The organism is Nitrobacter sp. Nb-311A (assembly GCF_000152905.1).
Lineage (GTDB): Bacteria > Pseudomonadota > Alphaproteobacteria > Rhizobiales > Xanthobacteraceae > Nitrobacter.
In genome coordinates this window covers 89,069-145,881 of the sequence record NZ_CH672416.1, presented here as the reverse complement: position 1 = coordinate 145,881, position 56,813 = coordinate 89,069, and the positions used below count along the sequence as shown (strand labels likewise).

At 61.6% G+C, this 56,813-nt stretch carries 54 protein-coding genes (2 of these 54 running past the window's edge); 22 read left to right on the top strand and 32 right to left on the bottom strand.

Features of this window, described 5'->3' with window-relative positions:
- Positions 1-408 carry the 3' end of a magnesium transporter CorA family protein gene (locus tag NB311A_RS09785; RefSeq protein ID WP_009798374.1) on the top strand. It extends 573 nt beyond the left edge of the window, so 408 of the gene's 981 nt are visible here — the last part of the coding sequence; its start codon lies off the left edge, out of view; the stop codon is at positions 406-408.
- 487 nt (positions 409-895) lie between these two features.
- Here NB311A_RS09785 and NB311A_RS09775 read toward each other — a convergent pair whose 3' ends face one another.
- Complete coding sequence (locus tag NB311A_RS09775; RefSeq protein WP_009798372.1) at positions 896-1,687, bottom strand: SDR family NAD(P)-dependent oxidoreductase; 792 nt, start codon at positions 1,685-1,687, stop codon at positions 896-898.
- A complete protein-coding gene (gene pdxH, locus NB311A_RS09770) occupies positions 1,684-2,325 on the bottom strand; it encodes a pyridoxamine 5'-phosphate oxidase (RefSeq protein WP_009798371.1) in 642 nt (213 codons plus the stop codon). Before pdxH ends, NB311A_RS09775 begins: the two co-directional genes overlap by 4 nt.
- 42 nt (positions 2,326-2,367) lie before the next feature.
- Between pdxH and NB311A_RS09765 the strand changes: the two genes are divergently transcribed.
- Together NB311A_RS09765 and NB311A_RS09760 are read left to right on the top strand one after the other, a co-directional pair.
- Positions 2,368-2,847: an RT0821/Lpp0805 family surface protein gene (locus tag NB311A_RS09765; protein ID WP_009798370.1), complete on the top strand. Its 480-nt coding sequence runs from the start codon at positions 2,368-2,370 to the stop codon at positions 2,845-2,847.
- 118 nt (positions 2,848-2,965) lie between these two features.
- A complete protein-coding gene (locus NB311A_RS09760; RefSeq protein WP_009798369.1) occupies positions 2,966-3,907 on the top strand; it encodes a DnaJ C-terminal domain-containing protein in 942 nt (313 codons plus the stop codon).
- Between the two features lie 308 nt (positions 3,908-4,215).
- Here the strand turns inward: NB311A_RS09760 and NB311A_RS09755 are convergent, their stop codons facing one another.
- From NB311A_RS09755 to NB311A_RS09745, 3 genes are all read right to left on the bottom strand, one after another.
- Entirely contained in the window at positions 4,216-4,452 is a 237-nt protein-coding gene (locus tag NB311A_RS09755) for a hypothetical protein (protein ID WP_245256976.1), read from the bottom strand.
- A 66-nt stretch (positions 4,453-4,518) separates the two neighbouring features.
- A complete protein-coding gene (locus tag NB311A_RS09750; RefSeq protein WP_040674821.1) occupies positions 4,519-5,151 on the bottom strand; it encodes an acyl-homoserine-lactone synthase in 633 nt (210 codons plus the stop codon).
- Between the two features lie 80 nt (positions 5,152-5,231).
- Positions 5,232-5,957 (bottom strand): LuxR family transcriptional regulator, encoded by a 726-nt coding sequence (locus NB311A_RS09745; RefSeq protein ID WP_040674696.1) that lies wholly within the window; start codon positions 5,955-5,957, stop codon positions 5,232-5,234.
- 625 nt (positions 5,958-6,582) lie between these two features.
- On the opposite strand from NB311A_RS09745, the gene NB311A_RS09740 reads away from it, so the two are divergent.
- Positions 6,583-7,176 carry a histidine phosphatase family protein gene (locus tag NB311A_RS09740; protein WP_009798365.1) on the top strand — a complete coding sequence of 198 codons (594 nt, stop codon included), beginning with the start codon at positions 6,583-6,585 and terminating at the stop codon, positions 7,174-7,176.
- 214 nt (positions 7,177-7,390) lie between these two features.
- Positions 7,391-8,500, top strand: a complete 1,110-nt coding sequence (aroC, locus tag NB311A_RS09735) for a chorismate synthase (RefSeq protein ID WP_009798364.1) — start codon at positions 7,391-7,393, stop codon at positions 8,498-8,500.
- Positions 8,501-8,677: 177 nt separating this feature from the next.
- Here aroC and NB311A_RS09730 read toward each other — a convergent pair whose 3' ends face one another.
- Positions 8,678-9,046 (bottom strand): hypothetical protein, encoded by a 369-nt coding sequence (locus NB311A_RS09730; protein WP_009798363.1) that lies wholly within the window; start codon positions 9,044-9,046, stop codon positions 8,678-8,680.
- Between the two features lie 231 nt (positions 9,047-9,277).
- Between NB311A_RS09730 and glpK the strand changes: the two genes are divergently transcribed.
- Positions 9,278-10,834, top strand: a complete 1,557-nt coding sequence (glpK, locus tag NB311A_RS09725; protein WP_050752099.1) for a glycerol kinase GlpK — start codon at positions 9,278-9,280, stop codon at positions 10,832-10,834.
- Here glpK and NB311A_RS09720 read toward each other — a convergent pair.
- The 5 genes from NB311A_RS09720 to NB311A_RS09700 form a co-directional block, all read right to left on the bottom strand.
- Positions 10,831-11,304 carry a PAS domain S-box protein gene (locus tag NB311A_RS09720; RefSeq protein WP_009798361.1) on the bottom strand — a complete coding sequence of 158 codons (474 nt, stop codon included), beginning with the start codon at positions 11,302-11,304 and terminating at the stop codon, positions 10,831-10,833. The two genes, glpK and NB311A_RS09720, sit on opposite strands and share 4 nt — an antisense overlap.
- The gene (metH, locus tag NB311A_RS09715; protein ID WP_040674812.1) at positions 11,256-15,137 is read right to left on the bottom strand and encodes a methionine synthase; all 3,882 of its coding nucleotides are present in this window, start codon (positions 15,135-15,137) and stop codon (positions 11,256-11,258) included. The genes NB311A_RS09720 and metH overlap by 49 nt, the downstream gene beginning before the upstream one ends.
- Before the next feature lie 61 nt (positions 15,138-15,198).
- A complete protein-coding gene (gene metF / locus NB311A_RS09710; protein WP_009798359.1) occupies positions 15,199-16,113 on the bottom strand; it encodes a methylenetetrahydrofolate reductase [NAD(P)H] in 915 nt (304 codons plus the stop codon).
- 328 nt (positions 16,114-16,441) lie between these two features.
- The gene (locus NB311A_RS09705; RefSeq protein ID WP_009798358.1) at positions 16,442-17,302 is read right to left on the bottom strand and encodes a prephenate dehydratase; all 861 of its coding nucleotides are present in this window, start codon (positions 17,300-17,302) and stop codon (positions 16,442-16,444) included.
- A gap of 8 nt (positions 17,303-17,310) precedes the next feature.
- Positions 17,311-18,078, bottom strand: coding sequence for a 3-deoxy-manno-octulosonate cytidylyltransferase (locus NB311A_RS09700; RefSeq protein ID WP_009798357.1), 768 nt, complete (start codon positions 18,076-18,078; stop codon positions 17,311-17,313).
- 175 nt (positions 18,079-18,253) lie between these two features.
- Here NB311A_RS09700 and NB311A_RS09695 point away from each other — a divergent pair, with 175 nt between their 5' ends.
- The 6 genes from NB311A_RS09695 (at position 18,254) to NB311A_RS09670 (ending at position 26,913) form a co-directional block, all read left to right on the top strand.
- Positions 18,254-18,808, top strand: coding sequence for a cytochrome c family protein (locus NB311A_RS09695; RefSeq protein WP_009798356.1), 555 nt, complete (start codon positions 18,254-18,256; stop codon positions 18,806-18,808).
- A 392-nt stretch (positions 18,809-19,200) separates the two neighbouring features.
- Entirely contained in the window at positions 19,201-21,105 is a 1,905-nt protein-coding gene (locus tag NB311A_RS09690; RefSeq protein ID WP_009798355.1) for an extracellular solute-binding protein, read from the top strand.
- A 14-nt stretch (positions 21,106-21,119) separates the two neighbouring features.
- Entirely contained in the window at positions 21,120-22,982 is a 1,863-nt protein-coding gene (locus NB311A_RS09685; RefSeq protein WP_009798354.1) for an extracellular solute-binding protein, read from the top strand.
- A gap of 3 nt (positions 22,983-22,985) precedes the next feature.
- Positions 22,986-24,095, top strand: a complete 1,110-nt coding sequence (locus NB311A_RS09680; protein ID WP_009798353.1) for a microcin C ABC transporter permease YejB — start codon at positions 22,986-22,988, stop codon at positions 24,093-24,095.
- Positions 24,095-25,273: an ABC transporter permease gene (locus NB311A_RS09675; protein ID WP_009798352.1), complete on the top strand. Its 1,179-nt coding sequence runs from the start codon at positions 24,095-24,097 to the stop codon at positions 25,271-25,273. The genes NB311A_RS09680 and NB311A_RS09675 overlap by 1 nt, the downstream gene beginning before the upstream one ends.
- An 8-nt stretch (positions 25,274-25,281) precedes the next feature.
- On the top strand, positions 25,282-26,913 hold the full coding sequence (locus NB311A_RS09670; RefSeq protein WP_009798351.1) for an ABC transporter ATP-binding protein: 1,632 nt from the start codon (positions 25,282-25,284) through the stop codon (positions 26,911-26,913).
- Between the two features lie 25 nt (positions 26,914-26,938).
- On the opposite strand, the gene NB311A_RS09665 is transcribed toward NB311A_RS09670, so the two are convergent.
- A complete protein-coding gene (locus tag NB311A_RS09665) occupies positions 26,939-27,781 on the bottom strand; it encodes a C40 family peptidase (protein ID WP_009798350.1) in 843 nt (280 codons plus the stop codon).
- Positions 27,774-29,156: a M17 family metallopeptidase gene (locus NB311A_RS09660; RefSeq protein WP_009798349.1), complete on the bottom strand. Its 1,383-nt coding sequence runs from the start codon at positions 29,154-29,156 to the stop codon at positions 27,774-27,776. The genes NB311A_RS09665 and NB311A_RS09660 overlap by 8 nt, the downstream gene beginning before the upstream one ends.
- A gap of 275 nt (positions 29,157-29,431) precedes the next feature.
- Here NB311A_RS09660 and NB311A_RS09655 point away from each other — a divergent pair, with 275 nt between their 5' ends.
- A complete protein-coding gene (locus NB311A_RS09655) occupies positions 29,432-30,280 on the top strand; it encodes a tetratricopeptide repeat protein (protein WP_040674693.1) in 849 nt (282 codons plus the stop codon).
- Positions 30,281-30,423: 143 nt separating this feature from the next.
- Here the strand turns inward: NB311A_RS09655 and NB311A_RS09650 are convergent, their stop codons facing one another.
- The 9 genes from NB311A_RS09650 to NB311A_RS09610 form a co-directional block, all read right to left on the bottom strand.
- Positions 30,424-31,401, bottom strand: a complete 978-nt coding sequence (locus NB311A_RS09650; protein WP_009798347.1) for a type II secretion system F family protein — start codon at positions 31,399-31,401, stop codon at positions 30,424-30,426.
- Positions 31,402-31,410: 9 nt separating this feature from the next.
- Positions 31,411-32,385: a type II secretion system F family protein gene (locus NB311A_RS09645; protein ID WP_009798346.1), complete on the bottom strand. Its 975-nt coding sequence runs from the start codon at positions 32,383-32,385 to the stop codon at positions 31,411-31,413.
- A gap of 12 nt (positions 32,386-32,397) precedes the next feature.
- Positions 32,398-33,813, bottom strand: a complete 1,416-nt coding sequence (locus NB311A_RS09640; RefSeq protein ID WP_050752098.1) for a CpaF family protein — start codon at positions 33,811-33,813, stop codon at positions 32,398-32,400.
- A gap of 72 nt (positions 33,814-33,885) precedes the next feature.
- On the bottom strand, positions 33,886-35,151 hold the full coding sequence (locus NB311A_RS09635) for an AAA family ATPase (protein ID WP_040674689.1): 1,266 nt from the start codon (positions 35,149-35,151) through the stop codon (positions 33,886-33,888).
- Complete coding sequence (locus NB311A_RS09630) at positions 35,148-35,885, bottom strand: CpaD family pilus assembly protein (RefSeq protein WP_009798343.1); 738 nt, start codon at positions 35,883-35,885, stop codon at positions 35,148-35,150. The genes NB311A_RS09635 and NB311A_RS09630 overlap by 4 nt, the downstream gene beginning before the upstream one ends.
- 20 nt (positions 35,886-35,905) lie before the next feature.
- Positions 35,906-37,405, bottom strand: a complete 1,500-nt coding sequence (locus NB311A_RS09625; protein WP_207382371.1) for a type II and III secretion system protein family protein — start codon at positions 37,403-37,405, stop codon at positions 35,906-35,908.
- Between the two features lie 15 nt (positions 37,406-37,420).
- Positions 37,421-38,203: a Flp pilus assembly protein CpaB gene (cpaB, locus tag NB311A_RS09620; protein ID WP_009798341.1), complete on the bottom strand. Its 783-nt coding sequence runs from the start codon at positions 38,201-38,203 to the stop codon at positions 37,421-37,423.
- A 118-nt stretch (positions 38,204-38,321) separates the two neighbouring features.
- On the bottom strand, positions 38,322-38,846 hold the full coding sequence (locus tag NB311A_RS09615; RefSeq protein WP_009798340.1) for a prepilin peptidase: 525 nt from the start codon (positions 38,844-38,846) through the stop codon (positions 38,322-38,324).
- 341 nt (positions 38,847-39,187) lie between these two features.
- Positions 39,188-39,358 (bottom strand): Flp family type IVb pilin, encoded by a 171-nt coding sequence (locus tag NB311A_RS09610; protein ID WP_009798338.1) that lies wholly within the window; start codon positions 39,356-39,358, stop codon positions 39,188-39,190.
- Positions 39,359-39,753: 395 nt separating this feature from the next.
- Between NB311A_RS09610 and NB311A_RS09605 the strand changes: the two genes are divergently transcribed.
- The 3 genes from NB311A_RS09605 (at position 39,754) to NB311A_RS09595 (ending at position 41,758) form a co-directional block, all read left to right on the top strand.
- On the top strand, positions 39,754-40,245 hold the full coding sequence (locus NB311A_RS09605; protein WP_009798337.1) for a pilus assembly protein N-terminal domain-containing protein: 492 nt from the start codon (positions 39,754-39,756) through the stop codon (positions 40,243-40,245).
- 184 nt (positions 40,246-40,429) lie between these two features.
- A complete protein-coding gene (locus NB311A_RS09600; RefSeq protein ID WP_040674805.1) occupies positions 40,430-40,993 on the top strand; it encodes a TadE/TadG family type IV pilus assembly protein in 564 nt (187 codons plus the stop codon).
- A 195-nt stretch (positions 40,994-41,188) separates the two neighbouring features.
- Positions 41,189-41,758 (top strand): TadE/TadG family type IV pilus assembly protein, encoded by a 570-nt coding sequence (locus NB311A_RS09595; RefSeq protein ID WP_009798335.1) that lies wholly within the window; start codon positions 41,189-41,191, stop codon positions 41,756-41,758.
- A gap of 108 nt (positions 41,759-41,866) precedes the next feature.
- On the opposite strand, the gene NB311A_RS09590 is transcribed toward NB311A_RS09595, so the two are convergent.
- The 4 genes from NB311A_RS09590 to NB311A_RS09575 form a co-directional block, all read right to left on the bottom strand.
- Entirely contained in the window at positions 41,867-42,079 is a 213-nt protein-coding gene (locus tag NB311A_RS09590; protein ID WP_002714433.1) for a cold-shock protein, read from the bottom strand.
- Between the two features lie 253 nt (positions 42,080-42,332).
- Positions 42,333-42,614: a translation initiation factor IF-1 gene (gene infA / locus NB311A_RS09585; RefSeq protein WP_009798334.1), complete on the bottom strand. Its 282-nt coding sequence runs from the start codon at positions 42,612-42,614 to the stop codon at positions 42,333-42,335.
- Between the two features lie 235 nt (positions 42,615-42,849).
- A complete protein-coding gene (locus NB311A_RS09580; protein WP_009798332.1) occupies positions 42,850-44,289 on the bottom strand; it encodes a DEAD/DEAH box helicase in 1,440 nt (479 codons plus the stop codon).
- Positions 44,290-44,586: 297 nt separating this feature from the next.
- Positions 44,587-45,483: an RluA family pseudouridine synthase gene (locus NB311A_RS09575; RefSeq protein WP_009798331.1), complete on the bottom strand. Its 897-nt coding sequence runs from the start codon at positions 45,481-45,483 to the stop codon at positions 44,587-44,589.
- Positions 45,484-45,638: 155 nt separating this feature from the next.
- Between NB311A_RS09575 and ftsY the strand changes: the two genes are divergently transcribed.
- Together ftsY and NB311A_RS09565 are read left to right on the top strand one after the other, a co-directional pair.
- Entirely contained in the window at positions 45,639-46,586 is a 948-nt protein-coding gene (ftsY, locus tag NB311A_RS09570; RefSeq protein WP_009798330.1) for a signal recognition particle-docking protein FtsY, read from the top strand.
- Positions 46,587-46,588: 2 nt separating this feature from the next.
- Entirely contained in the window at positions 46,589-47,191 is a 603-nt protein-coding gene (locus NB311A_RS09565; protein ID WP_009798329.1) for a septation protein A, read from the top strand.
- A 45-nt stretch (positions 47,192-47,236) separates the two neighbouring features.
- Here NB311A_RS09565 and NB311A_RS09560 read toward each other — a convergent pair whose 3' ends face one another.
- From NB311A_RS09560 to ccmA, 5 genes are all read right to left on the bottom strand, one after another.
- Complete coding sequence (locus tag NB311A_RS09560; protein ID WP_040674685.1) at positions 47,237-47,830, bottom strand: DsbE family thiol:disulfide interchange protein; 594 nt, start codon at positions 47,828-47,830, stop codon at positions 47,237-47,239.
- Positions 47,827-48,006, bottom strand: coding sequence for a heme exporter protein CcmD (gene ccmD, locus NB311A_RS09555; protein WP_040674803.1), 180 nt, complete (start codon positions 48,004-48,006; stop codon positions 47,827-47,829). Before ccmD ends, NB311A_RS09560 begins: the two co-directional genes overlap by 4 nt.
- Positions 48,007-48,011: 5 nt before the next feature.
- Positions 48,012-48,743 (bottom strand): heme ABC transporter permease, encoded by a 732-nt coding sequence (locus tag NB311A_RS09550; RefSeq protein WP_009798326.1) that lies wholly within the window; start codon positions 48,741-48,743, stop codon positions 48,012-48,014.
- A 104-nt stretch (positions 48,744-48,847) separates the two neighbouring features.
- Positions 48,848-49,516 (bottom strand): heme exporter protein CcmB, encoded by a 669-nt coding sequence (ccmB, locus tag NB311A_RS09545; RefSeq protein ID WP_009798325.1) that lies wholly within the window; start codon positions 49,514-49,516, stop codon positions 48,848-48,850.
- 193 nt (positions 49,517-49,709) lie between these two features.
- Positions 49,710-50,312: a heme ABC exporter ATP-binding protein CcmA gene (gene ccmA / locus NB311A_RS09540; protein ID WP_040674682.1), complete on the bottom strand. Its 603-nt coding sequence runs from the start codon at positions 50,310-50,312 to the stop codon at positions 49,710-49,712.
- Between the two features lie 227 nt (positions 50,313-50,539).
- Between ccmA and acnA the strand changes: the two genes are divergently transcribed.
- The 4 genes from acnA (at position 50,540) to NB311A_RS09520 (ending at position 56,006) form a co-directional block, all read left to right on the top strand.
- Positions 50,540-53,257, top strand: a complete 2,718-nt coding sequence (gene acnA / locus NB311A_RS09535; protein WP_009798323.1) for an aconitate hydratase AcnA — start codon at positions 50,540-50,542, stop codon at positions 53,255-53,257.
- A gap of 287 nt (positions 53,258-53,544) precedes the next feature.
- Positions 53,545-54,300, top strand: a complete 756-nt coding sequence (locus tag NB311A_RS09530; protein WP_040674800.1) for a thioredoxin family protein — start codon at positions 53,545-53,547, stop codon at positions 54,298-54,300.
- A gap of 418 nt (positions 54,301-54,718) precedes the next feature.
- Entirely contained in the window at positions 54,719-55,090 is a 372-nt protein-coding gene (locus tag NB311A_RS09525; RefSeq protein ID WP_009798321.1) for a DUF2794 domain-containing protein, read from the top strand.
- 241 nt (positions 55,091-55,331) lie between these two features.
- Positions 55,332-56,006, top strand: a complete 675-nt coding sequence (locus NB311A_RS09520) for a hypothetical protein (protein ID WP_207382370.1) — start codon at positions 55,332-55,334, stop codon at positions 56,004-56,006.
- Between the two features lie 186 nt (positions 56,007-56,192).
- On the opposite strand, the gene NB311A_RS09515 is transcribed toward NB311A_RS09520, so the two are convergent.
- A protein-coding gene (locus NB311A_RS09515) for a glycosyltransferase family 4 protein (RefSeq protein ID WP_009798318.1) crosses the window boundary here: on the bottom strand, positions 56,193-56,813 show its 3' portion. 447 nt of this gene lie beyond the right edge of the window; 621 of the gene's 1,068 nt are visible here — the last part of the coding sequence; its start codon lies off the right edge, out of view; its stop codon occupies positions 56,193-56,195.

Below are 56,813 nucleotides of genomic sequence, written 5' to 3'. Positions count from 1 at the left end.
ACCTCGAAAGTCCGCGAGAGCCTGGTTTCGATAGGTCGTCTCGTCACCTTCGTCGCCACCGAATCCAATAGCGTCAAATGGTCCAAGGATATGCGCGCTCAGCTCAAAACGATGCAGCGCGACGTCGCCTCGCTTTCCGATCACGCCTCTTATCTATCGAACAAGATCACATTCGTGCTCGATGCAATGCTCGGAGTTGTCAATCTCGAGCAGAACAACATCATCAAACTGTTTTCGGTAATGGCTGTGGTGCTTATGCCGCCGACGCTGATCGCCTCGATCTACGGCATGAATTTCAAGATAATGCCGGAGCTGGGCTGGTCGCACGGCTATCCATTCGCGCTCACCATGATGGTGATCGCTGCGGTGCTGCCCTACATGATCTTTAAATGGAAAAAGTGGTTATAGAACCAACTCTCGCGCACTGTCCCTGCGATGGAGCCTGTCACAATTTTCCTCGTAAAATTTGAGTGTTCACCTGAACGCTTTCCAAGAAAAATTGCTGCCATAACCCGTGTGTGAAATCTCGGGAGTTACAATGGTTGAGAAAGTCGTAACGAGGGATCGCAATGTCCTCGATTTTCGCAGCTATCAACGGTTGCGCAGCTTCGGTGCGGACAATGCGGGCGTGAATTTTTCGTCGGCTGCCAGACGCACATGCCGGCATTGCGGTGCTGCGTTGCTCGACGGTGAGAACGACGACGATTGCTCGAGCGCGGATCTCGCTGCGCCGATGGCGCGAACGCCGTCACGAAGATCTTGCGCGGAGTGAATTCTTCATGCTGGACGAGCGATTTGGCGTCAGCTCGAACTTCATGGCGGGAGCGGTGGATTCCAAAGCCGCTATGCGGTTCCGGAATGATGATTCACGGGTGATGCTTTGTAAGCGTCTGCTCTATACGTGTTGGCCGCCGTTGATGTGGATCTCCGCGCCGTTGACGTATGAACTCGTCTCCGTGCACAGCACGTAGACGATTTTTGAGACTTCGTCCGGCGTGCCGAGGCGGCGCAGGGGGATCTGACGCTGGACGATCTTCTCGGTGCCGGGCGACAGGATCGAGGTGTCGATCTCGCCCGGTGCGATGGCGTTGACGCGTACGCCGATGCGGCCGAAATCCGCCGCCATCTCGCGGGTCAGCGAAGCCAGCGCCGCCTTCGAGGTCGCATAGGCCGCGCCGGCGAACGGATGCACACGCGAGCCGGCGATCGAGGTGACGTTCACGATCGAGCCTCTCGCGGCCTTGAGTTCTCCAATTAGCCCGCGCGCCAGCATGATCGGCGCCATGAAGTTGACGCGAAAGACCTTTTCCCAGGTCTCCATGTCGGTGTTCAGTGAGCCGAGCCGCGCGCCGCCTTCGCCCTTTGGCGAGATCGCGGCATTGTTGACCAGCGCGTGCAGCTTGCCGCCTTCGAGGCGCGAGCGGATTTCCTGGATCGCCGCCATTGTATTGTCGGGGTCGGACAGATCGACCTGAATGTGGTCCTCGGGGCCGGCGTCCCACGGGCATTGCTCCGGGAACGGATGTCGCGAACAGGTGATGACGCGCCAGCCGGCGCTGGAAAACCGGATTACGGTCGCGTGGCCGATGCCGCGACTTGCGCCGGTGAGCAGCAGTGTGCGGCGGGGCGCGTGGGGGTCGGCCACCGCCGCCATCTCGGTTCGCGGGTTTGCCTTGTCGGGGGTCATGGATACAGCCTTGTCTTGGTCCACGGCGCGTCGAGCGCGGGACGGCGGAATTCAATGCGGTCGTGCAGGCGGAAGGGACGATCGTGCCAGAATTCGAACTGCATGGGCGTGATCCGCCAGCCACTCCAGCCAGGCGGCCGCGGCACGGCGCCAATGGCATATCTTGTCGCTTCTTTTGCAATCGCCTGCTCGAACGCAAAACGGCTTTCGAGCGGCTGTGACTGCTTGCTGGCCCAGGCGCCGATCTGCGCCTGCTTCGGGCGGGTGGCGAAGTAGGCGTCGGCCTCTGCATCGGTAACGGGCGTTACAGGCCCGCGCACGCGGACCTGCCGGCGCAGCGATTTCCAGTGAAATAAAAGCGCCGCTTTCGGGTTTGCGGCGAGTTCTCGGCCCTTGGCGCTGGCGATGTGGCTGTAGAACACGAAGCCCGCGGCATCGAAACCCTTCATCAGCACCATGCGCACATCGGGCAGGCCGTCAGCATCCGTGGTCGCGAGCGCCATGGCGTCGGGGTCGTTCAATTCCGACGCAACGGCTTCCGCGAGCCATGTCGCGAAGAGGGCAAAAGGATCGTGGGCTTCCGTGAAATCACCGGACGTTAACTCGCTTGTGTGCTTGATGTCCGGGGTGTCGTTCATACGGGGGTCCACAGGTTGCGCCGGTCTGCCGTTGAGAGTCCATTGCGGTCCTTATACAGGGCAAACCTGTATAGGGCACGTCTGCACGTTGGCCTATCCGAGATCAGACCTTTCGCCGCCATTGCGGCGGCGATTATCATCGGCGCGGCGACCGGAGGCTGCAGTCTGGCACGGAATGAAGCGGCTTTCGCGCAGATGAGAGATGGCGATGCCACCGGCTCGATCGCCGCGCCGGCACGTCCAGGTCCGACGGATACCGATCTCGCTTTTGCGCGGACGGCCGCCTCCGACGTGCTGACCAAAGGGAACAAGGATACGAGCCAGCCGTGGGAAAACCCCTCGACCGGTGCGCGCGGCTCGGTGACGCCGCTGGCACAGGCCTATACTGCCGAGGGACGCACCTGCCGTGATTTTTTGGCGAGTTACGTTAACGGAAAGTCCGAAAGTTGGTTGCAGGGCGCCGCGTGCAGGGCCCGCGGCGGCCAGTGGGAAATCCACTCTCTCAAACCCTGGCGAAGCTAATAGAGTGGCAGCTACGAATAGCTGAACCATCTCGTTGCAAAAATGCCACGGATACCCCAAATGATGGACACGTGGGTCAGGGGGCCCATTGTCCAGATTCCTGAAGGAGACGTTACGGATGCGCGACCCCTATGAGGTCTTGGGGGTGCAGCGGGGCGCTAGCGCCGCGGCGATCAAAAGTGCCTTTCGCAGGCTTGCGAAAAAGCACCATCCCGATGCTAACAAGAACGATCCCAAGGCTGCCGAACGGTTCGCGGAGGTGAATTCCGCCAATGAAATCCTGGGCGACGAGGTCAGGCGCAAGCAGTTCGACCGCGGCGAGATCGACGCAGACGGCAAACCGCGTTTTCAGGGGTTCCCAGGCGGCGGCCACGCAGGCGCGCGGCCGGGGGGTGGTTTCGGGGGCTTTCGCGGCGGCGGTTCGGGCTCTGACGGCGGGTTCGAGGATATCCTCAACAGCATGTTCGGCGGCGCCGCGCGAGGACGCCGGCCGGGCGCGCAGGCGTTTGATTTCGAGGCCAGCACGTTCGGTACACCTGATCTCGATCTCAACGTCGCTATGACAGTATCGCTCGAGGAGTCGGTCAAGGGTGGCGAGAAACGCATCCGTCTGCCCAGCGGCAAGGAACTTAATGTCAAGATTCCGGCCGGCGTCACTTCGGACCAGCAAATCCGTCTGAGAGGACAGGGCGACACCGTGCCCGGGCACCGTCCCGGCGATCTCCTGATCACGGTGACGGTCGCCCCGCATCCGTTCTTCAAGGTCGACGGGGGCGATTTGCGCGCCGAACTGCCGATTACGCTCTATGAGGCGGTGCTGGGCAGCAAGGTGCGGGTGCCGACGCTCGGGGGCGCGGTTGAACTGTCGATCCCGAGAAATACTTCGGGTGGCCGCACCTTCCGCCTCAAGGGCAAGGGTATCCCGAAGGGCGGAACCTCCGGCGATCTATTCGTTACGACGCGAATCGTTCTGCCCGACGGCAATGACGCCGAGCTTGAGGCGCTCATGGAGAAGTGGCGTGACGCGCACTCCTACAATCCCCGCCGCGATCTTGGTTAGCGTGTGTGCGGCAGCGAATCTGATCACGCGATGGCTTGGCCGGGATCTCCGTCTGGCTGTCGCGCGATCATGATGCTGAACACCCTGTGAGAGAGCCTTTCCTTAACTGGGCCACCCTTAACTGGGCCACGTTGTTCACTTCGGTGAAGGGCGTTTTGTTTCGCGGCCCATTAAAGCATGATCCCGAAAAGTGGAAACCGGTTTTCGGATAAGATCATGCTCGAACCAAAAGATAAGCGGCGAGTCTGATTCAACGCAGTTGAAACAGACTCTAGCCGCGAAATCCCGACATTGGTTACTTTTCGGCGCTACTGCAGCTGTCGGCGGGCGCCCGCTCGCTTTTCCGAACGCTTGATCTCGTTTGAACCGATCGCGGCCTGCATCTCCTCATAAAGTTCAAGTTTCGCCATTTCCAGGAGGAGTTTCACAAGGCCGAGATCGAGTTGCCGGGACATTTCCCAGGCGTCATCGATCAATTGCTCAACCGCAACGTATCTTTCGAGACGTATTAACATTGTCGTGCCGCTCCAACGCGTATTGGTCATGAAAGATGGTTGCCGGTGATCGAATCCGCCGAGCATCCGGCGCCGAACCGGGCCTGAATCTGTCGGCTAGGCACGAAGTCGCTGATCGGCTTCAGGTTGGGCGACAATGGCCGGGGCGACGTTGCCTCGCATTTCCTGAAGTTTTTTCAGCGTGCGCCGGTCAAACGCCGCAGTAACGGCAATAATCGAGTCCTTCCCGATCTGCTGCGGCAATCCGAGGGGCGTCACCCGAAAATTCAATTGCACCAAGCGAAGAAGCCACAACGGGTTCATCTCGATGATGATCTTATTGACGCCGCTCGCCAGGCCCCATTCAACGATAGACGACAAAAGCTGGTTGCCGGCCGGGCTCAGAATGCGTCCGCGGTCGCGATGTTCCCGTGTCACGCAATAGCGCGTCCATTCCCAAATATGCGGTCCGACAGGGAAATCGCCTTCGCACAAATGCGGAAGCACTTCCGTGAGGAGGTGCGGACGCATCGACGGTAACATCCGTTGATATCCAAGGACGCGATCGTTTTCGATGTAGAGCATGTGGAGCGCGCGCCCGTCGTCAAACTGGTCGATCTCCCGGCCGTCAGGTTTGCGCAGATCTTCCCAACCCATTTCATCGACAAAGACATTGTGACGCAGCCGATAAGCCTGCTCCATCTCGTCCTGATAGGCACCAATATTCTCAGCCGTTACGATGTGAATCATTTGAACTTCTCCGCCCATATCTAACGTCGAGTTAGGGCGAAGAAGGGTCGATGAACAAGTACGCGAATCCGTACCTTGACCTATCGGATAAGGTTATGTCGGAGCGCCGTCGCGGCGGTCTGGGTGCGGTTCGTGGCGTTCAGCTTGGCGCGAAGCTGGCGTGCGATCTTGTCGACGAAATGTTCCGACACCTTGAGAATAACACCGATCTCCCAATCACTTTTTCCTTCCGCCATCCACTGCAGGATATCCATTTCTCGCGGAGTCAAATTCACGGGGGCCGGGTTATATTTTTGCGCGAGGGCTCGCGCGAAAGCGTGCATGGCGATCAGTTGCAGCTGTCGCCGCACCTTGGGGGGGACGTCGGCACGCTCACTGGCCAGGGAGAAACCGGCGGCTTGACCGTCGAGGGTAATCATCGGAACCGTGAATCCGCACCCGAGATTAAACTCGCGCGCCTCTCCCATGACGCGCGTCGGCGCCGGTGTGTTTCGATACGATGGTTCGAGCTCGGACCATAGAAAGGGTTCCGTGGAAGTGTTGACCCTTTGGATGGTAGGATCATCGAAAAGGTAACCTTGCGTGAAATAGCGCTCGCTCCACGCTTTCGGCCACCGATGCAGAACGACATTTGAAATTTGCTGCTCTGCACTCATCCCCGGGACGGGAATGATGCCTGCGAGCACATGCGAAAAGCCAAATGGCCGCGCGACGTCAATAACGACATCAGCTATCTGTGCCGGGGACGAGGCCTTATCGAGTCTCGTGATGCAAGTTAAGGTATCGTCCAGCGTCCGTCGCGACATTGCGGCCCCCGAACTGCCTATATAGGCGGCTGAGTACACTATCGAGCGACATTTGGATTCATTGCAACTGTTGTATGATGCGGCGTGTCGCTCCGGCCGCTACAGCTAGGGCTTGGCCGCCCGGCAATTTTCCTCAAGATTCCCTGGATCGTCCATCAGCTTCGCGGTCCGCTCGCCGAGATCGTGGTCAGAAACGCGGGCAAATGCTCTACCATGTTGCCCAGCCGTAACGGGCTTGGGAAGCGATGTTTGAGCCAGTCAACGAGGTTTGCAGTTCCACGATTCGGTCGGGACAATATTGGACCATTTTTGCAAAGTTTTCGAAATTTCCCAGCTTTTATTTTAGTACGGGAAGTTGCGAATGGGTAGTGATATCGCGGCGCGCCGATGACCTAAAAACGCGCGCTGCGGAAAATGGGGCCGCCTCGTGCGTGTCCTGGATGCGATATCGGCCGGCGAACAGGTCACCGCCTCTGTATTCCGCTGAACCAAATAGTGTATATGTCGCGCCACTATCGCCGTCATGTCCGGCCCCATGTCGGGCATCCATGGCCTCACAGCATTGCAGTGCGAAAACGTGGAATGACTTCGTTGATTTCCATCGGTCGTCCCGGCCGCCCTTGATATGCCGACCATTTATTATATCCGTCACGGCAAGACCGAATGGAACACCCTTGGCCGCTTCCAGGGCCTGCAGGACATTCCGCTCAATGATCTCGGCCGCGTCGAGGCGACGAAAGCGGGGGATATTTTGCGCGAACTGCTCGCGCGCGAGGGTCGTGACCCCTTCGAGTTGGGCTTCGTCACCAGCCCGCTCGTCCGCGCGCGCGGCACCATGGAACTGATGCGTGGCGTATTGGACCTGCCGCCTCATGATTATTCCGTCGACGACCGGCTGCGCGAGGTTGGTTATGGCCATTGGGAAGGCTTGACCCTGGCGGAGATGAAGGCCGCCAATCCCGATATTTTTGCCGCCCGTGAGGCTGATAAATGGAGCGTGGCGCCGCCGGGTGGCGAAAGCTACGCCTCAGCCACCTCGCGGTTGCGCGACTGGTATCATTCGCTGAGGTCAGCCACCGTTGCGGTTGCGCATAGCGGCACGGCGCGGGCGCTGATGGTCGTGCTGGGCCTGCAGACGGCGCGAGCGGCCGCCAGCCTGCGCATCGAGCAGGGCGCGGTGTATGTGCTCGGCGACGAGGGCTTGGCCAAGCATAGCTGACCTGGACAGTGCATCCGTTTTCCCTCGCCCCGAGCGGGAGAGAGCCTCCGACCAAAGCGGGGGCGGGCGAGGAGCTTAAGCGCCTCCCTCACACTCCATTCCCGCCCCGCCGCCACCTCTGACAAGCAGCGGCGGTTGGAGGCAGATGGGCGAGTGTTGCGATTTTCACAACATGCCGCTACGAGAAAGAGCGATTTCGCGCTTCGGATTATTGATGTCCCACAATACTTTCGGTCATCTGTTTCGCGTTACGACCTTCGGCGAGAGCCACGGGGTTGCGATCGGCTGCGTGGTCGACGGTTGCCCGCCGCTGCTGCCGCTGAAGGTCGAGGAGATCCAGCGTGATCTCGACCGCCGCCGTCCTGGCCAGTCGCGTTTCACGACGCAGCGGCAGGAGCCGGATGCGGTGAAGATACTGTCGGGTGTGATGGCGGATCCCGAGACCGGCGAGCAGGTGACGACGGGGACACCGATCGGACTTCTGATCGAGAACGCTGACCAGCGTTCGAAAGATTATTCCGACATCAAGGACAAGTTTCGCCCTGGCCATGCCGATTTCACCTATGAGGCGAAGTACGGCATCCGCGACTTTCGCGGCGGCGGGCGCTCCTCCGCGCGTGAGACCGCGATGCGGGTCGCGGCCGGCGCCATAGCGCGCAAGGTCGTCCCCAATATGACCGTGCGCGGCGCGCTGGTGCAGATGGGTCCGCACAAGATCGACCGCGAGAAATGGGATTGGGACGAGATTGCGAGAAATCCGTTCTTCTGTCCCGATAGGGACAAGGCTGCATTCTTCGAGAGCTATCTCGATGGCATCCGCAAGAGTGGTTCATCGATCGGCGCCGTGATCGAGGTGGTGGCCGAAGGGGTGCCGGCAGGACTAGGCGCGCCGATCTACGCCAAGCTCGACGGCGACCTCGCGAGCGCGCTGATGAGCATCAACGCTGTCAAGGGCGTCGAAATCGGCGCTGGCTTTGGTGCCGCCGCGCTGACCGGTGAAGAGAATGCCGACGAGATGCGCAGTCCTTCGTCCAACAATATGGGCAGCCACGGTCCGGTGTTCACCTCCAACCACGCCGGCGGCATTCTCGGCGGCATATCCACCGGCCAGCCCGTCGTGGCGCGGTTCGCGGTGAAGCCGACCTCGTCGATCCTGTCGCCGCGCAAGACCGTCGATCGCAACGGCGCGGAAACAGACATCTTCACCAAAGGCCGCCACGACCCTTGCGTCGGCATCCGCGCGGTGCCGGTGGGGGAGGCCATGGTCGCTTGCGTGCTGGCCGATCACTTCTTGCGTCATCGCGGTCAGGTCGGCACGCGCTGACGTCATCGCCGCCGCCAGAGTCTGTTTCAACTGCGTTGAATCAGACTCGTCGCTTTTTTGTTTGAGCATCATGATCTTTTCCGAAAACCGGTTTCCGCTTTTCGGGATCATGCTCTGGAGCCCTTCCGCTTCTGATTCCGTCAGAAACGGAAAGGTTCTACGACAATAGGCTTCCCGCTAATCCGCCTCGATTTTGGTGATGGTTCCGGTATTGGTTTTGGGACCGCCGCTGTCCCTGACGGAAAACTTCACCTTGTCGCCGGCATGTACCGATTCCGACAGCTTGTGGTCGATCTTGTACTGCGTGGTCGTGCCTTCGGCGTCGGCTTTATCTTTATTTTTTTCCTTATCCTTCTCCTTATCGTCTTTCTCCTTACCCTTGTCGTCCTGCTCCTCCCGGATTGCAATTGTGCCGTTGAGCCGGTTGACGACCGTCACCAGACCCTTCCGGGTCTCCGCCGATGGCGTTTGCTGGGTCGGAGGCGTTGCTTGAGCGGAGGCCGTTGCGATCGCGAACAGGGAGCCGGCCAGAATCATCTTTATCATCGAGGGTCTTTCGGTTGCTGAATAATCATGGGCAACGAGTGCGGTTTGCTCTTGATCGGGCGCTTCTGCCCGGTGTCGGATGGAAGCCGTGCCGGCATTTTATCCTCTCGCCGGGGCAAGCGTGAATCAAAACGAAGGCACAAACTTGACCTTGGATGGGCAATCCGCTTGCCTCTCCCCCGCTCACATGGCGCCGCGGCTCAACAAGTCCGCGCGTTCGAGAAGAAATCCATGGTAACTCACATTCTCGCCATCGATCAGGGCACCACATCGTCCCGAGCCATCGTGTTTCGCGCCGACATCTCCATCGCCGCGATCGCGCAGCGGGAATTCCCGCAGCAGTTTCCAGCGTCGGGCTGGGTCGAGCACGAGCCGGAAGACATCTGGAACTCGACCGTTGCGACCTGCCGGCAGGCGATGGAGAAGGCGGGCGTCACGCCCAAGGACATCGCCGCCATCGGCATCACCAACCAGCGGGAAACCACGGTGGTTTGGGACCGTACCAACGGAAAGGCCGTGCATCGCGCCATCGTATGGCAGGACCGGCGCACCGCGGATATCTGCGCGCGGCTGAAGGCCGGGGGCCATGAGCCCGCGATATCGGCGAAAACCGGTTTGATCATCGATCCCTATTTTTCCGGCACCAAGGTCGCCTGGATACTCGATTCCGTGCCCGGCGCGCGCGCGCGAGCGCTGCGTGGGGAGCTGCTGTTCGGCACTGTGGACAGCTACCTCTTGTGGCGGCTGACCGGCGGCAAGGTGCACGCGACCGATGCCACCAATGCGTCGCGCACGCTGCTGTTCAACATTCACACCGGGCAGTGGGACGACGAACTTTTGGATGTTCTCCAGGTACCGCGCGCGATGCTGCCGGAGGTGAAGGATTCGTCCGCGCATTTCGGCGACAGCGCCCCGGAGTTGTTCGGCGCGCCGATCCCGATCCGGGGCATCGCCGGTGACCAGCAGGCGGCGATGGTGGGGCAGGCGTGTTTTACCTCCGGAATGATCAAATCGACCTACGGCACCGGCTGCTTTGCGCTGCTCAACACCGGCGCGACGCCGGTTGTCTCAAACAACAAGCTGCTGACGACGATCGCCTATCAATTGAATGGCGAGCGCACTTACGCGCTGGAAGGATCGATCTTCGTCGCCGGCTCGGCGGTGCAGTGGCTGCGGGACGGCCTTGGTGTCATCAAGAACGCTTCGGAGACGGGGGCGCTGGCCGAGCAGTCCGATCCTGCCCAATCCGTGTATCTTGTGCCGGCCTTCGTCGGGATGGGGGCGCCGTACTGGAATCCGAACGTGCGCGGCGCGCTGTTCGGACTGACCCGTAACACCGGGGCGGCGGAACTTGCTCATGCGGCGCTGGAAAGCGTCTGCTACCAGACGTTTGATCTTTGGGACGCAATGCGCGCCGATTGGTCGGGCGCTGGTGCCGCACATACCGTTTTGCGCGTCGACGGCGGCATGACGGCCTCTAGCTGGACCATGCAGCGCCTCGCCGATCTGCTCGATGCGCCGGTCGATCGGCCCGTCATTCAGGAGACCACGGCGTTGGGTGCGGCCTACCTCGCGGGGTTGTCCGCGGGCGTTTATCCGGAGCCATCGCGATTCGCCGACAACTGGCAACTCGATCGCCGTTTCAAGCCAGCCATGAGCGTTGTGACACGGACCCGGAAGCTCAAGGGGTGGGCGGCGGCGGTGCGTGGCGTGCTGGCGAGCGGCGAGGCAGAGACAACTCCGTCGGCGTCCGCCGGGCCTGACGACATTCCTGACCAGGTCGGTTAACCCTGCGCGACCGTCACCCCCCTGCGCAGTTGCCGGATTTCCTCAAAACGGGCGGTGACGTCACGCAGCATCGACACCAGCCCGGTGATGCGGCCGCTCGCGTCCGTCAGCGGCACGATGGTGAACTCGAGCGAGATCCGCCTTCCGTCCTTGTGAAGCGCGGGAACGGCGAGCACGTCGCCGCCGCTGTAGCGGCTCTGCCCGGTCAGCATCACCTCGCGATATCCGGCCCAATGCCGGGCGCGCTGGTTTTCCGGAATGATCAGATCAAGCGACTGGCCGGCCGCCTCATCCGCGCTGTGGCCGAAAATCCTGACCGCGCCCGGATTCCAGAACGTGATCGTGCCGTTGCGGTCGGTGGCGATGATCGCATCCGCGGGTGACTCGAGCAGTGCGGCGGCGATCGCGGATGCGTCCACGATCAGCTTGCCCGCGCCGTGGTTTTGCGGAGCTGCATATGGACCGCGCATTGGCAGCCCGGCGGATGATCGGCGGCCTCGGCGGAAACGTCGTTGGCGGGCGCGGGCACCGGCGTCGCGGCGGGCTGTCCGGACTGGCCGGAAAGATCCTGACCCGGAATATAGTTGAGGATCGACGCCAGCCAGCGCTCGATCTCGGCGACCTCCATCCCCTTGCGCGCGGCATAGTCCTCGACCTGATCGCGTTCGATCTTGCCGACGCCGAAATACTGGCTTTCGGGATGGCTGTAGTAGAGACCGGAGACCGAGGAGCCGGGCCACATCGCGAAGCTCTCGGTCAGTTCGACTCCGGTCGCGCGCGTCGCATCCAGCAGGCGAAACAGCGTGGCCTTCTCGGTATGGTCGGGCTGTGCGGGATAGCCGGGCGCGGGACGGATGCCGACATATTCTTCCCGGATGAGCTGATCGTTGGTCAGCGCCTCATCCGGCGCGTAGCCCCAGAATTCCGTGCGCACGCGCTGATGCATCCGTTCGGCGAAGGCTTCCGCGAGGCGGTCGGCCAGGGCCTTCACCAGGATGGACGAGTAGTCGTCATTGGCGTTCTTGAAGCGTGCCGCGATTTCGTCCTCGCCGAGTCCGGCGGTGACGGCGAAGCCGCCGATATAGTCGGCGATGCCGGTCTCCTTCGGCGCGATGAAGTCCGCCAGTGCGGCGTTGTGACGGCCCTCGCGTTTTTCCAGTTGCTGGCGCAGGGTGTGATAGGTCGCGATTTGCGTGGTGCGGCTCTCGTCGCCGTAGACGGCGATATCGTCGCCGATGCGGTTGGCGGGCCAGAAGCCGATCACGCCGGAGGCCGTGAACCATTTCTCCGTGACGATCCGATCCAGCATCTTGCGCGCGTCGTCATAGAGGGCGCGCGCGGTTTCGCCCACCACCTTGTCGTCGAGGATCGCCGGAAAGCGCCCCGCCAGCTCCCACACCTGGAAGAACGGGGTCCAGTCGATCACCTCCACCAGTTCCTCCAGCGGATAGTCCGTGAAGGCTTTGGTTCCGAGGAATGTAGGCTTGACCGGACGGTAGCTGCTCCAGTCGATCGGCACGGCATTGGCGCGCGCCGTCGCGAGCGGCAGCCGTTTCTTGTCCTGCTGGGCGCGGAAATGCGCCGCGGAAATCTTGGCGTATTCGGCGCGCACGCCGGCCGCGTAAGCCTCGCGCCGCTCCGGCGACATCAGCGAGGCGACGACGCCGACGGCGCGGCTGGCGTCGTTGACATGGATCACCGGACCGTTGCGATAGTTGGGATCGATCTTCACGGCGGTATGGACGCGGCTGGTGGTCGCGCCGCCGATCAGGAGCGGCAGGTTGAGGCCCTGACGCTCAAGCTCCGCCGCGAAATAGCCCATCTCGTCCAGCGACGGCGTGATCAGGCCGGAGAGACCGACGATATCGGCCTTCTCGGCCTTCGCCGTCTCGATGATCTTGGCGGCCGGCACCATCACGCCGAGATCGATCACCTCGTAGTTGTTGCACTGGAGCACGATGCCGACGATGTTCTTGCCGATATCGTGGACGTCGCCCTTGACGGTGGCGAGCAGGATCTTGCCGGCGGAGGTGCTGCCCGCGCCCTCGATGCCGGCGGCCTGATTGCGCGCCTTTTCCTCTTCCATGAACGGCATCAGATAGGCGACCGCCTGCTTCATCACCCGCGCCGACTTCACCACCTGCGGCAGGAACATCTTGCCGTCGCCGAACAGGTCGCCGACCACGTTCATGCCGGCCATCAGCGGCCCTTCGATCACCGACAGCGGACGATCGGCGCTTTGCCGCGCTTCCTCGGTGTCCTGCTCGATATATTCGGTGATGCCGTTGACCAGCGCGTGGCTTAAGCGTTTCTCCACCGGCCATTCGCGCCAGGACAGATCGGCTTCCTTGGCCTGCCTGCCTTGCCCGCGGAATTTTTCCGCGAGATTGAGCAGCCGTTCGCCTGCGTCGGGATCGCGGTTGAGGACCACATCCTCGCAAACCTGCCGAAGCTCCGGATCGATGTCGTCATAGATGACCATCTGCCCGGCATTGACGATGCCCATGTCCATGCCGGCCTTGATGGCGTGATAGAGGAACACCGAGTGCATCGCCTCGCGCACCGGCTCGTTGCCGCGGAACGAGAACGACAGGTTGGAGACGCCGCCCGAGATATGCGCGTGAGGAAGATTCTGGCGGATCCAGCGCGTCGCCTCGATGAAGTCGACGCCGTAGTTGTTGTGCTCTTCCAGGCCCGTCGCGATGGCGAAGACGTTGGGATCGAAGATGATGTCTTCCGGAGGAAAGCCGACCTGTTCGACGAGGATGTCGTAGGCGCGCTTGCAGATTTCCATCTTGCGCTGGCAGGTATCGGCCTGACCGGTCTCGTCGAACGCCATCACCACGACCGCCGCGCCGTGGCGGCGGGCGATCCGCGCCTCGTGCAGGAATTTCTCCTCGCCTTCCTTGAGCGAGATCGAGTTCACCACCGGCTTGCCCTGCAGGCATTTCAGCCCGGCTTCGATCACCGAGAATTTCGAGGAATCGACCATCACCGGCACGCGGGCGATATCCGGCTCCGCCGCGATCAGGTTGAGGAAGGTGACCATCGCCGCTTCCGAATCCAGCAGACCCTCGTCCATGTTGACGTCGATGATCTGGGCGCCGTTCTCGACCTGGTTGCGCGCCACGTCGAGGGCGGCGGCATAATCGCCAGCCTTGATCAGGTTGCGGAATCTGGCCGAGCCGGTGACGTTGGTGCGCTCGCCGACATTGACGAAGGGAATGTCGGAGGTCAGCGAGAACGGCTCCAGTCCCGACAGCCGCAGCCGCGGCGCGATCACCGGCACGACGCGCGGCTTGTGCGGCGCGACCGCGGCGGCGATGGCCGCGATATGATCCGGCGTGGTGCCGCAGCAGCCGCCGACGACGTTGACGAGGCCGGTTTGCGCGAACTCGCCGATCAGCCGCGCCATGTAATCGGGGCTTTCGTCGTACTGGCCGAACTCGTTGGGAAGGCCCGCATTCGGATAGGCGCACACCAAGGTATCGGCGACGCGGCCGATCTCGGCGACGTGCGCGCGCAGGTCTTCCGCGCCGAGCGCGCAGTTGAAGCCGATGGTGATCGGCCCCGCGTGCCGCACCGAGTGCCAGAACGCTTCGGGCAACTGGCCCGAGAGCAGGCGGCCGGACTTGTCGGTGATGGTTCCCGAGATCATCACCGGAATATCGATGCCGCGCTGCTCGCCGATTTCGGCGATGGCATAGAGCGCCGCCTTGGCGTTCAGCGTGTCGAAGATGGTTTCGACCAGCAACAGATCGGCGCCACCGTCGAGCAGTCCGTTGATCTGCTCGCCATAGGCCTTGCGCAGGTCGTCGAAGGTGACCGCCCGATAGCCGGGATTTGCGACGTCCGGCGAGATCGACGCGGTGCGGTTGGTCGGGCCGATAGCGCCGACAACGAAGCGCGGCTTGCCGTCCTCGGCGCTGACTTTCTCCGCGGCCGAGCGCGCGAGCCTCGCGCCCTCGCGGTTGAGGTCGTAGACCAGATCCGCCATGTCATAGTCGGCCTGCGCGATCGAGGTCGATGAAAACGTGTTGGTGGCGACAAGGTCGGCGCCGGCGCGCAGATACTGCGTGTGAATGTCCTCGATCGCTTGCGGCTGGGTGAGGATGAGCAGGTCGTTGTTGCCGCGCACGTCGCGGTGAAAATCCTTGAATCGCTCGCCGCGAAACGCGGCTTCATCGAACCCTCGATCCTGGATCATGGTGCCCATGGCGCCGTCGAGCACCAGAATGCGCTCGCGTGCGAGGGCGCGAAACTTGTCGGCGATGGGATTCGAGCTGTTTGTCACGCGTGTCATCCTGCGATCGTCACGCCCGCGCTTGTCGCGGGCATCTGTGTCTTTGGGAGGAGGATTAAGATCACGCCGCCTTCCGGGCGGCATCGGGCCGGATGCCGAGCAGATGGCAAATCGCAAACACCAGGTCGGCGCGGTTCATGGTGTAGAAATGGAACGTATCGACACCGCGCTTGGCGAGCTTCTGGACCTGACCGGCCGCGACCGTGGCCGCGATCAGCTTGCGCGTTTCCGGATCCTCATCGAGGCCGTCGAATTTCTCGGCGAGCCAGGCTGGAACCGTGGTGCCCGCCCTGGTCACGAAGGTTCTTGCCTGCTTGAAGTTGTGCATCGGCATGATGCCCGGCACGATCGGAATCTCGATGCCGCGCGCGCGGACGCGATCGAGATAGCGAAGGTAGAGGTCGTTGTCGAAAAAGACCTGGGTGATGGCGCGAGTCGCGCCGGCATCGACCTTGGCCTTGAGGATATCGATGTCGGTATCGATATCGGGACTCTCGGGGTGCTTCTCGGGATAGGCCGAGACGGAAATCTCGATGTCGCCATGCCGCCGCTTGATGCCGGCGACGAGGTCGGTCGAACTGCGATAGCCTTCGGGGTGGGTGCTATAGGCCGTGCCGATGCCGCCCGGTGGGTCCCCGCGCAGCGCGACGATATGACGGACGCCGATATCGCGATAGCGGCTGACAATCTCATCGATCTCTCCGCGCGGCGCGCCGACACAGGTAAGATGCGCCGCGGGACGAAGCCGGGTCTCCGACAGGATGCGCGCGATGGTGGAATGGGTGCGCTCGCGGGTCGAGCCGCCGGCGCCGTAAGTCACGGAGACAAAGCTCGGATCAAGAGGCGCGAGGCGGGTAATGGTGCTCCACAGGCTGCGCTCCATCTCCTCGGTCTTGGGCGGAAAGAATTCGAACGAGATCGTGGGTCTTTTCCGCGCGCCAGGGTCGTTATGAGCCGGAGCGAAAGCGTCAGTCATGGCTCGTGAAACTCCACTGCTTCTGTCTCGCCGTGCCCGCGTTACGGTGTCCTGCCGGACAAACGCCGGAAGCGGCCCGCTATTCGCGGCACGGCATTCCCACCAAAGTAGCCCATTATTGGTCACGCCTGGGTTGGGAAGTAGCCCATCATCTCTAAAAATATAGGGGAGTAATGCTCATGCGCGCCATAAAGTGGGTTGCCATAAAGCGGATCATGCATTGAATTCATTCATTAAATAAGATTCTCGGGCGTTGGGATGGTGCATATTCAGTGAGTATTGTAGAATGCTGCCCAATTCAAAAAGTGGCGAAGCGCCCAAAACCTGGTTAATCCGCCTGTTCGCGAAAGGTCGCGCGGAACGGATGGGCCGGATAAACGCCCATAATGCGAAGCTCCTTGGAAAAGAACTTCAGCTCCTCCAGCGCAAATGCGAGGCCGCGATCGTTCGGATGGCCCTCGACATCCGCATAGAACTGTGTGGCGAAGAAATTGCCATCGACCATATAACTTTCGAGCTTGGTCATGTTGACGCTGTTGGTGGCAAAGCCTCCCATCGCTTTATAGAGCGCGGCCGGCAGATTGCGCACCCGGAAGACGAAACTGGTGACCAGCGGCCCGGATCCTTGCTGCGCCCAGTTGGCCTCTCGCGCGAGCACCACGAAACGCGTGGTGTTATGGTCTTCGTCCTCGACGTTCTCGGCAAGAATGTCGAGATGATGGATTTGCGAGGCCAGACGCGAAGCGATCGCCGCGCAGCTGGGGTCGCCGCGTTCGGCGACAAGACGGGCGGCTCCGGCGGTGTCGCCTGAGACGATCGGCCGGATACCAAGCTTGCGGATGATCCGCCGGCATTGTCCGAGCGCGTGAACGTGACTTTCGACGGTCTTGATGCCCGCGAGCGTCGCTCCGCGCGGCGCCACCAGTTGATGGCGGACCGGCAGAAAGTATTCGCCGACGATGAACAGCCCGGATTGCGGCAGCAGGTGATGAATGTCGGCGACGCGGCCGGCTACCGAATTCTCGATCGGGATCATGCCGAGGTCGGCTTCGCCGGACGCGATTGCGGCGAGCGCGTCCTCGAAGGTCGCGCAAGGCAACGGTTCGGCATCGGGATAGGCTTCGGCGATGGCGATATGGGAGTTCGCGCCGGGCTCGCCCTGGAATACGATTTTCATGATCTTGGTCATCAGGTGTTCTACCAGCGCCCCGGATGTTCGCCAGGGGCCGAATCGGCGATGAGCTGGCGGGCGGTTTCGAGGTCGGCCGCGGTATCGACGCCCCGCGGCACGTCGTCCACGATCATGATGTCGATCCGCATTCCGCCTTCCAGCGCCCGCAGCTGTTCGAGCCGTTCCTGCTGCTCGAGAGGCGAGGGCGGCAGTGCGACGAAGCGCTGCAAGGCCTCGCGGCGATAAGCGTAAAGACCGACATGATGGTAGCGCGGGCCCTCGCCATAGGGGGCGGTGGCGCGCGTGAAATAAAGCGCGCGCAGCCGCTGCGCGCCGACCGGAGACCCTATGGCCTTGACCACATTCGGGTTGGTGGCTTCTTCCTCGGTATGGATTTCGGCGGCCAGCGTTGCGATATCGACCGCTGGATCGGCCAGCGGCTTCAACACGTCGCGGATGGTGCTGGGACCTATCGTAGGGAAGTCGCCCTGAAGGTTGACGATTGTATCGATGCCGCCTTCGGGATCGAGTTTGCCCAGCGCCTCGAAAACGCGGTCGGACCCGGACGGATGATCGGCGCGCGTCATGACGGCCTCGCCGCCGTGGGCCGTCACGGCGGCCGCGATGTCGCGAGTGTCGGTGGCGACGGCGACGCGTCCGATGCCTGCGGCTTCGGCTCGCCGCATGACATGGACGACCATCGGCAGGCCGCCGATATCCAGCAACGGTTTGCCTGGAAGTCGGCTCGCGGCCATGCGGGCGGGTATCAGCACGAGGGTGCGGGTTTCGGTCATCGGTCGGGGAAAGAATTGACGCAGTTCTTAAAATCTGCGGCATTTATACGGGTTGTCAGAACGCCGGCAAACCGTTATCTCGATTTGCCGCCTCCGCGAGGCCGGTCCGTGGTCGTTGAGCCGGCCGTGCGGTCGACTTTCGAGCGTGGAGCCTTGCCGTAGATGGACTCCCTCGATGATCAATAAATTTCTTGGCGCGGTTCTCGGCACCTGCCTCGTGCTGCTGGTCATGAATTTAGTTGCCCGGGCGATCTTCGCGCCGCATGTGCCTGCGAAGCCTGGCTATAAAATCGAGGTCAAGGAAAAGGCGGACGCGGTTCATAAGGACGCTGCTCACAAGGATGACAAGCCGGCGGCGTCGAGTAAGGAAGCCGACGTCGCGGCGGCGATATCGCTGGTGAAGAGGCTGCAAGCCGCTTCGGCCGAGAACGGCGCCGTCGTCGCCAAGAAGTGTGCCGCCTGCCATACCCTTGAGAAGGGCGGCCCGAACCGCGTCGGTCCCAACCTCTATGGCATTGTCGGCGAGCCTCGCGGCAAGGGTCGTGACTTTAATTTCTCGGCTGCCATGAAGGCCAAGGGCGGCACCTGGACGCTCGATGAACTGGACAAGTTCCTGACCAATCCGAAGGAATATATCCCCGGCACGGCGATGTCGTTTGCCGGCGTTCCGAAGGACAGCGACCGTGCCGACCTCATTGCCTATCTGCGCAAGAATTCCGACCAACCCTAGATTGTTATCCTGACGCGTTTTCTCACGCGAGCGGGTCATCCATTTTCGGGTCAAGCCGAGGACATGCTTCGCTCGCTATAGTTGCCGCCGGATGCCACAAGTCACTTGGTTTACTGTTGCCAAACATTGGTGAGAGTTTTCAAAGTCGCTCATCTCGCCGTTGCCCACACTCAATCGGCGGGTTCGCCGCACAAGTTCGAGAGGTGGGGTGGCATCATCCCCGAAAACCGACATAATCGGCCGAAACAGTGCTTCAAGTTGGGTCCAGAGCGCGAACAGCGATCTTGGGTCGACTGCGCTCGAGGATTGAGAATGCGCGTGATCATCGCCAGCCGATCGCACTTTGGCGCATCATGCGCTCGCTCGCCTGATAACCTCTAGGGATACCCGCATTGGCCTTCACACGACGACGTCTTCTTCACGGCGGTGCCCTGATCGCAGCCGCTCCGGCGATCCAAGTCTTGACCGGCGCTTCATCGATTCGGACGGCCCATGCGCAGGTCAAACCCGCTGGCCTCAAATGGCGGCACGGGCTTTCGCTGTTCGGTGAGGTGAAGTATCCGGAAGGCTTCAAGCATTTCGATTATGTCAATCCACACGCGCCCAAGGGCGGCATGGCGCGGCAGATCGGGATGGGCGGCACGTTCGACAATTTCAACCTTGTTGTGTCGGGCGTGAAGGGCTCGATCGCGTCGGAAGTCGGGCTGATCTATGAATCACTGACGTTTCAGTCGCTGGACGAGGTCGCGACGGAGTACGGCGCGCTGGCAGAGTTCATTAGTTACCCTGATGATTTCTCTTTCGTGACTCACCGGCTGCGCGCCGGGGCGAAGTGGCATGACGGCAAGCCGGTGACGCCGGATGACGTGATTTTCTCGTTCAACACGCTGAAAAAGCATGGTCCGTTCTATGCAGCTTATTACCGCCACGTTGTGAAAGCCGAAAAGACCGGCGAGCGGGACGTGACCTTCACCTTCGATGCGCCGGGCAACCGCGAACTGCCGCAAATCGTCGGACAGTTGATAGTGCTTCCGAAGCACTGGTGGGAAGGCACCAATGATGCAGGCGTCAAACGGGACATTTCCGCGACCACGCTGGAGCCGCCGCTCGGCAGCGGCCCCTACAGGATCAAGAGTTTTGAAGCGGCGCGCTCGGTGACGCTGGAGCGGGTCAAGGATTATTGGGGCCGAGACCTCAACATCAACATCGGCCGACACAACTTCGATGAACTGCGTTATGAATATTTCCGCGACGGTACGGTCGCGCTCGAAGCCTTCAAGGGCGATCAGGTCGACTGGCGCATGGAAAACAGCGCCAAGAACTGGGCCACGGCTTACGATTTTCCGGCGGTGAAGGACGGCCGCGTCATTCTGGAGGAATTTCCCAACCGCAATTCGGGCGTGATGCAGGCGTTCGCTCTTAACAACCGCCGCGACAAGTTCAGGGATCCTCGCGTGCGGCGGGCGCTGAACTTCGCGTTCAATTTCGAGGAAATGAACAAGCAATTGTTCTACGGTCAGTACAAGCGCATCAGTAGCTATTTCGAGGGCACCGAACTGGCATCAAGCGGCTTGCCCGAAGGCAAGGAGTTGGAAATCCTCGAGACCGTTCGCACTGAGGTGCCGCCCGAAGTGTTCACCACGCCTTACAGCAATCCGGTCGGCGGCAATTCCGAAGCGGTTCGCAACAACCTGCGCGAGGGCATGAAGCTCTTCAAGGAAGCGGGATATGAGGTGCGTGACCATAAGCTGGTGGACGGCAAGACCGGCAAGCCATTCGAACTGGAATTACTGTCGGAGTCTCCGAGCGCTGAGCGCATCATGCTGTTCTTCAAGCCGTCGCTGGAGCGCATGGGCATCACCGTCACCGTCCGCACCGTCGATTCGACGCAATACGAGAACCGGATGCGCAGCTGGGACTTCGATGTGGTCGTCAATCTCTGGATTGAATCGCTGTCGCCCGGCAATGAACAGCGGGAGTACTGGGGCTCGCACGCAGCCGATATGCCGGGCTCGCGCAATGTGGTCGGCATCAAGAATCCTGCTATCGACAAATTGATCGAGCGCGTGATCTTCGCCACAGACCGCGCCGATCTGGTCGCCGCAACCAAAGCGCTCGACCGGGTGCTGTTGTGGAATCACTATGTGGTGCCGCAATTCACCTATCCGTTCCATCGCACCGCCCGTTGGAATCGATTCGGCCGGCCGGCCGAGATGCCGAAGTACGGTCTCGACGCCTTTCCGGCGCTGTGGTGGTACGACGCCGACAAGGCGGCCAAGGTCGGTAAGCGATCTTGAGGAGGGTCGCGCGGATGACGCAGCCCAGCCGCCGGCAGGTGATCGCTCTCGGGATCGGTGCGGCAGGCGCAGCATTGTTGCGGCCGGATGTCGCCACTGCCGCGAACGGCGCGGAAACCGAATCCGGCCTCGAATCCCATGGCATGTCGGCGTTCGGTGACCTGAAATACCCTGCGGATTTTCACCACTTCGATTACGTCAATCCCGACGCGCCGAAAGGCGGTTTGTTCTCGACCATTCCGTCGAGTCGCGCCTTCAATCAATCGTTTCAGACCTTCAACTCGCTGAACGCCTTCATTCTGAAGGGGGACGGCGCGCAAGGGATGGAGATGACGTTCACGTCGCTGATGGCGCGCGCCGGCGACGAGCCGGATGCGATGTATGGCATGGCCGCGAAGTCGGTGCGTATCTCGGCGGACGGATTGACCTACAAGTTCACGATGCGGCCGGAAGCGCGGTTTCATGACGGGCAAAAATTGACCGCGCGCGATGCCGCCTTCTCTCTGACGATTTTGAAGACCAAAGGCCATCCGTTGATCACGCAGCAGATGCGCGACATGGTGAGCGCGGAAGCGACCGGCGACGCGACTCTGGTCGTTAGATTTGCACCGAAACGCGGGCGCGATGTGCCGCCGTTCGTCGCCGGTCTGCCCATCTTTTCGCAAGCCTACTACACCGCGCATCCGTTCGAGGAATCGACGCTCGATGTGCCGCTCGGCAGCGGGCCCTACAAGGTCGGCCGGTTCGAGGCGAATCGTTTTATCGAATTCGATCGGGTTAAGGATTGGTGGGGCGCGGATCTTCCGGTCTGCCGCGGCAGTTACAATTTCGATACTGTGCGATTCGATTTCTACCGCGATCGCGATGTGGCTTTTGAAGGCTTCACCGGGCGGAGCTATCTGTTCCGGGAAGAGTTCACGTCGCGGATCTGGAACACCCGTTACGATTTCCCGGCGCTGACCGAAGGCCGGGTCAAGCGCGAAGAGTTGCGGGACGAGACGCCGTCGGGCGCGCAGGGCTGGTTCATCAATACCCGCCGCGACAAGTTCAGGGATCCGCGTGTGCGGGAGGCGCTCGGCTGCGCTTTCGATTTCGAATGGACCAACAAGTCCATCATGTACGGCGCCTATGTGCGGACGGTGTCGCCGTTCCAGAACTCCGACCTGATGGCGAGCGGCTTGCCGTCGCCGGAGGAAGCGGCGCTGCTGGAGCCGTTCCGCGGCAAGGTTCCGGATGAGGTGTTCGGAATGCCGTTCGTGCCGCCGGTGTCCGACGGCTCGGGGCAGGACCGCAAGCTGTTGCGCCGCGCCGCGCGGCTGCTCAAAGATGCGGGCTTTGACATCGAGGCCGGGAAGCGGATGACGCCGCACGGCGAGCCCTTCCGCGTCGAGTTCCTGCTCGATGAGCCGTCCTTTCAGGCTCATCATATGCCCTATATCAAGAATCTGCAGACACTCGGGATCGAGGCGACGCTGCGGCTTGTCGACCCGGTTCAGGCGCGGGCGCGGCGCGACGACTTTGATTTCGACATGATGATCGAGCGTTTCGGTTTCTCGACCGTTCCGGGCGACTCGCTACGGCCGTTCTTTTCCTCGCGGGCGGCAGAGACCAAGGGATCGAACAACCTCGCCGGGATTTCTGATCCCGCTGTCGACTCGCTGATGGAGCAGGTGATCGCCGCCGACACGCGCGCCAGGCTGGTGTTCGCGGCGCGCGCGCTGGATCGCGTCATCCGCGCTGGCCGTTACTGGGTGCCGCAATGGTATTCGAACGCGCACCGGCTGGCTTATTGGGATGTGTTCGCCCATCCGCCGAAACTGCCGAAATATCTCGGCGTCAAGGCGCCTGACATCTGGTGGTCGGAGCAGGCGAAGTAAAGCATGGCCGCCTATATCGCCCGCCGCATTCTGCTGATGATTCCCACTTTGCTGGGCATTCTGTTCGTGTCGTTCGTCGTGGTGCAGTTCGCGCCGGGCGGTCCGGTCGAGCGGGTGATCGCGCAATTGAGCGGTTCGGACACCAGCGGGATGTCGCGCATTTCCGGCTCGTCCGGCGGTGACTTCGGCGCGCGTGGCCGGGTTGGCGCGTCGTCCGACGCCGTCAACTCGAAATACCGTGGTGCTCAGGGGCTCGATCCCGCCTTCATCAAGAGCCTCGAAAAGCAGTTCGGCTTTGACAAGCCGGCGCCCGAACGCTTTCTGTTGATGCTGTGGAATTTCTCCCGCTTCGACTTCGGCAAGAGCTACTTCCGCGACACCACCGTGATCCAGCTCATCAAGGAAAAGCTGCCGGTCTCGATGTCGCTCGGCATCTGGATGACGCTTCTGACCTACCTGATTTCGATCCCGCTCGGAATCCGCAAAGCGGTCAGGGACGGATCGCGGTTTGATACCTGGACCTCGGCGGTGATTATTGTCGGCTTTGCGATACCCGGCTTTCTGTTTGCGATCCTGCTCATTATCCTGTTCGCCGGCGGATCGTTCTTCAGCATCTTTCCCTTGCGCGGATTGACGTCGGACGGTTGGAGCCAGTTTCCCTGGTACTGGAAAATCGTCGACTATTTCTGGCATCTGACGCTGCCCATCATCTCGATGGCGCTCGGCGCCTTCGCCACCATGACATTGCTGACCAAGAATTCGTTTCTCGACGAGATCCGCAAACAGTACGTGATGACGGCGCGTGCAAAGGGTTGCAGCGAGCGACAGGTGCTTTACAATCACATATTCCGCAACGCCATGCTGATCGTCATCGCTGGATTTCCAGGCGCGTTCGTCCACGCTTTCTTTTCAGGTTCGCTTCTGATCGAAACCATCTTCTCGCTCGATGGGCTCGGGCTGCTCGGTTTTGAGAGCGTGCTCAATCGCGACTATCCGGTTGTGTTTGGAACGTTGTTCATCTTTTCGCTGGTCGGGCTTGTGGTGAACCTGATTTCCGACCTGACGTACATGTGGATCGACCCGCGAATCGACTTCGAGGCGCGGGAGGTCTGATGGCGGTGACGTTGCCAAAGCCTGTCGAGGCCGATGTCGCGGCGCCGCTCGGTGAAGCGGTGCTTCCGGGACGTCATCCGTTGCGCTTGTCGCCGCTCAATCGCCGGCGCTGGCAGAACTTCAAATCCAACCGGCGCGGTTACTGGTCGCTCTGGATATTCCTGATCCTGTTCGTCGTCTCGTTGTTCGCGGAATTGATCGCCAACGACCGGCCTTTCCTGATCCGCGTCGACGGACATTTCTATTTTCCGGCGTTCGTGACCTATCCGGAAACCGCGTTCGGAGGCGACTTCGAAACAGCTGCCGATTATCGCGATCCGTATCTTCAGAAGCTGATCGCGGACAAGGGCGGCACCGTCATCTGGCCGCCGATCCGCTATTCCTACGACACCCACAACCTCGATCTGCCGACGCCTGCGCCCTCGAAACCGACCTGGCTGCTGACCGAGGCGGAATGCAAGGATGTGGTGCAGCGGAAGCATCTCACAGGCTGCCGCGACCTTGAGTACAACTGGCTCGGGACCGACGATCAGGGCCGCGACGTGGTGGCGCGGCTGATCTACGGATTCCGGATTTCGGTGCTGTTCGGACTTTGCCTGACCATCGTCTCGTCGATCATCGGGATCGCGGCCGGCGGCGTACAGGGCTATTTCGGCGGTTGGATCGATCTCGGCTTTCAGCGCTTCATCGAAGTCTGGACCGCGATTCCGTCGCTCTATCTGCTCCTGATCCTGTCGTCGATCCTGGTGCCGGGCTTCTTCGTGCTGCTCGGAATCCTGCTGCTGTTCTCGTGGGTGTCGCTGGTCGGTCTGGTGCGCGCCGAATTCCTGCGTGGCCGCAACTTCGAATACATCACGGCGGCGCGGGCGCTCGGCGTGTCGAACGCGACCATCATGTTCCGCCATCTTCTGCCGAACGCCATGGTCGCGACCATGACGTTCCTGCCGTTTATCGTGTCGTCGTCGGTGATGACCCTGACCGCGCTCGATTTTCTTGGCTTCGGACTGCCGCCTGGTTCGCCGTCGCTGGGCGAAATGCTGGCGCAGGGCAAGGCCAACGTGCAGGCGCCATGGCTCGGCTTCACCGGATTTTTCTCGCTCGCGATCATGCTGTCGCTTTTGATCTTCATCGGCGAAGCCGTGCGTGACGCTTTCGATCCGCGCAAGACGTTCAGGTAAGATCCCGGATGGACGCCATCAATCAGCCGCTGCTCGACGTTCGCGACCTGTCCGTTGCGTTTCATCATGGCAGCGGACAGTCGGTCGCCGTCGATCGCATTTCGTTCGACATCAAGCGTGGCGAGTGTGTGGCGCTGGTCGGCGAATCCGGTTCCGGGAAATCCGTCAGCGCACTCTCGATTCTGAAGCTGTTGCCCTATCCGGCCGCATCGCACCCTAGCGGCAACGTCCGCTTCAAGGGGCGCGAGTTGCTGAGCCTAGCCGAGCGCGACATCAGGAGCATTCGCGGCAATGACATCTCGATCATTTTCCAGGAGCCGATGACCTCGCTCAATCCGCTGCACACCATCGAAGCGCAGATCGGCGAGATATTACTGCTCCACGGCGGGGTTCGCGGCGCGGCGGCGCGGCAGCGGACGCTGGAATTGCTGACGCAGGTCGGTATTCCCGAGCCGGAAACCCGCCTTGCCAGCTATCCGCACCAGTTATCGGGCGGTCAGCGCCAGCGCGTGATGATCGCGATGGCGCTCGCCAACGAACCCGATCTTCTCATCGCGGACGAGCCGACTACCGCGCTCGACGTCACGGTGCAGGCGCAGATCCTGGCCCTGTTGGCGGATATCCGTGCCCGGCTCGGCATGAGTCTTTTGTTCATCACGCACGATCTCGGCATTGTCCGCCGCATCGCCGACCGCGTTTGCGTCATGAACGGCGGCAAGATCGTCGAGCAGGGACCGGTCGAGGAGGTTTTTGAATCGCCGCGGCATCCCTATACGCGCGAACTGCTGGCCGCGGAGCCGAAGCCAGACCCGGCGCCGCCGCGCCCGGAATCGCCCGTCGTGATCGCGGCCGACGAGCTCAAGGTCTGGTTTCCGATCCGGCGCGGGCTCTTGCGCAAAGCGGTTGGCTACATCAAGGCGGTGGACGGCGTGACTCTGAAGGTCCGTAAGGGCGAGACGCTCGGCGTCGTCGGCGAATCCGGATCGGGCAAGACCACGCTCGGGCTGGCGCTCCTGCGGCTGATCTCTTCGGATGGCCCGATCGTTTTCCTCGGCAAGAACATCCAGGGACTGCGTTTCAAGCAGATGCGGCCGTTCCGCCGCGACATGCAGATCGTGTTTCAGGACCCGTTCGGGGCCTTGAGTCCGCGGATGTCGGTCGGCGACATCGTCGCTGAAGGCTTGAGCGTGCATCAGAGACAGCTATCCGACGCGGAACGAGAGACCCGGGTGGTCAAGGCGCTGACCGATGTCGGGCTCGATCCGGCGACGCGCTTCCGCTATCCGCACGAATTCTCCGGCGGCCAGCGCCAGCGTATCAGCATCGCGCGCGCCGTGGTGCTGGAGCCGAATTTCGTCGTCCTGGACGAGCCGACCAGCGCGCTCGACATGCTGTTTCAGGCGCAGATGGTCGATCTCCTGCGTGAGTTGCAGCGCAAGCGCGACCTGACCTACATGTTCATTTCCCACGACTTGCGCGTGGTCGCCTCTCTTGCCAGCCACCTCATCGTGATGCGCCAGGGCAAGGTGGTCGAGGAAGGACCGGCGTCGGAGTTGTTCAAGAATCCGAAATCGGATTACACCCGCGCGCTGTTCGCCGCGGCCTTCCGGCTGGAGACCGCGAACGGCGCGGAAGCCTGAGACCTCGTCCGGGACACAACTGCTGTTACATCCGCTTTATGCTGGTTAAGTCGTTTCCCGCCATCTTGATGCGGGTGATCGCGTCGTGAATGCCTTCGATCGCCGTCGCCATGTGATAGGCGTTGGCGTGGACCAGCGTGGTCGCGTTCCGGACGATGGCGACGTGTCCTTTCCAGAACATCAGATCACCGCGCCGCGGCTGTTGCGCCTCCTGCGGAGACAGCGTGCGGCCCAGCGCTGCTTCCTGCATGTCGCTGTCGCGCGGACAAGCGATGCCGGATGCGTTGAGCGCGATCTGCACAAGGCCGGAACAGTCGATGCCGAGGCTGGTCTTGCCGCCCCACAGATACGGCGTTCCGACAAACATTTCGGCGACCGTGACGAAATCGGCGGCGGCATGATCGAGCGGGGCGGCATGGTTGGCGGGGATGTACAGACGATCATCAGTGACGGCGAAGCCGCTGTCATGGCGCTGGACGGTCAGCCGGACGCCGAGCGACAGCGTCTCGGTCGGCGGCAGCTTGATCGACGGTCCGGGAAACGCAAACGTCCGCAAGGTGACGACCTTGTGCGTCTGCGCCGCGCCAGGCTTGGCGAGCGCGCGGTCCGGGAGCCAGCCCACATAGCCGTCGTCGTTCAACTGGCCCCAGGCCCAGCCTTCAGCGCTGTGGTCGTAGATCGTGACCCGCTCGCCGCGCAGCGCCTGGGTCTGGAGCATCGCATCCGGTGCAGGCTCGCGCTGCAGGGGCGCCACCGCTTCGACAACCTCCCATTCCTCCCCGTCAACGAATCGCTTCGCCCTGACCCTGCCTTCGAGGTGGCGGGCGGCAATCTCCGGCCGTGCCGGCGTCAGGCGCGGATCATCCATAGCGTTCGCTCAATAGTCTGAAGAGGGCGCGCGCGGCCTGGCATTCGCCGCCCTCGGGCCGCGCCGGCTTGGCCGACGGCGTCCAGCCGTAGATATCGACATGAAGCCAGCTCTTCGTCGCCGCGACGAAGCGTTGCAGGAACAGCGCGCAAACGATCGAGCCGGCAAAGCCGCCCGATGGCGCATTGTTGATGTCGGCGACCTTGGAATCGAGCCATCTATCGTAGGCAGGCCATAGCGGCAGCCGCCACAGCGGATCGTTTTCGGCCTGTGCGCAGCGCGCGACATCGAGCGCGAGCTTTTCGTCGCCCGTATAGAATGGCGGAACATCCGGCCCCAGCGCCACGCGCGCCGCGCCGGTGAGGGTCCCTAGATCGATCAGAAGATCGGGCTTCTCCTCGTCCGCCAACGCCAGCGCGTCGGCGAGGACCAGCCGGCCCTCGGCATCGGTGTTGCCGATCTCCACGCTCAAGCCCTTGCGCGACGGAAAGATGTCGAGCGGCCGAAACGCGTTGCCGGCCACGGCGTTCTCGACCGCCGGGATCAGCACGCGCAACCGCACTTTCAGCTTCGCATCCATCACCGTCAGCGCCAGCGCCAGCACATTGGCCGCGCCGCCCATGTCCTTCTTCATGATCTGCATGCCGCTGGCCGTTTTGAGATCGACGCCGCCAGTGTCGAAGCAGACGCCTTTACCGACCAGCGTGACCTTCGGATGGGTGGGATCACCCCAGGTGAAATCGATCAGGCGCGGCGCGCGCGGCGAGGCCATGCCGACCGCATGGATCAGCGGAAAATTCCGTTGCCTTAGATCGTCGCCGACGACGCAGCTGAATTCCGCATCGAAACGCCGCGCGAGATTCTGGGCGGCGGCCGCAAGCTCCTCCGGTCCCATGTCGTTGGCGGGCGTATTGATCAGGTCGCGTGCAAGCGATACCGCCTCGGCCGTCCTCGAGATTGCCGCGATGTCGACGCCATCGGGCGGCACCAGACGCGCTTTGGGTGCGTCGGCCTTGCGGTATCGATCGAAGCGATAGTTGCCGAGCGCGAACGCCAGCGTTGCGAGATGGATATCGTGCGGCGCATTGGCAAAACGGAAGGTTCCTGGCGGCAATAGCCCCGGCAGCTTTCCGGCGAGGAACGGATCGCGCGTTTGGTCTGATTCCTCGCCAAGTCCGAAGAGAACGTGTGAGATGTCGCCGTTGTCCGCAGGCAGCGCGAGATATTGCCCCGACTTGGCCAGAAAGCCGCTCGTCTCGGCAAACCGGCGAGCAGGACCGTCGGGCATCGCGCTGGCCGCTTCCCAAGCTGTCCTGGAGACAAAGGTGATCGGAACAGCCTCCTCGGCTGACGAGGTCGCAAACGCGGGATGCATGGTGAGTGACCTCTGTCCGTTATAGCGCTTTCGAGCGAAGCATGTCCTCGGGTCTGACCCGATGATGGAGTCCGGTTCGCGTGCGGAAAACGCATCGAATCAAAGGCTAGAGTTTTTCACCGTTTTCGTGAAGCAGTGAAAGACTCAAATGAGAGAGCGCTTAATCGGAAGCGGCGCCGGTACCCGTCGGAGTAGTTAACCAGACGTTAGGGTTAACAGTCTATTGCTGAAGCCGCCGACTTTCGATCGGCCAGCAATTGCGAGTGAAAAGTGCCATGCGTCAGCAGTCGTGTCTTGCAAGGCTTTTCGCCTCCACAACCATAACGGCAATGTTGGCGGCCGGCCTCGCGGGCTGCCAGACCGCCGGCATGTCCGATGTCACCGGCTCGCTCGGCGCCAGAGCCGAAAAGCATTCAGGAGCCGATCCTCATCGCGCCGTCGAAGTTTATGGCGAGCGGTTTCGCGCCAATCCCAAGGATGCCGAGGCGGGGTTGAAATACGGACAGGCATTGCGCGCCATCGGGCAGCGCGCGCAGGCGGTTGCGGTGCTGGAACGCGCCGCGATCCTGAATCCGGGCAACAAGGCGGTGCTTGCCGGCTGGGGCCGGGCATTGGCTGATAACGGGCAGTCGCAACAGGCCTTCGATGTTCTCAGCCGGGCGCATACACCGGCAAATCCGGACTGGCGGATTCTTTCCGTCCAGGGGACTACGCTCGACAAGCTCGGCCGTCACGAGGATGCGCGCCGCTATTACGCGAGCGCGCTCAGGATCAGGCCCGACGAGCCCTCGGTGCTGTCCAATCTCGGCATGTCCTATATCCTGACCAAGGAGCTGCCGAAAGCGGAGGAGACGTTGCGTCGCGCTTACGCCGGTGCTCCGGTTGATAGCCGGATCCGGCAGAATTTGGCGCTGGTCGTTGGATTGCAGGGGCGGTTCGACGAAGCTGAAGGTATTGTGAAGGCTGATCTGCCCGTCGACGAAGCCGCGGCGAACGTGGCCTATCTGAAGCAGATGCTCGGGCGCGGCGCCAGCGTGCGGGCCGGTGCGGCTGACGTTGTCGGTCAGGACTCCCGCAGGTCACGGGCGGAAAGCCATCCGCGGCTGGACGGATCGGTCTCATAGACTTCGCTTCCAACGGAATCAGAAGCGAGGCTCGATGATTTTGATGTGACGCGTTCTCTGCACGCGAACCCGGACTCCATCCTCGGGTCAAGCCTGAGGACATGCCTTGCCCGAAAGCGCAATAAGCCGCCGATTTGCAAGTCTCAGTGCATTTGCGCGGCGATCTTGATTCCGGTCGGTCCGAGAATGACCACGAATAGAACGGGCAGGAAGAACACGATCATCGGGACCGTCAGCTTGGGCGGCAGAGCGGCTGCCTTCTTCTCGGCTTCGGTCATGCGCATGTCACGATTTTCCTGCGCCATCACGCGAAGGCTTTGCGCGAGCGGGGTGCCGTAGCGCTCTGACTGCTGGAGCGCGAGACATACGGATTTCACACCTTCCACACCGGTGCGGTTCGCCAGATTTTCATAGGCGATTTTGCGGTCCTGAAGGTATGACAGTTCCGCCGTGGTCAGAGTAAACTCCTCCGCCAGCGCGACCGACTGGTTGCCGATCTCCGTGCTGACCTTGCGGAAGGCGACTTCGATGGACATGCCGGATTCAAGGCAGATCAGCAGCAGGTCGAGCGCGTCCGGAAAAGCCCGTTTGATCGAGAGCTGGCGCTTCGTAATGGCGTTCTTCAGAAACAGCATCGGCGCCTGCAGGCCGAAGAATGTCGCACCGATGCAGATGCCGATCTTGACATGGGTGGGTTGCTGCGTGTGCGATAGCAGAAAAACATAGGCGATCGCTCCAATCAGCATGACGATCGGGGTCACCATGCGGAAGAACAGGAAAGTGACGTAAGGGGCCTGACCGCGATATCCCGCCATGACGAGCTTCTCGCGGGCGGCCTCCTGTGCCACCCACTTTCCAAGATTGAGATCCTCCACGATCTTCGAGACAAACTGCTTCGGCGCCTGCCGAAGAGAGACCTTTTCGGATTTCGAGAGCCGCTCGCGCTCGCGCTGGCGAATGCGCTCCCTCTCGCTGGCGACGGCCTTCATTCGCTTGGTAAGACCATCCGCCGCAAAAAAAGGCGTTATCAACGTGTAGACGGTCGCGCTGGCGGCAATCGCCGCAAGAACCATCGTCATAAACTGTGGATCGTGAAATTTCTCGATCAGGATGTCGAGCATGCTGCACCGTCAGAAGTCGAAGTTGATCATTTTCCTCATCACGAGGATGCCGGCTGACATCCACAACGCGGAGCCGGCCAGCATCAGCCGCCCGGTAGGATGAGTCCACAGCAGCGCGATGTAGTCCGGCGTGGATAGATAGACCAGCAGCATGACGATCGGCGGTAGCGAGCCGATGATTGCGGCCGACGCCTTGGCTTCCGTCGACACCGCCTTGATTTTTTCTGCCATCTTCTTGCGGTCCCGCAGCACCTTGGACAGGTTGCCGAGAGCTTCAGAAAGGTTGCCGCCGGATTTTTGCTGAATCGCGATCACGATACCGAAGAAGTTCGCTTCGGGAACAGGCATCCGCTCGTACAGACGCGAACAGGCCTCACCGAGCGGCATGCCGACGGCCTGGGTCTCGATGATCGCGGCGAATTCGCTTTTCAACGGCTCCGGTGAATCGGCCACAACGACCTTGAGGGATTCGAAGAGAGGCAAGCCGGCCTTGATGCCGCGGACGATCACGTCCACCGCGTCGGGGAGGGCGCGCAGGAATGCGGTTTCCCGGCGCTGCTTGAGGAATCCGAGCAGCCAACGCGGCACACCGAAGCCCGCAGCGAATGCCAGGCCGGCCGCAGCAAGCGGCCCGGCTCCCAAGATCATGGGAACGGAAAAGCAGATCATGGCGAGAACGCCGGAAACGATCAGAAACTTCTCTTTCGACCATGACAACCCCGCCTGTGCGATGCGGTGGTTGAGGGTGAGTTTTCTGTCGCGTTTCTGGCGTTGCTCGATTTCCCGCAACGAACCTTCGATCTGCTCGCGGCGCGAGCGCTGGGCTCTGTCGACTTGTCGGATAGCGGGGGTGGTCCGTGCGAACGCGGCCCGGCGCTTCTCCGCCTTCATCTCCCCCGACAGCGCCGGATACAGGAAAACCCACGCGACGCCGCCCACCGCGGTTGCAGCCATGAATCCCAATGCCAGGGTCTGCAAGTTCATGAGCGTGCGTCCTCAGATATCGACCTTGACTTCCGCCGCATCAAGTGCGGCTGCAAGTCGCTTCTCCTCGTTATAGTACCGTGCGCGTTCCCAGAACCGCGGCCGGCCGATTCCCGTCGAACGATGCCGCCCGATCACATTGCCGTTGGCGTCCTCGCCAATCAGATCGTAGAGGAAGATATCCTGGGTGATGATGGTTTCGCCCTCCATTCCCATCAACTCGGTAATGTGAGTGATGCGCCGCGAGCCGTCGCGGAGGCGTGCGGCCTGGATGATGATATCGATCGAAGCGCAGATCATCTCGCGGATCGTACGCGAAGGCAGCGCAAAGCCGCCCATTGTGATCATGGACTCGCAGCGCGACAGCGCCTCGCGCGGATTGTTCGCGTGCAGCGTGCCCATCGAGCCGTCGTGGCCGGTGTTCATGGCCTGCAGCAGGTCGAACGCCTCCGGTCCGCGGACCTCGCCGACGATGATGCGTTCGGGGCGCATGCGCAGGCAGTTGCGGACCAGGTCGCGCATCGTCACCTGGCCCTCGCCTTCGATGTTCGGCGGACGGGTTTCGAGCCGTACGACGTGCGGTTGCTGCAATTGAAGCTCGGCCGCGTCCTCGCAGGTAATGATGCGCTCGTCATGGTCGATATAGTTGGTGAGGCAGTTCAGCAGCGTGGTCTTGCCGGAACCGGTGCCGCCCGAGATCAGCACATTGGCGCGGCACCGGCCGATGATCTGAAGAATTGTCCCGCCTTCCGGAGTGATGGCGCCGAACTTCACCAGTTGATCGAGGGTCAGCTTGTCCTTCTTGAATTTGCGGATCGTCAGCGCAGGCCCGTCGATCGCGAGCGGCGGGACGATGGCATTGACGCGCGATCCGTCGGCGAGACGCGCATCGCATATCGGCGAGGATTCATCGACCCGCCGTCCGACCTGGCTGACGATCCGCTGACAGATGTTCAGCAGTTGCTGGTTGTCGCGAAACCGGATTCCGGTTCGCTGGATCTTGCCCGCGACCTCGATGAAGACCGTGCCGGCGCCGTTGACCATGATGTCCGCGATATCGTCGCGCGACAGCAGCGGCTCGAGCGGGCCATAACCGAGAACGTCGTTGCAGATGTCGTCGAGCAGTTCTTCCTGCTCGGCGATCGACATCACGATATTCTTGATCGCGATGATCTCGTTGACGATATCGCGAATCTCCTCGCGCGCGGATTCGCCGTCGAGCTTGGCGAGCTGAGCGAGATCGATGGCCTCGATCAGGGCACCGAAAATGGTCGCCTTGACCTGATAATAGGTGTCGGACCTGCGGGCATCGATCGCTGGCGTCTGGGTTGCCGGTCGCGCTGGCGCGAGCGGCGGTGAGGCGACCTTGGGCGAAGCGACTTCCGTGGATGTTTGCGTATTCGAGGTGGGCGGTGCGACCTCCGTCAGGCCCGCCAGCTTCCGGGTGCTGTCCTCTGGTCCGCTACGCTTGCCAAACACGACGGTACTCCACGCAATGACTTACTTTGCCCGCAACTTCTCGATGAATGGCGGCAGGAACGATTTTCTCGGCTTCTTTGCTTCGCCGCGGCCGGTCAGGCGTTGAGCGAGCTGCAGAAACATTTCGGCAATGCGATGGTTCGGCGCGATTTCCGCGATCATCTGGCCGTTGTTCGCGGCCGATCCGAACATCTGCGGGTCGAACGGGACGCTGACGATCGGTTGGCTTTCAATGGCCTTGGCGAATTCATTGGCGCTGATCTCCGGCCGCTTCGGAACGCCGACCTGGTTGAGGCAATAGAGCGGAGGCCGGTCGTTCGGCCGCGCCGCCTTGAGCAGGTCGAACAGGTTCTTTGTGTTGCGTAGGCTGGCGAGATCTGGTGTCGCGGCGATGAGGATATCATCCGCTCCGATCAGGGCTCGCCTGGTCCAGCCCGACCATTGATGCGGAATATCGAGAACGATGCAGGGCATCGTCGCGCGCAGCGTATCGAGGGTCGAATCGAATGCCTCCACCCCGAAGTCATAGATGCGGTCCAGCGTCGCTGGCGCGGCGAGCAGGCTCAGGTGGTCGGTGCATTTCGACAACAGGCGATCGACGAAGGCGGTATCGATGCGGTCCGGCGAAAAGACGGCGTCGGCGATTCCTTGAGGTGGATCCTGATTAAAGTCCAGCCCAGCGGTACCGAAAGCGAGATCGAGGTCGGCGACGACGGAATCGAGCGCCAGATCGCGTGCAATCGCCCAGGCGACATTGTGGGCGATCGTTGAGGCGCCGACGCCGCCCTTGGCGCCGGCAATTGCGATGACCCGGCCGACCGCTTTGGCTTCCGGGGCTGAAAACAGGCCGCAAACGGAGCGGACGATGTCGATGGGAGCCGCCGGCGCGATGACGTAGTCGCTGACGCCGCGCTTGACCAATTCGCGATACAGCGTCACGTCGTTGACGCGGCCGATCACGATAACGCGCGTGCCTGCGTCGCACACGGTTGCAAGGTGGTCGAGCGCTGCCAGGATGTCGCCGCGCTCGTCGGCTTCGAGAATGATGACGTTCGGTGTCGGCGCCGAGCGATAGGCCTCCACGGCAGCGGCCATGCCGCCCATCTGGATCTTGAGGTGAGCCTTGGCCAGCCGCCGATCCTCGCCGGCGGCTTGAACGGCCGTGGCCGTGTCCATGGTCTCGCAAAATGCCTGCACCGATACACGCGGCGCCGGTGCAATATGATCCTCCGCCCCCGGCGAAGGGGATGTGGTCGAGTCTGCGTCCTGGCGAGCGTGACTGATCATTTGCCTGTGTCGCTGAGTTTGGCTTTTTCGGCTTCGGGATAGTCCGTCGTGGTGGTCAAGCCCTTACGATACTTTTCGAAACCTTCGGTGCGACGAGCCGTATAGGGCGGAGTTTCGGGCCTCGGCTGGACTAGGTCCGATGGATTGTCGATCATCGATGCGAGGTTGCGCTGAGTGGCGCACCCGAAATTCCAGTAAGGCTTGTTGTCGAGATAGCCCCTGTTTTTGATCGAGGGACCGAGGTCGTCCGGCCAGACACCGCAGGGGCCTGCCACGGCGGCGATTCGCGGATAGGTCAGGCGAATGGTTGCGAACAGGCGCGGATCGGCGGGGTTGTAGTGCCGGACGATGATCCCGCGCGGTGGCACGCCGGCTGCGGTCAACAGCGAACGCACTTCCTTGAATGAACTTGCCGCCGCTCGGGCATTCCTGGTTTCCGCCGGCACCTCGGCGATGATGGCGCCGGTGCCCTCGCGGAGCCAGACGCTCGCAAGTCCGATGACATCCGCACGCTGCGCGGCCGTCAGGCCGCCTCGTGTGTTGCCGACGAAGATATTGACGGTCCGATCGGCCTCCTGGATCGCGATGGGATGCCGCAAACGATAATCGTTTGGAATGCTCGCGGTTGTGCTCACCCGATCCGTATGGGTGCAGGCACCCAGCGCGGCAGCGAGGCCGGCGACGATGACGGCCACGCGCAGGTTACGGCGTTCGGCGGAATCTACGGATGTCATCGTTTCGTTCCTTGCCCGCCTCAGTCGGTGATGAAGCCGTAGGTGCCGCGATAATGACGCGCTGGTTCGACACGACCCGGCGCGCCGTAGATGCGGTTGATGCTGCCCAGGAGGTCGGACTGCGGATCGGATGCGTCGGCGAAACCGTCATCGGGCCGCGACAGATCCTTTTGTGCGACGGCGCGCACCACATAGGGCGTTACAAGGACCACCAGCTCGGTCTGCCCGTTGACATAGTCGCGGCTGCGGAACAGCGCCCCGAGGACCGGCAACTGGGTGAGTCCGGGCAAGCCGTTGATGGCTTGCTTGGTCTGCTCCTGGATCAGACCGGCCATGGCCATCGAGCCGCCGGACGGAATCTCCAGTGTCGTTTCCGCGCGCCGCGTCCTTATTGAGGGTACCGTGAGCGAGTTGCCGATCGTCTGCGTTATCGTCATCGCGTTCTCGGTCGACAGCTCCGAGACCTCTGTCATTACCCGCAGGCTGATCCGGCCCTCGGTCAGCACCACCGGCGTGAAATTCAGCGAGATGCCGAACTTCTTGAATCTGATCTGCGTCAGGCAGACCCGGGTGGCGGGATCGCATGAGTAGCCGGCTGGAATGGGAAACTCGCCTCCCGAGATGAAGGTCGCCGACTCCCCCGATATCGCCGTGAGGTTCGGCTCGGCGAGCGTCCGGATCACGCCTGCGCTTTCCATGGCGCGAAGCGTGGCCTGCACGCTCGGAACCACACCGGGATAGCCGGCTTGCCCGGGCAGGAGGTTGGTCAGGCCGGCGGATCCGCTAAGGTTGTTTCCACTTACGAGCGGCCTGCCGAGAGCGGTGAACGGATTCGAATTGCTGAAGTTCACGACCGCGGTGCCGTAGTTCATATTGGCGCTGAGGTCGATGCCCATCTGCTTGATGATGGTGCGAGCGACTTCTGCGACCGTGACCTTGAGCATGACCTGGTCACGGCCCCGCACGGCGATATTGTTGACGACTTTTTGTACGCCGTCGGCGAGGCGTGCGGCGAGATCCCCGGCCTGTTGCGCCTCGATCGGGCTCGACACCCATCCCGAGAGCATGACTCCGTCACCCAAACCATCGACCTTGATCGCGGCATTCGGCAGAAGTTGCTTGAGCGCGGCGCGCAAGCCGTTGAGATCGCGCGTAACCGCGATATCGTAGGCCGAGATCTGCTGGCCGCTGCTGTCAAAGAAGATGATGTTGGTTTGACCGACTGCCGCGCCGATGATGTAAGCGCGTTGCGCTGATCTCACCACGGCGTTCGCGATTTTCGGGTCGGCGACCAGAACGTCCTTCACATCGCGTGGCAGGTCCACCACAACCGACTTGCCGATGCCGAGCGAAAGAGATTGTGTATGCATCTTTGCGCCGGTCGTCGCAGCAGACACGCGGTAATCGCTCGCGAACACCGGCGCCAGCGCGGGATTCAGCGTGAATGCGCCCACTGCCGCGAAGGCGAGTGACCGTGTCACGAAGGCCCGCACTGATGTAGGTTTTGTTGTCCATTCCATGACGGGCGTCCTTAACTACCTCTGCACGGTGACCTGAGTCGGAACGCCGTAACGGACGACACTGATACTGTCGCGCCTCCTATCATCGATGTTGCTTTCCGGGGCATTGGCGTCGGCGAGGCTGCGCAGCGCGAGCGATAGCGTTCCCATCTGACGCGACCGCGCCAGCGTCTCCGCCTGTTCGGGTTTCAATTCGAGCGTCGCGGTCCTGCCAACCACGACTTTTTGTCCATTCTTCTCCTCGATGGTCTGATCGACCGCGAGGACGCGCACATTGCTGAGAATGGTTTCCGAGTTCACGGAATCTCCGCTCGGATGATCGGCGTTTCTGTCCCGCCTCGAGAGGATCACGTCAACGCGGTCATTGGGCAGTATGAAGCCGCCGGCTCCCGTCTCCGGGGAAATTTCGGTCGAGATCGCGCGCATCCCGGTGGGCAGGATCGCGGCCATGAAGCCGGATCCTTTTGCGCTGACGAGCTTGGGTTCGCGAATGGGCTCTCCGGCGATGAAGGGCGAGCGGGCGATCGACCCCGCGAGTTGCGTGGTGGCGTCCGGACGTCGGTCACGGCGAATGAAGCTGTTGCTGGCGCTATCCGCGGGCCAGGTCTGCCACGCCACATCGTTTGCGGTGACCGTCTGGCCCAGTTGAATGTCGGATTTCGCAACCAGGACGTCGACAGTCGGAAGTTGTACCGTCTGAGCGATTTGAGGTTTCTTGTCAGATCCGCTCGCGAGGTAGGCGGCGAGGCCGCCCGCGCCGACTGCGATGGTCAGGACGACGATGCGTGCGGTGTTCATGCGCTTGAATTTCCACGTTACGGCGCGGCGCTTGCGTCGCCGTCACGGGAGTTGAACATTTATTCGTCAAAGCATGGTTAATGAGGCGTATCTAAATCGCGTTAACGAGATCTTGCTGTCACCGAAAGCCAAAGCGCGTCAGATCGACCGCACTTACCCAGTCGGTCTCCGGATAGATCAGCAAAGCGGCGAATGCGAGCGCGATTCCATAGGGAATTCCCGCATTCCTGCCGTGCAGCCGGAGAAGCCAGTCCTGACTGTAAAGCGACGCCGGCAAGGGCCATTGCCGGAACTGGAGCAGCAATAGCGTCAGCGCTCCGCCGAACAGCGAGGCATAGACCAGGTACTCCAGCGTATGTCCGAAGCCGAACCAGAGCGCGGACGCCGCCGCCACTTTGGCGTCGCCGCCGCCGATCCAGCCCATCGCAAAGCACGAGAAGGCCACGACGAGAACCGCAAGCCCGGCTCCCGCATGGGACAGCATCTCGTGAAGCCCCATGCCGCTCAGGGGAGCCAGCAGGAGGAAGCCGGCTATCAAGAGCAGCGAGACCCGGTTCGAGATTGTCATGGTCAGCAGATCGCTCGCGGCCGCGAATGCCATCAAGGCGGGGAACAACAGCAATCGTGCGATATCGAGGGTCATGGAATAGCCGGTCCCGATTCCTTTACGGCGTGATCCGTCATGGGATCCGATCGTATCCTGTCGATGTGAACATTCTGGAAACGGGAAAGGTCATGGCCAGACAGCGATAATCCTGGCCACGATCGCAATGACGGCGACGGTCAGCGCCATGCAGACAGTCTGGATCGCCCGTTGCGTCGGTTCATCATGGGGCGGACAATGTTTCTTGGGCACGGAGGGTTTGGACATGATCATGGCGGCCCTGTCAGCTTTCGTGCGCGAATGGAAGGGAAGCAGACACGGAAACAGAAAAGGCCCCGGCAGACCGGGACCTTTTCGATCGCGAAACGAAAGACTTTCGCTTACTTCTTGTGAAGATCGTCTTGGACGTTCTGGAACGTGGTGTTCAGCGAGGTTCCGAGCGTGTTGACCGCGGTGATGATCGCGACGGCAATGCCGGCGGCGATCAGGCCATATTCGATCGCGGTCGCGCCGGACTCATCCTTCAAAAAGCGCGAAAAAAGGTTCTTCATAACTGGCTCCATGTGTTCACGTGGCTGTCGAACTACACTTGGTCCCAACGGCGTTCTCAGCACCGTGACCATGCCATCAACGTAGGAGGGGAGAATTGCAGCGCAGTTAATTCGATTGCAGAAATACGGCCGTAACGAGCCGAGTATGTCTCACGGTGAATTTATATTTAAAGGAGATTTATAAAAATGCGTTTGACTCGACAGCCGCGTTCGAGCGCGCCTTATGTCAGCGGCGGCGGCTTTTGCAAATCGCTCACCCGTCCGGGATCAAGACGCCGGCAGCGCTTGTCCCTGCGTGCGTTTGCAGTTCATTCATCAATTAACGTCAGATTTCATGTCGTGGGCTGGCCCTGTCGGCATCGCCTTTTCAGCCCCTATGCGTTCCGGAGTAGAGTATGTGGTTCAAGTCCCTGCACGGCCCTTCGCGTGCTTCGGTCATCGGCATGTCGCTCGCAGCGGTGATGTTGCTGGGTCCGGTGGCGGCTCCCGCCGAGGTGACGAGTGAGCCGATTTCGGTCAATGTCGACCAGGCAAAGCTGGTCAGGCTGCCCGGACATATCGCGACGATCGTGGTCGGTAATCCGCTGATTGCCGACGTTACCCTGCAGCCCGGCGGCCTTGTTGTCGTGACTGGCAAGGGCTATGGCGCAACCAATGTGATTGCGATGGACCGTGCCGGCAGCATTTTGGTGGATCGCGTCATTCAGGTCGAGGGGCCAAGCGATCAGGTGGTGACGGTCTATCGCGGCCTGGAGCGTGAGTCTTATAGCTGCATGCCGATTTGTCAGAAGCGGGTCACCCTCGGTGACAGCACCGCTTACTTCAAGGCGACAATGGACCAGGCCAACAACCTGAGTTCGCAGGCCGGCAACGCCTCTACAAAATAAAAGCCGATTGGCAGCGGGATTCCCGGCTCTCTGCCGGCGCAGCACCTGCCAAACCGATCCAGAATTAGTTAATATCCGGTATACGGCGAGGGGCATTCTGCTCCTATCGGACGAAACACTTCCACAATCAGTTTCGGGTAGTCCTTGACGGTAGATAAATCCCGCCGTGCGCAAGGATTTCACGATGTCGCCGTTTCCCCGCTTCAAGGCCACAGCAAGGATGGCCGCTCGTTTTCAGGGCCATAAGGGTGGGTCCGCGGCGGTTGAATTTGCGCTCGTCGCGCCGATGTTCTTCGCGCTGCTGTTCGCGATCATCGAGACAGGACTGGTGTTTTTTGCGAGCCAGAGCCTTGAGACCGCCTTGCAGGACTCCGCGCGCACGATCATGACCGGTCAGGCGCAGATCGCCGATCTCACAAAGCAGAGTTTCAAGACCAACATCGTCTGCAAGTACGCCGGTATTCTGTTCGATTGTGAAAACAAGATCTATGTCGATGTCCAGAGTTATCCGTCCGGTTTCGGGAGCGTGGAGATCTCCAATCCGATCTCGGGCGAAGATTTCACCAACACGAAATACAACCCCGGCGGCCCGGGAGACATCGTCGTCGTGCGGCTGTTCTATAAGTGGCCGCTATACGTCACGGGGCTTGGCTACAACATCGCCAACCTGAGCAGCGGCGAGCGGCTGCTGTCAGCGACGGCCGCCTTCAAGAACGAGCCCTATCCAGCTCCGACGCCATCATCCTGATGATGGGTACGCAGGAAACGGCCGCGTATGCAAATTGAGAATGTGAAGCCGATGTCTAAGGCGTTTTCGAGCGGAGTGGATGCCGGTTCGCGTGAAGAGGGCGCGTCAGAACAAAAGTCTCGAGTCTCGTTCCGATTTGATCGGAACGGAAATGGCTCCAGCATCTGGTCTTGCCTCAGGGGTAAGGCGGCAGCATTGCGGCGGGATTCGCGCGGCACGGCAGCGACCGAGTTTGCGATCATCGTGCCGCTGATGCTGGTGATGCTGTTCGGGACCATCGAGGTGTCGTCAGGCGTGGCCGTCAATCGCAAGGTCACGCTGGTCGCGCGGACACTGTCCGATCTCACCTCGCAGTCCAGGGGGGTTAACGATGCCGACGTGACGAATTTTTTGGCTGCCAGCTACGGCATCATGTGGCCCTATCCCTCGGGACCCGTGCAGGCCACGATTTCGGAGCTGTATATCGATCCTGCGACTTCGGTGGCGCGGGTGCAATGGAGCAAGGGCAAAGCGCCGCGAGGCACGGGGTCGACAGTCGGCATTCCTTCAGGACTCATCGCGCGGGATTCGTCTGGCAAAGTGCTCCCCAATCAGTACCTCATCTTCAGCGAGGTCAGCTATCTTTATAAGCCGATCCTCGGCTATGTGATGTCGAAGGCGGGCATCACGCTGAGCGACGCTACTTATACCCGCCCGCGCAAGTTCAGCTGCGTCACCTATCCTACGCCTCCGTCTGGCAATTTCCCTCCCTGCCCGACCAATTGAGGTTGCGTGAACACTTCAAGATATCGTCATAAAACAAGAAAGGCCGCGCTGAGGACGCGGCCTTTCTTTCGATGTGATCTTTATCAACAGGACGTAGACGCGCGCTGCTTAGCCAGCCGCGCGAAGATTGTCGGCTGAAGATTTTCCAGAACGGCGATCAGCGACGATTTCGTAGCTGATCTTCTGTCCTTCACGCAGCGTTCCGAGCCCGGCCCGCTCAACCGCGCTGATGTGAACGAACACGTCGTTGCCGCCATCGTCAGGTTGAATGAAGCCGTAGCCCTTGGTTGCGTTAAACCACTTCACGGTTCCCATGCTCACGGGTAGTCCCTTTATCAAGTACGTATGTCGAAGCCCGCGTTTGGCGGGCTGGTGAGATTGGATTTTTGGAAGGGTCGTCAGCGTCTAAACCGGCTGTACCGGTGGTAGCTAATGTCGTCCGGCCGAAAATCGCTAACCCTATATTATTCGAAGGTAAGCCCCGAAACAATCCTAACGTGCAGGATTTTTTAAGGTGAAGTTCGCCGGGCTTGGGGTCCCTATCGGCGAGCGGTCCTCTCCAAGCTGAAAGGAGCTATCGGCGGCGAAACTGACCCCCGCGCGGCGGGGCGCCACGCGGCGGACCACCGGGGCGCTCGTCCTTGTGCCGGAAGATCAGGCGGCCCTTTTCCAGATCGTAAGGAGACATCTCAATGGTGACGCGGTCGCCGGCCAACGTCTTGATCCGATTCTTTTTCATCTTGCCGGCCGTATAGGCAACGATTTCGTGCCCGGCATCGAGTTGCACCCGATACCGGGCGTCGGGCAGGATTTCGGTGACCAGTCCTTCGAACTGGATCAGTTCTTCTTTCGCCATAAGGTTCTCCGGATCGAGTGGCGGTTCATGAGATCACGATGATGATGGATCGGAGCGATCCAAAATCATGAATGCGATCGATTCCAATGTTTTTGAGCTGGAGGTGCGCGGAAACGCTGCTTCCTTGCTTGCTCTGGCTGTCCCATCCTAGCATTTGCATCCGTCCGGCAGGAGTCCCTGCAACGATTCTGGATCGACTTTCGCCTTTCGACGTGCCGCAAGTGGATGGCAAACGTCATATTTCACCCTGGCGCTGAGGCGGCTGATTGGATTTCAGGCGCTCGGGCCGGCTTTTGCGGTGCAGGAAGGCAACCCCCTGCATTCCACCGGGCTTGCTCCCCTGGGCTGAACGGGGCGTCTCCTGCCGGCTGGATTCCGGTCGGCGGTTCGTTTGCGGCGTTCCCTTGCCGCGGCGACGGCGCGAACCTTTCCCCGAGGAGACGTCGCCCGCCCTGGCCGCATGACCGTGGGGGGCGTTGTTTCCGCCGCGATGTTGCTGGGGAGCCGGCGCAGCCTCGCGCTGCCCCGACGTCCGGCGGTCTTCCCTTGGAATGACCACGCGGATCAGCTTCTCGATATCACGGAGATAGGCCATCTCTTCCGCTCCGGCGACCAGCGAGATCGCCGCGCCCTCGGTGCCTGCGCGCGCGGTGCGGCCGATACGGTGGACGTAGGTTTCCGGGACATTCGGGAGATCGAAATTGACGACGTGGCTGATCCCGTCGACGTCGATGCCCCGTGCCGCGATGTCGGTCGCAACCAGTGTCCGGATCTCGCCAGTGCGGAACGCCGCCAGCACCCGCTCGCGGTGGTTCTGCGATTTGTTGCCGTGGATCGCGTTGGATCGGATGCCGGACTTGGCAAGGCTCTTCACGACCTTGTCGGCGCCATGCTTGGTCCGCGTGAAGATCAACGCCCGGTTGACCGGCTCCTGCTTCAAAAGCTGGGCCAGGTGTGCGGGCTTGCTGGCATGATCGACCTGGATGATGCGTTGGGCGATGCGGTCCACGGTCGAGGCGACCGGCGTGACCGCGACGCGAGCCGGATCGCGCAGCATCTGGTTGGCGAGTTCCGCGATGTCCTTCGGCATGGTGGCCGAGAAAAGCAGCGTCTGCCGCTTCACCGGCAGCTTCGCAATGACTTTGCGAATGTCATGGATGAAGCCCATGTCGAGCATGCGATCGGCTTCGTCCAGCACGAGGAATTCGACTTGGCCGAGCTTCAGTCCGTTGCTTTGAACGAGATCGAGCAAGCGTCCCGGCGTGGCGACCATGACGTCGACGCCGTGCATGACGGAGCGGACCTGACGTCCCATCGGGACGCCGCCGATCGCGAGAGCCGAGGTCAGGCGCAGATGGCGGCCGTAGGCGTTGAAGTTGTCGAGGATCTGGCCTGAAAGCTCGCGCGTCGGGCTGAGCACCAGCACCCGGCAGCTCTTGGGCTGCGGCTTGATGCGATTCTGCAGCAGCCGATGCAGGATGGGGAGCGCGAACGACGCGGTCTTGCCGGTGCCGGTCTGCGCAATCCCGACAATGTCGCGTCCGGTGAGGGCAATAGGAATGGTTTGAGCCTGGATGGGCGTGGGCGTCAGATAATTTTCTTCCGCGAGCGCACGTGAAATCGGATCGGCGAGGCCGAAATCCTGAAAGGAGGACAAAAGGTTGTTTCTTTCCATTATGCGACTGGGCGCCCCGGCCACATCAGCCGGAACGTGCCAGTGGTGTCTGTGGACACCCGCGTGTTTGGGGCGTCTATTGACTTTAGCTGAAGTGGCAAGCCAGAAACCGTCGAACGGGCTCAGAACACGCGGCTCGCAGTGACCTGATAGCTTCGCAAGGTCGGCTATCATATGAAGCAGGAACGCGGCGGATTCAAGGTGAATTGTCGTGGTTTCGCCCGCGAACCGATCCCGTGGAGCCATCCTGCCGGGCGCTGCGCTCCTGTCGGGAGCCGGTCGTCCCCATCTCTTGGGTCACTTCCCATCCCAACCGCATGCTTTGAGCATCGCGTGCAAATGCGCGGGCGCGGGCGCGGCGACCACGACGGGCGGCTTGTTCCTCGACAGCGGAACCGCGATTTCACGCGCATGCAGATGCAGGCCCGGATCGTCGAGACGCGGGATGTATTGTTCGTTTCGCAGGCGGCGTAAACTTGCCTGCGTTCCGTAGATGCTGTCGCCGACGATCGGCCAGCCCATCGCCGCGCAATGGACGCGCAGTTGATGGGTACGGCCGGTCATCGGCTCCAGTGCGAGCCAGGTCAATAATGTTGTTCGGTCAATATCGCTCGGCGGTATTTCTGCTCCCTCCTCCCTTGTGGGGGAGGGTTGGGGAGGGGGGTGATTTGTTGGGATGTCGAAACCATTGGCCCCCACTCCCGGCCCTTCCCCGCAACGGGAAGGGGAGAAGTGATCGCCGGCCGCAGTGAGGACGCCGCGCCCCAGCACTTTCCATGTCGTGATCGACGGCAACCCGTTCGGATCCGGCTTCTGCCACCAGCCGCGTTCTTCGTTCATCCGCCCGAGCGGAATGTCGATGGTGCCCTCGTCATCTGTCGGACCGCCTTCGACCACGGCCCAGTAGGTCTTTGAAATCTTGCCGTGCTTGAACAGCAGACCGAGCGAGGCCGTCGCCTTGCGGTGGCGTCCGAGCACCAGACAACCCGAGGTGTCGCGGTCCAGCCGATGGGCCAGCACCGGCGGCCGCGGCAGGCCGAACCGCAGCGCGTCGAACGAGGCTTCGAGATTGGCGCCGCCCTTGGGGCCGCGATGGACGGCGATGCCCGCCGGCTTGTCGATCACCAGCATCAACCCGTCGCGGTGGAGCACGCGGGCCTGGATTTCCTCCGGCGTTGGCTGGGCCGTGTTCATGGTCACTTTATTTCTGGTTATCGCCGCATCACATTTTGTAGGGGCATCACATTGTCCGAATCCGAAAGTCGCTCATCTCTGCGCACCAGTCCTATGGGAGGATCGTGCAGTCAACCCTTTCGCTCGCAGGCCGAAACGGCTAACACACCTCCCCAATGAACGACAGCACCGAGGATAAACCGAAACAAAGCTGGTGGCGTAGACTGTCCGGCGGCCTCAAGCGGACTTCGACGTCGCTTGGGACCGCGGTGGCCGATCTCGTTACCAAGCGCAAGCTCGACCGCGCCATGCTCGATGATATCGAGGACGTCCTGCTGCGCGCCGATCTTGGAGCCGCGGTCGCCGAACGCATCGCGGAGGCGGTCGGCGAGGGCCGCTACGACAAGGCGATCTCCGCGGACGAGGTGAAGGCGGTCGTCGCCACCGAAGTGGAAAAAGTCCTCGCGCCGGTGGCGAGGCCGCTGGTCATCGACGGAACATTCACGCCCTTCGTTATTCTGGTGGTCGGTGTCAACGGGTCCGGCAAGACAACGACCATCGGCAAGCTTGCGGCGAAACTGTCCGCGGAGGGCCGCAAGGTGATGATGGCGGCCGGCGATACGTTCCGGGCTGCGGCGATCGAGCAATTGAAGGTTTGGGGCGAACGCACCGGATCGCCGGTCATCGCGGGCGAGCAAGGGTCGGATTCGGCCAGTCTTGCGTTCAACGCGCTGACTGCGGCGCGGAACGAGAAGCGCGATGTGCTGCTGATCGACACCGCGGGCCGCCTGCAGAACAAGGCGGAATTGATGAACGAACTGGAAAAGATGGTTCGCGTCATCCGCAGGGTCGATGCGGCGGCTCCGCATGTCGTGCTGCTCGTGCTCGACGCCACCGTCGGACAGAATGCGCTGTCGCAGGTCGAGGCGTTTCATCGCACCGCCGGCGTCACCGGGCTCGTGATGACCAAGCTGGACGGTACGGCGCGCGGCGGCATTCTGGTGGCGCTCGCGGAGAAGCATAAACTGCCCGTGCATTTCATTGGGGTGGGCGAGGGGGTGGACGACCTCGCGCCATTCACCGCACGCGATTTCGCGCGGGCGGTGGCGGGGATCGAAGGCTGACGATGGACAAGAAGCAACCGCACCCGTTCTTCAAGCTCGCGACCGAACTGGGTCCGCTGCTGGTATTCTTCGCCGCCAATGCGAAGTTTGGCCTGTTCGTTGCAACGGCTGCGTTCATGGTGGCGATCATGGCGGCGATGGTCGTGTCCTATGCGGTGACGCGGCATATCCCGCTGATGGCGCTGGTGACGGGAGTCATCGTCATCGTGTTCGGCACGCTGACCCTCGTGCTGCATGACGAGACCTTCATCAAGGTAAAGCCCACAATCATCTACGCCCTGTTCGCGGCGGTGCTCGGCGGCGGATTGCTGTTCGGCCGCTCCTTCATCGCGATCATGTTCGATCAGGTGTTCAACCTGACGCCGCGCGGCTGGCGGCTGTTGACGCTGCGCTGGGCGCTGTTCTTTTTCGCGATGGCCGTCCTGAACGAGATCATCTGGCGCACCCAGAGCACGGATTTCTGGGTCAACTTCAAGGTTTTCGGGGCGGTCCCGCTCACCATGATCTTCGCGATGATGCAGATGCCGCTGACCAAACGCTATCATCTCGAACCCGCCACGCTCGAGGCCAGCGATGCGAGCGAAGGGGACATCAGCAAAGGCTGATCATCACTTGTCCATAAGTTGACCAAAACGACGAGCAGTGCCGGATCAAGAACCCGCTTTCAGGGCCTTTTCGATTTCCGGCTTCAGCACCGCTTCGATGTTTTGTGACGTGATTTCCCCGACCAGCTTGTAGGCGATGGTCCCATCGCGTGCGACCACGAAAGTCTCGGGCACGCCGTAGACACCCCATTCGATCGAGGCCCGGCCATTGCTGTCGACGCCGACGACGTCGAAGGGATTGCCGTAGCGCCCGAGAAAGCGGCGGGCGTTGTCGGGGGCGTCCTTGTAGTTGATGCCAACGAATTGCACGCGCTGGTCCTTGGCGAACTCGGTCAACAGTGGCGCCTCGCTATGACAGGGGACGCACCAGGACGCCCAGACATTGACCAGACTGACCTTGCCCATGAAGGTCGCGGGGTCGATCCCCGGCGTCGGCTTGCCGTCCGCCATAAGGCCGGGTAGCGGCGGTAGCGTCGTTTTGGGCGCGGCACGGCCGATCAGCGCCGAGGGGATTCGCGAAATGTCGCTGTCGCCGAGGCGAAACCAGAACAGGAGCGCCAGCGCGGCGAAGATCACGAGCGGCAGCGCCATCAGCCAGCGTCGTTTCGGTGTACCTGACGGAATTGCGGGGTCGGTCATTGCACGTCCGCCGCGCTGCGCCCCGAACGCCGGATGGCGCCCGCAGCTTCAAGGCCGCGCAGGCGCGCCCTCTGACGGCGGTAATCCATGATCACCCAGAGAATGAGCGCCGCAACCACGGCTGCGACAGATACATAGGACGTCACGATGAACGCGGCATAGGGACCGAGCGTCATGGTCGTCACGCCGCCGACTTGCTGGCTTGCAGCATCTGCAAGGTGCGTACGCGCCGGCGCAGGATTTCATTCCGCATCGCCGCGATATGCAGCGTCAGGAACAGCAGGGTGAATCCGATCGCCATCACAAGGAGGGGAATGAGGAAGGCGCGGTCGAGCGTCGAGCCGCCCATGCGCACCACCGAAGCCGGCTGATGCAACGTATTCCACCAATCGACCGAGAACTTGATGATCGGAATGTTGACAGAGCCGACCAGCGTCAGCACCGCCGCGGCGCGCGCGGCGCGTGAGGGGTCCTCGACCGCGCGCCACAGCGCCATCAGGCCGAGATACATCAGGAACAGGATCAGCACCGAGGTCAGCCGCGCATCCCACTCCCAATAGGTGCCCCACATCGGTCGGCCCCACAGTGATCCGGTCAAAAGGGCAAGAAATGTGAAGGCTGCGCCGATCGGAGCGGCAGTCTTGGCCGCGACGTCGGCCAGCGGATGCCGCCACACCAGCGTGCCCAGCGCGGCGACGCTCATCACGCCCCACACGAACATCGACAGCCATGCATTCGGAACGTGGATGAACATGATTTTCACGGTCGCGCCCTGCTGGTAGTCGTCGGGCGCGATGGCGGACTGGTACAGGCCGATCGCTAGCACAAGCGCGGTCACGGCCACGAGCCACGGCAGAATCCGGCCGGCAAGGGTAAGAAACCGGGACGGGTTGGCAAGATCAATCAGGGTCATGGCTCACTGATAGTCGCCGGAGCTACGCCAGGCAATGCGGATTTGCGTCCGGTTTCGTCCTTGAGCAAAAATTGATTGGCTGCATGTTGGGCCTCAATTGGGCCTCAATCCAACCCGTGCCGGAGACTGGCGGCGGCGGCAAAAGGGCCGATCACAAGACTCGCCAGCGACAGCGCGCACAGAATCGAGAACGGCGTGCCGAACGGCGAGGGGCCGGACACCGCCGCGTTGGAGGCGGCGACCCCGAAGATCAGCACCGGAATCGACAATGGAAGGACCAGCACCGAGAGCAGCAGACCGCCGCGACGCAGGACGACCGCGAGCGCGGCGCCGATCATTCCGGTGAAAGTGAGCGCGGGCGTTCCTGCAAGAAGCGTCAGCGCTACGGCGCCGGTCGCGATGGCGTCAAGGTTGAGCAGAAGTCCCAGGATCGGCGTTGCGGCTACCAGCGGCAGCCCTACCGCCAGCCAGTGCGCCAGCGCCTTCGCGGCGCAAGCCAGTTCCAGCGGCGTTCGGCCCATGACGATCAGGTCGAGCGAGCCGTCCTCATGATCGGCGGTGAACAGCCGATCGAGCGTCAGCAGGCTTGCGAGCAGCGCGCCGAGCCAGAGAATGGCGGGGCCGAGTTTTTTCAGAAGCGCGAGGTCGGGGCCGACCGCGAACGGCATCAGCACCACGACGATGAGGAAAAACAGCACGCCGATCAGAGCGCCGCCGCCGACGCGCAGCGCGACGCGAACATCCCGGCGGATCAGCGCGGCGAGGGCGGTCATCGGCAAGGCCTCCCTTGCTTTCGTTCCCTCTCCCCTTGTGGGAGAGGGTGGTTTCGAGCGTGGCGAGAAACCGGGTGAGGGGTCGATCCGAAACGCGATGCTTGACCCCTCACCCGCCTCCGCTTCGCTCCGGCACCCTCTCCCACAAGGGGAGAGGGCAGGAGTCCCCGCTGAACGACCCTGCTCAAGCTCTTCACGCCGCGCCTCCGATCCGCAGTTCCTGCACGGCAATGCCGAGCGGCGTATGGGTTGCCGCCAGGATGATGCCACCGCCCGCGAGATGGCCGGTCATGATGGCGGCGAAGGCGGCCTGGCCGGTGATGTCGAGGGCCGATGTTGGTTCGTCCAGCAGCCAGACCGGACGCTTGACCGCCAGAAGCCGTGCGATCGACAGCCGCCGCCGCTGCCCCGCCGAGAGATAGGCCGCCGGCAGATGTGCGACACGATCAAGCCCGACCGCTGCGAGCGCATCCGATTCGCCCGGCTTTCCGCCGCCGAGGAAGTTCCGCCAGAAAGACAGGTTCTCGCTGACGGTGAGTGCAGGTTTCAAAGCGTCGCGATGGCCCAGGTAATGTGCCTGCTCGGGCAGCGTCAATTCGGGATCGCCGCCTTCAAGTCCGATCGATCCGCCCGCCATCGCCAACAGGCCGGCCAGCAGACGCAGCAGGGACGTTTTCCCCGCGCCGTTGGGGCCGACGATCGCCACCGCGTGACCCGACTCCGCTGTCACATCAAGGCCGGAAAATACCTCCCGGCCTCCCCTAACGCACCGCAAACCGTTCCCTGAAAGTCTCATGATGGTCCTGTTCGCGGAACGGCCGCGTTTCCGTGTAGGGCTGAAAGGCGGGGCACAGGCACTGCGGACGTGGCGGATGATCTGGAAAGACTCTATAAAACCTGGAACTTGATGCAGCATAAAATGCGCCGCAACGAAACCCCGGGGATTCGGTGTGTTAACGGTGCCTTAATACCTTAACGGTTCACCGGCCGGTACCCCAGACTTTTTGAATCGGGATTCTCCACATGGCTTCGCTCGATAGCTACAGATGTCTGAAAACCTTCAAAGTCGGCGGCAAGACCTATGCTTATTACAGTCTGCCGGCTGCGGAAAAAAACGGTCTCAAAGGCATCTCCCGGCTGCCCTATTCCATGAAGGTTCTTTTGGAGAATCTGCTGCGCAACGAGGATGGCCGCTCGGTGACCAAGGAGAATATCGCCGCATTCGCCAAATGGTTGAAGAAGCGCAGACTCGAGCACGAAATCGCTTTCCGTCCAGCTCGCGTATTGATGCAGGATTTCACCGGCGTCCCCGCGGTGGTCGATCTCGCGGCGATGCGCAATGCGATGCAAAATCTGGGCGGCAAGCCCGAGAAGATCAATCCGCTGGTGCCGGTCGATCTCGTCATCGACCACAGCGTGATCGTGAACTTCTTCGGTGACAACAAGGCGTTCGCCAAGAACGTGGTGGAGGAATACAGGCAGAACCGGGAGCGCTACGAGTTCCTGAAATGGGGCCAGAAGGCATTCTCGAATTTCTCGGTGGTGCCGCCCGGCACCGGCATCTGTCATCAGGTCAATCTGGAATATCTGGCGCAGACGGTGTGGACGAGGAAGGAAAAGCTGACGATCGGCAGAAAGACCGCGAGCATCGAGGTTGCTTATCCGGATACGCTGCTCGGCACCGATTCCCACACAACGATGGTCAACGGTCTTGCCGTGTTGGGATGGGGTGTCGGCGGTATTGAGGCGGAAGCCGCCATGCTGGGCCAGCCGCTGTCGATGCTTCTGCCCGATGTGGTCGGATTCAAGCTCAAGGGCGCGCTCAAGGAAGGTGTCACCGCCACCGACCTCGTGCTCACCGTCACCCAGATGCTGCGCAAGCAGGGCGTCGTCGGTAAGTTTGTCGAGTTCTACGGACCTGGCCTCGATCATCTCTCGGTCGCGGACAAGGCGACCATCGCCAACATGGCGCCGGAATACGGCGCGACCTGCGGCTTCTTTCCGGTCGATGCGGCGACCATCGACTATCTCAAGACCTCCGGCCGCACGGCGGCCCGTGTCGCGCTGGTGATGAAATACGCCAAGGCGCAGGGCCTGTTCCGCAGCGCCGCTTCGCCCGATCCGGTCTTCACCGAAAAGCTGACGCTCGATCTTGGAACGGTGACGCCATCGCTGGCGGGACCGAAACGACCGGAGGGCCGGCAGGCGCTGTCGGCGGTCGCGGACGGCTTCGCCGGTGCGCTTGTGGACGAATACCGGAAGACCGACGCCGGGGCGCGTTTCCCGGTCGAGGGCCGCAACTTTGATCTCGGACATGGCGACGTGGTGATCGCGGCAATCACCTCTTGCACCAACACATCCAATCCGAGCGTGCTGATGGCCGCCGGGCTGCTGGCGCGCAAGGCGGCAGCGAAGGGGCTGACCGCGAAGCCCTGGGTGAAAACGTCGCTGGCTCCGGGCAGCCAGGTGGTTGCCGAATATCTCGCGGCGTCCGGGCTCCAGCTCGATCTCGACAAGGTGGGATTCAATCTGGTCGGATTCGGCTGCACCACATGCATCGGCAACTCCGGGCCGCTGGCGCCGGAGATTTCAAAGTCGGTCAACGACAACGGTATCGTCGCCGCCGCGGTCCTGTCCGGCAACCGTAATTTCGAGGGCCGGGTTTCGCCGGACGTGCAGGCGAATTACCTCGCCTCCCCGCCGCTGGTCGTCGCCTATGCATTGGCGGGCTCGGTGACCAGGAATCTAAGCCGCGAGCCGCTGGGCACCGACAAGGACGGCAAGCCGGTGTACCTGAAGGACATCTGGCCGACCTCGAAGGAGATCAACGCCTTCATCAAGAAGTACGTGACCTCGAGAATCTTCAAAAAGAAGTACGCCAACGTGTTCAAGGGCGATGACAACTGGCGCAAGATCCAGACCGTTGCGAGCGAGACCTACCGCTGGAACATGAATTCGACCTATGTGCAGAACCCGCCTTACTTCGAGGGCATGACGAAAGAGCCGGAGCCGATTGCGGACATCGTGGACGCGCGCATTCTGGCCATGTTCGGCGACAAGATCACCACCGATCATATCTCGCCGGCCGGGGCGATCAAGCTGACGTCGCCTGCCGGAAAATATCTCAGCGAACATCAGGTGCGTCCGGCGGATTTCAATCAGTACGGCACCCGGCGCGGCAATCATGAGGTGATGATGCGGGGCACCTTCGCCAATATCCGCATCAGGAATTTCATGCTCAAGGGCGCCGATGGCGCCGTCCCGGAGGGCGGCTTGACCAGGCACTGGCCGGACGGCGAGCAGATGCCGATCTACGACGCCGCGATGAAGTACCGGCAGGAGAATGTGCCGCTTGTCGTGTTCGCCGGAGCCGAATACGGCAACGGCTCGTCGCGTGACTGGGCAGCCAAGGGGACGCTCCTGCTTGGCGTGCGTGCGGTGATCTGCGAGAGCTTCGAGCGCATTCACCGCTCCAATCTCGTCGGCATGGGCGTCCTACCGCTGACGTTCGAGGATGGCGCGTCCTGGCGATCCCTCGGGCTCACGGGCGAAGAGACGGTGACGATTCGCGGCTTGCAGGGCAATCTGAAACCGCGTCAGAAACTGACGGCGGATATCGTTTCCCGCGACGGTTCGCTTCGTCGTGTCGTGCTGCTCTGCCGCATTGATACGCTCGATGAGCTCGACTACTATCGCAACGGGGGCATCCTGCACTATGTGCTGCGTAAACTCGCGGCTTGACCTGATGATCCGATTCCGACATTTGCATCGCGTTCGGGCGAGTGTCGCAATCAGAGAGGACCCATAGCAATGCAAGCTGTCATGGAGATTTGCGTTTGACTTTCGTATCCGGAAGCCGCGATCGCCGGGGCGACCAATCTCAAACCGGTACATTCATGCATGGTGCCTTCACCGCGAATTGAGTGGCGGGCAGGCGGGGGGCAGCCTATCAAATGCCGGCTTCTCGCATTCGGAAGTATGCTTCTCATGCCGCCGGCACATGTCGTGCCGCGGTTTCGGTGGCCTTGATGATGTCTCGCGGTAGTTTGTCACGACTGTCCGGTGCGTTTGGCGTTTGCGCGCTCGTTGCTATCAGTCGTCCCGCTTTGGCGGAGCCGCGCGCCGTGGTCGAATTGTTCACGTCGCAGGGTTGCTCCTCATGCCCGGCCGCGGACGAAATTCTTGGCGATCTTTCCAGGGATCCTTCGATCGTCGCACTGAGTATGCCGATCGATTACTGGGATTATCTCGGCTGGAAGGATACGCTGGCGGACAATCGCTTCACCGCGCGCCAGAAGGCTTACTCCCAGATGCGGGGCGACCGCGACGTCTACACGCCGCAGGTGATCATCAATGGATCTTCCCATGTGATCGGCAGCGATCGCGCGGCCATCGAAAGGGCGGTCCGCGATACGCGGAAAAACCGGGACGTGATGTCGGTGCCGGTTTCGATGTCGGTATCGGGTAGACAGCTCAATGTGTCGGTTGCATCCGCCAACGGCAATCATCTCTCCGATCACGGCGAGATATGGATATGCGCGATCCAGAAGTCAGTCCCGATAGCGATCGGGCGCGGAGAGAATAGCGGCCGCGAAGTAACCTACCATAACGTCGTTCGGAGCTGGCTCAAGGTCGGTGACTGGACGGGCAAGGCGGGAACCTGGGCCGTGCCGATGGAGAATATCGCCCACCACGGCGTTGATGCTGCGGTGGTCTATGTTCAGGACGGCAATCGCGAAAGGCCCGGTCCGATGCTTGGTGCAGCTTACACCTTGCTGCATTGATTCGAATTTTCCGTGAGCCGGATCCGTGTGACGAACCCGGCAAGCCAGCCTCCGCTCAAGGAATGATCCGACAAAAGGACCGGCTTTGGCCAGCTCGAAAAAGGTCGGAACTCAAGTCTTGCGAAAGGCCCGATCCTGATGAGTCCCGGGGGGCTGGGGGCTGAGGATCCGGTCCCAAAAGGATCGAGCCATCGCAGAGAATGCTTTCTCCCAGCTCAGCGGGGCGGTTGCTTGACGGAATTTGGGCTGCATTATGATTTCGGCAAACCTTCTTGTTAAGAGGCTATCATCTGGCGTTCGGGCGCTTGCACAAGGAAGGAAACACATTGCTTCCTGCCACTTGAGACAGGAACCCAAGACCTCTTGCGGCAAGTTGCATCCGGGGCAATGATGTCATCAACCTTGATAGGAGGAGTCGATGAGTTCGCCGCCGGACGACTTTGATCCAGGTGAGGGCCGCCCGACGGACCGCGGCCCTGCCGTGGTTCCCGTTCCGGGCAGAGTGACGTTCGACCGTTTCGAACTCAATCGAATCCTCAATCTTTATGGCCGGATGGTCGCCGACGGCGATTGGCGCGATTATGCCATCGATTTCTTCAAAGACCGCGCAGTGTTCTCGATCTTCCGCCGTGCCTCCGAGGTTCCGATTTATCGTATCGAGAAAGACCCGCGGCTGGCGCGCAAACAAGGCGCTTATAGCGTGATTTCGGCAAGCGGCCTCATTCTGCGGCGTGGTCACGAACTCGACCGGGTTTTGCTTGTCATCGACCGCAAGCTGGCGCTGGTTTGATGCAACGCCGGTCGGGCACGGCCGGCGGGTATTTCCGCGCGGTCACGGGCGTGCCTTCCTGTGCCGGCTCAAAACTCAGTTTTGAACCGACGTCTCCCCGGAAAAAGCAGTTTCGAACTGTCGTCTCCCCGCCGGTCGCCGCAAATCAAAAGCGGGGGGACAAATCCCGATCCGGGGTGACAAGGCAGCGATTCTTCCCGAGAATCGTTGGATCTGGAAGCGGTGGACGGGGTTGTTGGCAGTGGCTGGCGCGAGAAGACTTCTGGCCGGTTTTGCAATTGCCTCCGGCATGATGCTTGTCTCCGTTCATGCCGATGCAGGATGGTGGTCGCGCGCGCCGGTTGACTTCGAGGAATGCGCTGCCAGCGCTGAAAAGAGTGCGGCCTCGTCTGAGGAGAAGGGCAAACTGCTGACGGCATGCGAGGCTCGATTCGCCGGCCGGCGCAAGCCCGGCGGAGGTTATACTTATTACGACTTCATGCAGAACCGCCACTTCGACATTGCGGGGCCGAACCCGACGAAGGAAGAGCAGAGACGCATCGACGAGCAGTATGCTGTTTTTCTGAAGGATCAGCGGCGCAGCATCATCGCGGCGGCGTTCTTCCGGAAGCAGCAACAAGTCGAGCAGGCCAATGCCGCGCTCGAGGCTAGCGGCAAGGCGGACCCCGTCAATATCCGGCTGACGCCAGCGCCGAAAAGGCGTGCAAGGCACCTCACCGTGCTTCCGCGCCCGCGCCCCGAGACAGCACCTCATTGTGGGAGCGATCTTCTGTCGGTCTGTAACAGGTCGCGGATGTCAGCTGGCGTTCACGACATCAAGAAGGCTCTCTTTGGCTCTTTCGCGAAGAGGAGCGCGACTGATGCTCATAGTGTTCGTGCTCATCCGCCTGCCGGAGCTGTTCGGGCCGCTAAATAATATCGGGGGGCGACGGCTGTAATCGCCGTGCACCGCCATGCTATCAGTTGCGCCGCGTCGGTCGGCTAAGACCGGCCTGCTTGAAGACGGGTGGCAGGAAACCGGTTTCCACTTTTTCGGGATCATGCTCGAGCGGGCTGCCGTCCGTGACGAGCAGCCCGCTTCCGAGTTCGTCGAAACGAAAGTCTAATTAGCGCCGCTGACGAGCTTTATCCTTGGCGCCGTGGCCTCGATCAAGTTGCGATAGACATCCAGATAGTCCAGCGCCATGCGCCGCGCCGTAAAGCGCGCCTCGAACTCTGCCCGGATGGCTGCGCGATCGAGCGTTCCCAGGCCGTGGACAGCGGCGACCGCGCTGATCTCGTCCTCGACGATAAAGCCAGTTAGCCCGTCCGTAATGATTTCGGCGACGGAGCCGCGATTGTAGGCGATCACGGGCGTACCGCACGCCATTGCCTCGATCATAACCAGGCCAAAAGGTTCAGGCCAGGCGATTGGTACCAGCAGCCCGATGGCGCCGCTGAGAAAATCCGGCTTCTCGTGATCGCTGATCTCGCCGATATACTCTACCAATGAATGATCCATCAATGGTCGGATGCATTCATCGTAATAATCCTGATCCGCGCGATCGACCTTTGCGGCGATCTTGAGCGGGATGCCGCATCGAAGCGCGATCCTGATTGCTCGGTCGACGCCTTTCTCCGGAGCGATGCGGCCCAGAACTGCGAGGTAGCTCGGCTCGACGGGGCGGGGGGTCAGCAGATTTTCCGGAAGTCCATGATAAACGGTACGGGCCCAACGGGCCTG

What these genes read in the sequence shown, in the direction of transcription:
- NB311A_RS09660 (WP_009798349.1), bottom strand. Translation starts at nt 29,156, where the DNA reads ATGCATCCCGCGTTTGCGACCTCGTCAGCCGAGGAGGCTGTTCCGATC.
- NB311A_RS09580 (WP_009798332.1), bottom strand. Translation starts at nt 44,289, where the DNA reads ATGGAAAGAAACAACCTTTTGTCCTCCTTTCAGGATTTCGGCCTCGCC.
- NB311A_RS09740 (WP_009798365.1), top strand. Translation starts at nt 6,583, where the DNA reads ATGCCGACCATTTATTATATCCGTCACGGCAAGACCGAATGGAACACC.
- NB311A_RS09685 (WP_009798354.1), top strand. Translation starts at nt 21,120, where the DNA reads ATGACGCAGCCCAGCCGCCGGCAGGTGATCGCTCTCGGGATCGGTGCG.
- NB311A_RS09655 (WP_040674693.1), top strand. Translation starts at nt 29,432, where the DNA reads ATGCGTCAGCAGTCGTGTCTTGCAAGGCTTTTCGCCTCCACAACCATA.
- NB311A_RS09775 (WP_009798372.1), bottom strand. Translation starts at nt 1,687, where the DNA reads ATGACCCCCGACAAGGCAAACCCGCGAACCGAGATGGCGGCGGTGGCC.
- metH (WP_040674812.1), bottom strand. Translation starts at nt 15,137, where the DNA reads ATGACACGCGTGACAAACAGCTCGAATCCCATCGCCGACAAGTTTCGC.
- NB311A_RS09720 (WP_009798361.1), bottom strand. Translation starts at nt 11,304, where the DNA reads ATGCGCGGTCCATATGCAGCTCCGCAAAACCACGGCGCGGGCAAGCTG.
- NB311A_RS09705 (WP_009798358.1), bottom strand. Translation starts at nt 17,302, where the DNA reads ATGACCAAGATCATGAAAATCGTATTCCAGGGCGAGCCCGGCGCGAAC.
- acnA (WP_009798323.1), top strand. Translation starts at nt 50,540, where the DNA reads ATGGCTTCGCTCGATAGCTACAGATGTCTGAAAACCTTCAAAGTCGGC.
- NB311A_RS09695 (WP_009798356.1), top strand. Translation starts at nt 18,254, where the DNA reads ATGATCAATAAATTTCTTGGCGCGGTTCTCGGCACCTGCCTCGTGCTG.
- ftsY (WP_009798330.1), top strand. Translation starts at nt 45,639, where the DNA reads ATGAACGACAGCACCGAGGATAAACCGAAACAAAGCTGGTGGCGTAGA.
- NB311A_RS09745 (WP_040674696.1), bottom strand. Translation starts at nt 5,957, where the DNA reads ATGTCGCGACGGACGCTGGACGATACCTTAACTTGCATCACGAGACTC.
- NB311A_RS09760 (WP_009798369.1), top strand. Translation starts at nt 2,966, where the DNA reads ATGCGCGACCCCTATGAGGTCTTGGGGGTGCAGCGGGGCGCTAGCGCC.
- NB311A_RS09675 (WP_009798352.1), top strand. Translation starts at nt 24,095, where the DNA reads ATGGCGGTGACGTTGCCAAAGCCTGTCGAGGCCGATGTCGCGGCGCCG.
- cpaB (WP_009798341.1), bottom strand. Translation starts at nt 38,203, where the DNA reads ATGAACACCGCACGCATCGTCGTCCTGACCATCGCAGTCGGCGCGGGC.
- NB311A_RS09635 (WP_040674689.1), bottom strand. Translation starts at nt 35,151, where the DNA reads ATGATCAGTCACGCTCGCCAGGACGCAGACTCGACCACATCCCCTTCG.
- pdxH (WP_009798371.1), bottom strand. Translation starts at nt 2,325, where the DNA reads ATGAACGACACCCCGGACATCAAGCACACAAGCGAGTTAACGTCCGGT.
- NB311A_RS09550 (WP_009798326.1), bottom strand. Translation starts at nt 48,743, where the DNA reads ATGACCCTGATTGATCTTGCCAACCCGTCCCGGTTTCTTACCCTTGCC.
- NB311A_RS09650 (WP_009798347.1), bottom strand. Translation starts at nt 31,401, where the DNA reads ATGCTCGACATCCTGATCGAGAAATTTCACGATCCACAGTTTATGACG.
- aroC (WP_009798364.1), top strand. Translation starts at nt 7,391, where the DNA reads ATGTCCCACAATACTTTCGGTCATCTGTTTCGCGTTACGACCTTCGGC.
- NB311A_RS09615 (WP_009798340.1), bottom strand. Translation starts at nt 38,846, where the DNA reads ATGACCCTCGATATCGCACGATTGCTGTTGTTCCCCGCCTTGATGGCA.
- NB311A_RS09645 (WP_009798346.1), bottom strand. Translation starts at nt 32,385, where the DNA reads ATGAACTTGCAGACCCTGGCATTGGGATTCATGGCTGCAACCGCGGTG.
- NB311A_RS09565 (WP_009798329.1), top strand. Translation starts at nt 46,589, where the DNA reads ATGGACAAGAAGCAACCGCACCCGTTCTTCAAGCTCGCGACCGAACTG.
- NB311A_RS09730 (WP_009798363.1), bottom strand. Translation starts at nt 9,046, where the DNA reads ATGATAAAGATGATTCTGGCCGGCTCCCTGTTCGCGATCGCAACGGCC.
- glpK (WP_050752099.1), top strand. Translation starts at nt 9,278, where the DNA reads ATGGTAACTCACATTCTCGCCATCGATCAGGGCACCACATCGTCCCGA.
- ccmD (WP_040674803.1), bottom strand. Translation starts at nt 48,006, where the DNA reads ATGACGCTCGGTCCCTATGCCGCGTTCATCGTGACGTCCTATGTATCT.
- NB311A_RS09560 (WP_040674685.1), bottom strand. Translation starts at nt 47,830, where the DNA reads ATGACCGACCCCGCAATTCCGTCAGGTACACCGAAACGACGCTGGCTG.
- NB311A_RS09530 (WP_040674800.1), top strand. Translation starts at nt 53,545, where the DNA reads ATGATGTCTCGCGGTAGTTTGTCACGACTGTCCGGTGCGTTTGGCGTT.
- NB311A_RS09605 (WP_009798337.1), top strand. Translation starts at nt 39,754, where the DNA reads ATGTGGTTCAAGTCCCTGCACGGCCCTTCGCGTGCTTCGGTCATCGGC.
- ccmA (WP_040674682.1), bottom strand. Translation starts at nt 50,312, where the DNA reads ATGAGACTTTCAGGGAACGGTTTGCGGTGCGTTAGGGGAGGCCGGGAG.
- NB311A_RS09755 (WP_245256976.1), bottom strand. Translation starts at nt 4,452, where the DNA reads ATGACCAATACGCGTTGGAGCGGCACGACAATGTTAATACGTCTCGAA.
- NB311A_RS09630 (WP_009798343.1), bottom strand. Translation starts at nt 35,885, where the DNA reads ATGACATCCGTAGATTCCGCCGAACGCCGTAACCTGCGCGTGGCCGTC.
- NB311A_RS09625 (WP_207382371.1), bottom strand. Translation starts at nt 37,405, where the DNA reads ATGGAATGGACAACAAAACCTACATCAGTGCGGGCCTTCGTGACACGG.
- NB311A_RS09525 (WP_009798321.1), top strand. Translation starts at nt 54,719, where the DNA reads ATGAGTTCGCCGCCGGACGACTTTGATCCAGGTGAGGGCCGCCCGACG.
- ccmB (WP_009798325.1), bottom strand. Translation starts at nt 49,516, where the DNA reads ATGACCGCCCTCGCCGCGCTGATCCGCCGGGATGTTCGCGTCGCGCTG.
- NB311A_RS09600 (WP_040674805.1), top strand. Translation starts at nt 40,430, where the DNA reads ATGTCGCCGTTTCCCCGCTTCAAGGCCACAGCAAGGATGGCCGCTCGT.
- NB311A_RS09700 (WP_009798357.1), bottom strand. Translation starts at nt 18,078, where the DNA reads ATGACCGAAACCCGCACCCTCGTGCTGATACCCGCCCGCATGGCCGCG.
- NB311A_RS09575 (WP_009798331.1), bottom strand. Translation starts at nt 45,483, where the DNA reads ATGAACACGGCCCAGCCAACGCCGGAGGAAATCCAGGCCCGCGTGCTC.
- NB311A_RS09665 (WP_009798350.1), bottom strand. Translation starts at nt 27,781, where the DNA reads ATGGATGATCCGCGCCTGACGCCGGCACGGCCGGAGATTGCCGCCCGC.
- NB311A_RS09680 (WP_009798353.1), top strand. Translation starts at nt 22,986, where the DNA reads ATGGCCGCCTATATCGCCCGCCGCATTCTGCTGATGATTCCCACTTTG.
- NB311A_RS09750 (WP_040674821.1), bottom strand. Translation starts at nt 5,151, where the DNA reads ATGATTCACATCGTAACGGCTGAGAATATTGGTGCCTATCAGGACGAG.
- infA (WP_009798334.1), bottom strand. Translation starts at nt 42,614, where the DNA reads ATGGCGAAAGAAGAACTGATCCAGTTCGAAGGACTGGTCACCGAAATC.
- NB311A_RS09610 (WP_009798338.1), bottom strand. Translation starts at nt 39,358, where the DNA reads ATGAAGAACCTTTTTTCGCGCTTTTTGAAGGATGAGTCCGGCGCGACC.
- NB311A_RS09670 (WP_009798351.1), top strand. Translation starts at nt 25,282, where the DNA reads ATGGACGCCATCAATCAGCCGCTGCTCGACGTTCGCGACCTGTCCGTT.
- metF (WP_009798359.1), bottom strand. Translation starts at nt 16,113, where the DNA reads ATGACTGACGCTTTCGCTCCGGCTCATAACGACCCTGGCGCGCGGAAA.